The organism is Roseateles sp. DB2 (assembly GCF_051857535.1).
Classification (GTDB): Bacteria; Pseudomonadota; Gammaproteobacteria; order Burkholderiales; family Burkholderiaceae_C; genus Roseateles_B.
The window spans coordinates 1-50798 of record NZ_JBPZGY010000022.1 but is presented as its reverse complement, the minus strand read 5'-3'; the positions used below and the strand labels follow the sequence as shown (position 1 = coordinate 50798).

Genomic DNA, 50798 nt, shown 5'->3' with positions numbered 1-50798 from the left:
CGCAGAGCACCTTGAGGCGACGGCCTTCCAGGACGAGGCGTTCAGACTTGGTGTCGCTCATCGCGCGTTCCCCGCTCCGCTCTTCTCATTCCCCGTGTTACCCGCGGGGGGAGCCTTGCGGCTAGCCGACGCCGCGCTGCGCTCCTCGCTACCGCTGCGGTGCTTCGCGCGGCTGCCGGCGAGCATTGCCAGACCGACCATGGGAACGCTTGCCAGCTCAGGCCAGAAGTCTTGCTGCTTCAAAGCGCGTACTCCTGGCCCCGCTCAACCGCCTTGAGTCGCACAGCCTCGACGTTGATGAAGACTCGCTTCCCCACCGTCACCTGAGGCCAATAGCCTCGCTCTGCTTGAGCGATGAGCACCCCTACAGGGAGCCCCACTGCCTCTGCAAACGCCTCTCGCGTCATGAGGGGAACCGCCATTGCGGAGGCAATGCGGGACAAAGGTGTTGCGTCGTCCATAATGTCTAGCCAATGATTTTTTACACAGCAAACTCTGAACATTTATCAGACTTTGTGACACCATACATCAGACTTTTATGGAGGTCAATATGGACGCTAAGGAAATCAATGACCTACTTGCGTCGCTACGCTCAAGCCTCGGCACTCCCAGCTTGGTAGATCGACTCAAGGCCGTCATTGACTGGGAGACGAACGAGAGCAGACGCTGGAAGGAGCTGGAAGCCTGCTCCGGCATCGCGGCCAATAGCTGGCAACAGATGTGGCGCGGCCGGCAACGCCCGACGGCGGAGATGATTGAGGCCGTTGCTCAGGAATGGCCTGCCTATGCCTTCTGGCTGGTCACAGGCCTCACCGATACCGCCGCTGGTCACACAGCGCCGCAAAACCAGAGCTTGTGGCCTTCACCTGGTGTGTCTGACGGTCTGGAAGGCGGCATCACGTGGAAGCCATTGATTGAGCTAAGGCGACTGGTCGCGCACGCCGATGAGGCCGATGACTGGGGTTCCGTAGAGCCACAGATCATCGATCTGCTAACAACCATTTCCCAACGCTCTCTTGTGGAGCGGGTGCTGCGCCGGGTACTCGCAGAAGAGGCGTCCCCACCAGCAGCCAAGCGCGCAGCTAAGGCATCGCAGTCGGCCAAGGCGAAGGAATCGACTACGACGAGGAAACAGCGTGGCCCTGAAGAAAGTTGATGCCGGCTGGCTTGTCGATAGTCAGCCAGGCGGCAGAGGTGGAAAGCGCTTCCGTAAGACGTTCAAGACGCAAGCGGCGGCCAAGGCTTACGAGGCCTGGCTGACAACTCAGGTCAACCAGAACGCGAAGTGGCAGCCTGAGAAGCGCGACACGCGCAAGCTCCGCGAGCTCATCGACCTCTGGTACACCCATCACGGGTCCGGTCTGAAAGCAGGCGCCAACACCTACAGCCGTCTCAAGCTCGCCTGCGATGCCATGGGCAATCCTGTGGCCGACCAGTTCACCGTCAATACGTTCGCCACGTACCGGACTGACCGCCTCACCGCGGGCATCGCACCCAACAGCGTGAACCGCGAACATGCCTATCTGCGCTCCGTCTTCAACGAGCTACGCCGCCTGGGTCAGTGGAAGAAGCCCAACCCCTTGGCTGAACTGCGCCAGTTCAAGGTCCAGGAGCGCGAACTCTCATACCTGACGACGGAGCAGATACGCGATCTACTCGCCAGGCTGGCCGAGGGAAAGAACCGTCATGCGGCCATGATCGCCAAGGTGTGCCTCAGCACGGGCGCCAGGTGGAGCGAGGCAGAGAACCTCGAAGTGCGCCACCTCAGAAACGGCCAGATCCAGTTTGCAGGCACGAAATCCGGCAAGGTCCGGTCCATTCCCATCGACAGCAGCTTTGAACAAGAACTGCGGAAGCATCACGACAAGGCGGAGACCGGACAGCGCTTGTTTGCCTACGCCTATTCAGCCTTCCGAGACGGCGTCGAGCGTGCCGGCATCACGCTTCAAGAGGGACAGCTCACGCATGTCCTGCGCCATACCTTTGCGTCGCACTTCATGATGAACGGCGGGAACATCCTTGTGCTGCAGCGCGCACTTGGTCATGCGAACTTGACCATGACCATGCGCTATGCACATATGGCACCCGACCATCTACAAGAGGTCACATATCGGAATCCGTTGACAGGCTCTCATCAAGGCGAAGCACCTTCCCCACAACTAACACACCAAAAACACTGAGAGCAAACATCCATAGCCCCGTGTAGAACAGGAGTCCTGTCTTCGTAGCCATCAGCGCGAACGATAGGAAAAATGCGAGGCGGCATGCATGCCAAAGTGCAAACCAGTGACCCCGAGTGTCTGCAACCACTTCATGCCAAATGCGAGTCAGCAATGAAAAGCCTGGCCGCTGCTCAACGCCCATATGCAGCTGCCTCGCCAGCTCCGTTGCTGAGACCGACTCCAGGCACGATCCGTCCCCAAGGACTTCATTCACGACCGCCTGCGCTTTCACAACATGGCGGTACCAGATAGGCCAAGGACAAAACCGATTCCAGTTCCAAACGGCGCATCCCTCGACGAGCGAAGTTTGGCTTCCGCACTTGCGCATCAGCAGATCGAAAAGCGCCAGGAAGAGCCACGAGTGCCCCACGGATCGGTACCCGACACGCCACAAGACCGCGTGGGCTAACTCATGTACTACTGTCTCGTAAATAACTGCCTCAGTCTGACCACGAACTATGTAGATCGTGTGTGACTTTGGAAGGTAGCGCCCTAGGAATCGCCGCTGGCCGCTGTCGTCCCACCGAATCTGTGGTGGTTGATCAATCCCTAGCCGGGCACAGACAGATGTCAACACCTCAGGAAGATCAATGTCGACAGCCGAAGGCGTTGACACTTCGTTGACAGCTCGCTTCCTGAAAAGCATCAAAAACTCCCTAAGTTCTTGATTTTATTGGTAGGCCGTACAGGACTTGAACCTGTGACCAAAGGATTATGAGTCCTCTGCTCTAACCAACTGAGCTAACGGCCCCCGTGATTCCGGCGCCGGGGAGGCGCCTTCAACAAACCCGGCGGGGAGCCGGGAGCGCGGATTGTACGGGGTGGATTCCGAACTTCCGGCTACTTCTGCGACAGCGCGTTGGACACCATGCGGGAGGTGATGTCCACGATCTGGATCATGCGGTCGTAGGCCATGCGCGTCGGGCCGATCACGCCCAGGGTGCCAACCACCTGCCCGTCAACCTCGTAGGGCGCGGACACAATGGAAAGCTCCTCGTAAGGCACGATCTGGCTCTCGCCGCCGATGAAGATGCGCACGCCCTCGGCGCGGCTGGAACCGTCCAGCAGGCGCATCAGCTGGGTCTTCTGCTCGAAGAGGTCGAAAAGCCGGCGCAGACTGTTCATGTCCTGGCTGAAATCCTGCACGGTCAACAGGTTGCGCTCGCCAGAGATGATGACCTGCTCCTCCTGCGACATGGCCTCGGTACCCACCTGCACCGCAGCATTCATCAGCAGGGCGATCTCGCCGCGCAGGGCGTCCACCTCGTGCTTGAGCTTCTCCCGCACGGCCTCCAGGCTCAGGCCGGCGTACTGGGCGTTCAGTCGATTGCTGGCCTCGGCCAACTCGGCCTGGGTGTGATCCTGGGCGGTGAAGATCACCCGGTTCTGCACATCGCCGTCCGGCGAGACCATGATGACCAGCACCCGCCGCTCACCCAGGCGCAGGAACTCGATGTGGTGAAAGACGCTGGGCTTGCGCGGCGCCGTCACCACGCCAACAAAGCTGGACAGATTGGACAGCAGCTGCGCCGCACTGGTGATCACGCGCTGGGGCTGGTCCGGCTGCAGCTGCGCATCCAGGGCAATGGGCTCGGCACCCAGCAGACCCGGATTGGCCGTCAGCATGGTGTCCACGAACAGGCGGTAGCCGCGCGGCGTGGGAATGCGCCCAGCACTGGTGTGAGGGCTGGCAATGAGCCCCAGCTCTTCCAGATCCGCCATCACGTTGCGGATGGTGGCAGGGGACAGCTCCAGCCCCGAGGCCTTGGACAGCGTTCGGGAACCAACGGGCTGGCCGTCCGCGATATAGCGTTCGACCAGGGTTTTCAGCAGGGATTTGGATCGCTCGTCGAGCATGGTTTTCATTGTACGGACATGGGCGAACCCGGCATTCGGCCCAGAGGCGCTGTGGTGTAATTCTGCGCATGGCCAAACGATTCCAACATGTGGCGATTGTGGGGAAGCACCAGGCTCGTGGCATTCGCCCCGTCCTGGAGGAGATTGCCCAATTTGTGGCCAGTCAAGGCCTGGAGGTTTCCCTTGAGCGCGACACGGCGCTCAACACGGGAATCACTGCCTATGACGCCCTGGACAACGCCGAACTGGGCCAGCGCTGCGACCTGGCCATCGTCGTCGGTGGCGACGGCACCATGCTGGGCTTCGCCCGGGAGATGGCTCGCCACGGCACGCCGCTGGTGGGCATCAACCAGGGCCGCCTGGGCTTCATCACCGACATCTCCATCGAGCACTTCCGCGAGGCGCTCTCCCCCATCCTGGCCGGCGACTATGACGCCGAACAGCGTGCCATGCTCGAAGGCGAGGTCTGGCGGGACAACGCCATCATCTTTGAAGGCGTGGCCCTCAATGACGTGGTGGTGAGCCGCGGCGCCACGGCCTCCATGGTCGAGCTGCGGGTGGATGTGGGGGACGAGTTCGTCGCCAATATGCGCGCTGACGGCGTCATCGTGGCCTCGCCCACGGGCTCCACCGCCTATTCGCTCTCGGCCGGCGGCCCCATCCTGCACCCCAGCATCGCCGGCTGGGTGCTGGTGCCCATCGCCTCGCACACGCTCTCCAATCGACCCATCGTGCTGCCGGACCTCGGCGAGGTCAGCCTGGAGATCGTGGCCGGCCGCGACGCCAGCGTGAACTTCGACATGCAAAGCCTGGCCAGCCTGCTGCACGGCGACCGCATCACGGTACGGCGCTCGGCGCACAAGGTGTCCTTCCTCCATCCCAAGGGCTGGAGCTACTACGCCACGCTGCGCCGCAAGCTGCGTTGGTACGAAGGCGTGAGCTGAGCTGCCAAGCAACACTCCGACTGAACCTGCCCTGAACCCGCCACTGAGCCAATCCGCCCCGATGCTGCGCCGCCTGAGCCTTCGAGATTTCGTGATCGTGCCCGAGCTGGAGCTGGACTTCGGCACGGGCTTCGCCGCGCTGACCGGTGAGACCGGCGCCGGCAAGTCCATCCTGATCGACGCCCTGCAGCTCGCGCTGGGCCAGCGCGGGGACGCCGGCGTGGTGCGCGAAGGCGCCGCCCGCGCCGAGATCAGTGCCGAATTCGATCGCCCCGCCTCCCTGCTGGTCTGGCTGGAGGAAGGCGGCTTCGAGCCGGAATCCGACACCCTGCTGCTGCGCCGGGTGATCGACGCCCAAGGCAAGAGCCGCGCCTGGATCAACGGCAGCAGCGCTACCGTGGCCCAGTTGCGCGAGCTGGCCGACCACCTGCTGGACATCCACGGCCAGCACGCCTGGCAAGGCCTGACCCGCGCGCCCTCGGTGCGCGAGCTGCTGGACGGCTATGCCCAGGCGGACACCCGTGCCGTAGCCCGGGCCCATGGTGCCTGGCGCCAGGCCCACGAGGCCCTGGAGAAGGCCCGCACAGAGCAAGCGACCCTGGCCAGCGAGCACGAGCGCATCACCTGGCAGCTGGGAGAGATCGAACGACTGGCCCCAGGCGAGGACGAGTGGGACGGGCTCAACAGCGAGCACCAGCGCCTGTCTCATTCGCAGTCGCTGATGGACGCCGCACGGCAAGCGCTGGATGCCCTCAGCGAGGCCGAACTCAACGCCGAATCCCTGACCCAGCAAGCGCTGGATGGGCTGCAAGACGTACTGAGCTATGACGCCGCCCTGGCCCCTGCCGTCGAGGCCCTGCTGGGTGCCCAGGCGCAGTTGCAGGACGCTGCACACACGCTGAGCACCTATCTGCACAGCGCCGAGCTGGACCCCGAACGCCTGCAGCAGCTGGACGAACGCCTCTCGGCCTGGATGCAGCTGGCCCGCCGCTACCGCCGCCAGCCCGCTGAGCTGCCGGCCCTGCACCAGGAGTGGAAGACCGAGCTGGCCCGCCTGGATGCCGCCACCGACCTCGACGCGCTGGAGCGCCAGCTCGCCTCGGCCCGTAAAGACTACGACGCCCAGGCCGCCGCCCTGAGCAAGGCCCGCAAGGCCGCGGCGCCCAGACTCGCCACGGCCGTCACCCAGGCCATGCAGCAGTTGGGCATGAGTGGCGGCGCCTTCGAGATCGCCCTGCTGCCGCAGGCGGAACCCCAGAGCTTCGGACTGGAGTCCGCGGAGTTCCTCGTCGCGGGCCATGCCGGCAGCACGCCGCGTCCGCTGGCCAAGGTGGCCTCGGGCGGCGAGCTCTCGCGCATCGCCCTGGCCATCGCCGTGACCACCTGCCAGCACAGCGGCGGCGCGGGCACGCTGATCTTCGATGAGATCGACGCAGGCGTCGGCGGCGCCGTGGCCGAGACCGTGGGCCGGCTGATGAAGCAGTTGGGCCGGGATCGACAGGTTCTCGCCGTCACCCACCTGCCCCAGGTGGCCGCCTGCGCGGACCAGCATTTCGTGGTGTCCAAGGCCTTGAAGGGCGGCACCACCTGCTCCGAGGTGCGCCCCGTGGCCGGCGAACAGCGCGTGGCCGAGATCGCCCGCATGCTGGGTGGAGAGCGCCTGTCGTCCACCAGCCTGGCCCATGCGCAGGAGATGCTGGACCTGTCCGCCCAAGCTGCCAAGCCCAGCTCCCGAAAGGCCAAGCCATGAAGAAAGCCAAGCTCGAAGCCCGGGACCAGAGCGATGTGGTGCTGGTCACCGGCGTATCCGGCGGTGGCAAGTCCATCGCCATGCATGCGCTGGAGGATGCCGGTTTCTTCTGCGTGGACAACCTCCCGCCGGAGTTGCTTCTGGACTTCCTGAAGCTGGAGCAGCAGCGCGGCAAGCGCCGTGTGGCCATTGCGGTGGATGTGCGCAGCGCGGGCTCCCTGCCCCATCTGCTGCCCCTGATCAAGCAACTGCGTAGCGAAGGCGTGGCCCTGCGCTCCATCTTCCTGGACGCCAACACCGAGACGCTGATGCGGCGCTTCTCCGAAACGCGCCGCCCCCATCCCCTGCGCCAGCACCCGGCCGTGCCCGGCCCAGCCAGCGAGCAAGGCGAGGACGAGCATCGGGCCCTGCTGGACGCCATCCACCTGGAGCGCGAATTGCTCGCCGCCCTGCGCGTGGAGTCCACCGTGATCGACACCAGTCAACTGCGCCCGGCCCAGTTGCGCGCCTGGGTGCGGGACCTGGTCGTGGTCTCGGGTGATTCACTGACCCTGGTCTTCGAGTCCTTCGCCTTCAAGCACGGCGTGCCCAGCGACGCCGATTTCGTCTTCGACGTGCGGGTGCTGCCCAACCCTTACTACGACCGCGAGTTGCGCCCCCTCACAGGCCGTGACGAGCCCGTGGCCCGCTTCCTGGAGGCCCAGCCCGAGGTGCGGCTGATGCTGAGCCAGATCAGCGCCTTCATCGCCCAGTGGCTGCCGAATTTCTCAGCTGACCAGCGCAGCTACCTGACCGTGGCCATAGGCTGCACAGGCGGCCAGCACCGCTCGGTCTATCTGGTCGAGACCCTGTGCAAGCAGTTTGCCTACCATGGTCAGGTGCTCAAGAGGCACCGCGAGCTGGACGCCAAATGAGCCCGCACGCTGGCGAATCGACATGGCCTGGTTGATCACCAAATACCTGATCACCGCCGGACTGGTGGTGGGCATCTCGGAGCTGGCCAAGCGCAGCGAGCGGCTCGGCGGCCTGGTGGCTGCGCTGCCGCTGGTCACGCTGCTGACCCTGGTCTGGCTCTATCTGGAGCGCCAGCCGAGCGAGCGCATCGCCAACCACGCCTGGTACACCTTCTGGTACGTGCTGCCGACCCTGCCCATGTTCCTGGCCTTTCCCTGGATGCTGGGGCGCTGGGGCTTCTGGGGTGCGCTGGCCGGATCGGCGGCGCTCACCGTGCTGTGCTTCGTGCTGACGGCCTGGGCGGCTCGGCCGCTGGGCGTCGTCCTGCTGGACTGAGCGGCTGCTCAACGGCAGGGCGGGCTCAGTTCGTGCGAGGCGGCTCTGCCCCCTCGGGGCCCTCGACGGACGCGCTGCTGAGCAGGACCATCGCCACCACAGACACCCCCGGAACCAGCACCATGGCCACCACCCAGGGCCACACCGAACGGCCTGCACGCTGCAGGGCCACCGCCACGTAGGCGATGTGCGCGATGATGCCTACGCCCATGCCCAGCCCACCGAAGGTGGCGCGCAACACGCCGCCCGATTCGTCGCCGGTCAGCACCAGCCACAGGCATACCGCAAAAACCAACGCTGCCAGCAGGGCGGATTCAAGGGCGTTCTTGACCTGGGCATTCATGACGGCTGCTTGGGCTGCTTGTTGTAGGGATCAATCGGGGCGCAAGCATACGCGCATTCCCGCTGCGCGATCAAAGGTTTGCTCGCGCCACGCCCCAGGGGAAGGCCCGCTCAGCCCAGCAGCTTCTTCAGCGGCGCGGGCAGGGCATAGCGCGGCAGGTCCTCGCGTGCCACCCAGGCGCCGGCGCCCAGGTCAGCCGGCTGCTGCAGCGCCAGGCGGCGCGGGTGCAGCACCCAGTCGAAATGCGTCAGCGCATGCTCGATGCGAGGCAGGGGCTCAGGCGGCAAGGTCGACAGCGGCTGCAAGTGGCTCAGCAGCTGAGCCTCATCCTCAAACAGCGGCAAGGTCCACAGGCCGGCCCAGACGCCGCGTGCCGGCCGCTGCTCCAGCCAGATGCGGCCCTCATGCTCCAGCCACAGCCACCAGTGCTCTCGACGGCTGCGCTTGAGCTTGCGCGTCCGCACGGGGAACTGCTCTGCCGTGCCATGCCGCTGCGCCTGGCAAAGGTCCTGGATGGGGCACAGCAGGCATTGCGGCGCGCGCGTGCTGCACAGGCTGGCACCCAGGTCCATCAGACCCTGGGTGTAGGCCGGCATGTCAGCGCCCGCCGCAGGCAGCAAGGCCTCGGCATGGCGCCAGAGCCGCTTTTCCTGGGCACTGGAGGCCAGGTCGCCCTCGAAGGCCAGCAGCCGCCCCAGCACCCGCTTCACATTGCCGTCGAGGATGGCCGCGCGCTCGCCGAAGCAGAAGGAGGCAATGGCCGCCGCCGTCGAGCGGCCGATGCCGGGCAGCTCGGCCAGCTGCATCGCCGTCCGCGGAAAGTCACCGTCGTGCAGATCCCGCACCGCCTGGGCACAACGGTGCAGATTGCGCGCCCGGCTGTAGTAACCCAGGCCCTGCCACATCGCCAGCACCTCGTCCAGATGTGCATCGGCCAGCTGCCGCGACGTCGGAAAGCGTTCCAGAAAGCGCTGGTAGTAGCCCAGCACTGTCGTCACCTGGGTCTGTTGCAGCATGATTTCGGAGAGCCAGACGCGGTAGGGGTCGCGGGTCTGCTGCCAGGGCAGCGCGTGGCGGCCGTGCTGGCGCTGCCAGGCCACCAGGCGGGGGGCGAAGTCAGGCACCAGCGCGGCCACGCTGGCGTCCAGGGGGTCGGCAATGGCACTCAAGATAGGCTCAGGAACGGGTTTGGCAACGGGGGCAGAAGAAGGTCGAACGCTGGCCCTGGACCAGGCGGCGGATAGGCGTGCCGCAATGCCGGCAGTCCTGGCCTTCCCGGCCGTAGACCTGGGCCTGCATCTGGAAACTGCCGGCCACGCCGTGGGCGTCCTTGAAGTCGCGCAGCGTGGTGCCGCCGGCCTCCAGCGCCTGCGCCAGCACCTGGCGCACGCTAGCGGCCAGGCGCTGCGCGCGCGGGCGACTGAGGCGGCCGGACGGGCTGGCTGGGTGAATGCCAGCCAGGAACAGGGCCTCGCAGGCGTAGATGTTGCCGGCGCCGACGACGATGTCGCCCGCCAACAGCGCCTGCTTGATGGCCACGCGTCGGCCCTTCAGGCGCTCATGCAGATAGGCGCCGGTGAAGCGCTCATCGAAAGGCTCCAGGCCCAGGCCGGCCAGCAGTTGCGACACGGGCGGCGCATCCATGCCCGTGGACCAGACCACCGCGCCAAAGCGACGCGGGTCGTGCAGGCGCAGCAGGCCGCGGTCGGTCTGCAGCTCGAAATGGTCGTGGGGCCCGGCGGGGCCGAGGTCGCGCCCGAAGGCCAGGGAGCCGGACATGCCCAGGTGCAGCAGCAGGCCTTCCTCGCCGATGGGCAGCCACAGGTACTTGCCACGGCGCTGGGCCAGGCCGGCGCGCAGCCCGAGCAGGCGCTGCGGCGCGCAGCCCAGGGGCCAGCGCAGGGGCTTGCCCAGGCGCAGAGCCTGCACCGTCGCGCCGTGGATGGCATCGGCAAAGCTGCGGCGGGTGACTTCGACTTCGGGCAACTCGGGCATGGCCGGCATGATACGCAGCCGATCCAGGGCCTGCCCGCGCCGGGGCATGCAAACCGGAGCCTGCTGAAGGGATCCTGGGCGCCACCGCTCGAAAAGGACACTCAGGGTGCCCTAAGGGATGGCGGCGCTGCCATGCCTAGAATGGGTCGGCAGGCATGCGCACGCGCGCCTGCGACCTCTGGAGATTCCATGCCTCGTTCCCCGTTCCCGCTGCTTCGCCCCTCACGGCTGGCCCTTGCCTGCGCCTTGAGCCTGGGCGCCCTTGCCTTGTCGGCCCATGCCGCAGAGGCCGAAGCCGAGGACCCGGCAGCGCTGCCTGCACAAGCCGTCCAGAACTCCGCCATGGACGCGCCCATGTTCTACCAACTGCTGGTCGGCGAGATGGAGTTGCGCTCGGGCGAGGTCGGCGTGGCCTACCAGGTCCTGCTGGACGCAGCCCGGCGCACGCAGGACGAGGCTTTGTACAAGCGCGTGGTGCAGATCGCGCTGCAGGGCCGTGCCGGCGAGCAGGCGCTGGTGGCCGCCAAGGCCTGGCGGGACGGCGTTCCGGCATCGATGGAGGCGCATCAGACCACCCTTCAGCTGCTCGCTCTGCTGAACAAGCCTCAGGAGACCGCCGCGCCGGTGCAAAACCTGCTGAAGCTGGGCACCGAGCAGCAGTCCCAGTCCCTGCTGCGCACCCTGCCTGGGCTGTTCACCCGATCCCCCGAGCCCCAGCGAGTGCTGGACGCCCTGCAGCCGACGCTGCAGGCCGCTGCCCGCAGCCCGGCACTGCGCCAGAGCGCCCTGCTCTGCGAAGCCCGGCTGCAGTTGGCCGCCGGTCATGTGGCACCAGCCTGGGCGCTGGACGAGCAGGTACTGCAACAGGACCCGACCCTGGAGGACGGCCTGACCCTCGCCCTGGAGCTGATGGACCGCCAGCCCGCTGCCGAAGCGCCCGTGCGCGCCGCACTGCAGGCCAGCCCGGACAACCACGGCCTGCGCCTGGCCTATGCCCGCGCGCTGGCACGTTCACAGCGCCTGGTCGAGGCCGTCACGGAGTTTCGCCGCCTGACCACGGAGCAGCCAGATCAGCCCACCCCCTGGTACGCCCTCGGGTCCCTGGAGCTGGAGCTTCGCCACCCCGATCGCGCCGAGCCCGCCCTGCTGACCTTCCTGAAGCGACTGGAGGATTCCGCGGGCGGCGAGCTCACCGAAGCAGGCCGCGACGCCCGCCAGCAGACCTGGCTCCTGCTGTCTCGAGTGGCGGAGCAGCGCAAGGACTGGAAGGCCGCGCAGAGCTGGCTGGACAGGATAGACGCCTCCACACCGCGCGCTGACCTCAGCTACCGCAAGGCCCTGCTGCTGGCTCGCCAGGGCCATCTGGACCAGGCCCGCGAGCTGATCCACGCGCTGCCCGGCGAGACCGACGAGCAGCTGCGGCTGCGCTTCATGGCCGAGTCCCAGTTGCTGCGCGACATGCAGCAGTGGCCCGCCGCCTACGAGTTGCTGGGCCGCGCCACCGCCCGGCTGCCGGCCGACGCCGACCTGCTGTACGAGCAGGCCATGATGGCCGAGAAGCTCAACCGTCTGGACGAGATGGAGCAGCAGTTGCGCCGCACCATCGAGATCAGCCCCAAGCATTTCCATGCCTACAACGCGCTGGGCTATTCGCTGGCCGATCGCAAGCTGCGCCTGGAGGAGGCCCGCGAGCTCATCGTCAAGGCCCTGAGCCTGGCGCCCAAGGAGCCGGCCATCGTCGACAGCATGGGCTGGGTGGAGTACCGCCTGGGCCGCTTGCAGGACGCTGAGCGCTGGCTGGCCGAGGCCTATGCCAGCCGTCCTGATGGCGACATCGCCGCGCATCTGGGCGAGGTGCTGTGGCAGGCCGGCCAGAAGGAGCGGGCGCAGCAGGTCTGGGCCGATGGCCTGAAGCGCGACCCTGGCAACGAGGCCATCCAGGAAACGCGCCAACGACTGCAGGCGATCCCCTGATGCGAACCTCGCTGCTGCATCCTGCGCGTTGCAGCGCCCTCTTGCTGCTCGCGGCCCTGAGCGCCTGCGCCCATGGCCCGCGCCAGGCGCAGGACCAGCCCCCTCGTGAACTGGCAGCGCCCGCCGACAACGTGCCTGCGCCCCTCTTCAGCGGCAAGCTCAGCGTGCAGGTTCCCCCGCTGCCTGGCCAACGTCTGGCCCAGGGCGGCAGCGGCAGCTTCGAGTTGCTGGGCGATGCCACCCAAGGCCAGTTGGAGCTGTCAACGCCGACCGGATCCCTGCTGGCCCGCGTGCGCTGGACGCCCACCAGCGTCAGCCTGGAGCAGGCCAAGGACCAGCGCAGCTATGACAGCCTGGATGCCCTGACGCTGGAGCTGCTGGGTGAATCCGTGCCCGTCGCTGCGCTCTTCGACTGGTTGCAGGGCAGGCCCTGGGCCGGCGCCGCCGCGAACACGCTGCCAGCGCCTGCGCTGGGCTTCGAGCAACTGGGCTGGCGGGTCGAGACCGATCGACTGGCTGAAGGCCTGCTCCTGGCCAGGCAGTTGGGCGGGCGCTCCGCCACCCTGCGCCTGCGCCTGGCCCGCCAGGACTGAGGCGCCCCGGCATACTTCGCGCGATGCAAGCGCATCGCCGACCGCACCTTTCCCCTCCCTACACCATGCAAGCGCTCTACGACGTCCCGGCCCCGGCCAAGCTCAACCTCTTCCTCCATGTGGTGGGCAAGCGGCCGGACGGCTATCACCTGCTGGAGTCGGTCTTCACCCTGGTCGACTGGGCTGACACCCTGCACTTCGAACGTCGTGCCGATGGCCTGCTGCAGCGCCATGACCGCGGCGACGCCCTGCCCCCCGAAGACCTCTGCCTGCGCGCCGCGCGCCTGCTGCAGTCCGAGAGCGGCTGCACGCTGGGCGCAGACATCCACATCGAGAAGCGCCTGCCCAGCGGCGCCGGCATGGGCGGCGGCTCCTCGGACGCCGCCTCCACCCTGCTCGCGCTGAACCGCCTGTGGGGCCTGCACTGGCCGCTGTCGCGCCTGCTGCCCCTGGGACTGAAGCTGGGCGCGGACGTGCCCTTCTTCCTCGGTGGCAGCAATGCCTTCGTTCAGGGCATCGGTGAAGACCTGACCCCCGTCGCGCTGGCGGAGCGGACCTTCGCCATCGTCAAACCCGATGTCAGCATTCCCACCAAGGAAATTTTTTCAAGCCCCCTCTTGCAGCACTCAAAATCTCTGGCTATAGTTGCGGTCTTTCCTGAGCACGGCAGCAAAAAAAGCACCAAGCTGAGCAAAAGCAGAGATGAAAATCTTGCCGGCGCTTCGCAAAATGCAAAAAAATCTGCACTGCGAGTGGAACTGAACGCTGAAAGTTGTGCTAGAATCGCAGGCTTTCTGGAAATCGACAGTGAGTTTTACAACGAACTGCGGAACGATCTACAGAAACCCGCTGAGCAGTACAGCAGTCAAGTGACGCAGGCCCTCGCCCTGCTCGAATCGAGATTCGGCAACAGCCGGATGACAGGTTCAGGCAGTGCAGTGTTTGCCACGGTGAATGTGGCTGTGAACGGGAAAGATGGCATGTCGAACCAGCCCATGGCGACATTACCGGAGCTGCCTCCGGGATGGGTTGGCAAGGTGTGCCGCAGTCTGGTCCAGCACCCGCTTCGCGGATGGGCTGAAGACTGAAGATTACAAGGGTGCTGCAGCTCTGCAGTGTCCTGTGTAGGGGAGTCGCCAAGTTGGTTAAGGCATCGGATTTTGATTCCGACATGCGAGGGTTCGAGTCCTTCCTCCCCTGCCAAATTTCATTTCTCACCTCCCGGACCCGCTGGGTAGGCCACGGGGCCACTGACCCAAAGGATGGCCTGTGCTGCTGAATACCGTCCTCTTCACCGGCAATGCAAACCCGGTGCTCTCCCAAGAAATCGCCACCCATCTGGGTCTGGAACTCGGCAAGGCTTCGGTCGGCCGGTTCTCTGATGGCGAAGTTGCGGTCGAGATCCAGCAAAACGTCCGCGCCCGCGACGTCTTCGTGATCCAGCCCACCTGCGCGCCCACGAACGACAACCTGATGGAACTGCTGGTGATGGTCGACGCGCTCAAGCGCGCCAGCGCCCGCCGCATCACCGCCGTCATCCCCTACTTCGGCTATGCCCGCCAGGACCGCCGTCCGCGTTCCACCCGCGTGCCCATCTCGGCCAAGGTCGTGGCCAATCTGCTGGAGACCGTGGGCGTCGAGCGCGTGCTGACCATGGACCTGCACGCCGACCAGATCCAGGGCTTCTTCGACATCCCCGTCGACAACATCTACGCCAGCCCCGTGCTGCTGTCGGACCTCAAGGCCCGCAACTACAGCAACCTGGTGGTGGTGAGCCCCGACGTCGGCGGCGTGGTCCGCGCCCGCGCCCTGGCCAAGCAGCTGGGCTGCGACCTGGCCATCATCGACAAGCGCCGCCCCGCCGCCAACGTCTCCGAGGTGATGCACGTCATCGGTGACATCGACGGCCGCAACTGCGTGATCATGGACGACATGATCGACACCGCAGGCACCCTGGTGAAGGCCGCCGAAGTGCTGAAGGACCGCGGCGCCAAGCGCGTCTTCGCCTACTGCACCCACCCCATCCTGTCCGGCCCGGCCATCGATCGCATCACGACCTCGGCCCTGGACGAGGTGATCATCACCAACACCATTCCGCTGTCGGACGCCGCCAAGGCCTGCGGCAAGATCCGCCAGCTGTCGGTCGCCTTCTTGTTCGCCGAGACCATCCGTCGTATCTCCGACGGCGAATCGGTGACCTCGCTGTTCTCCGAGCAGAACAACAATTTCTGAGTCTGAAGCCGGGCGCTCCCCGCAAGGGAGCGCCCGCCTGTTTGTGACCGGCCTTCGCAGGCCGGTTTTTGTCAGCGGTCATCTGACCGCATCAACGGGTGCCTGGTCGCGGGCATCCATCCATGTCTGGAGAAACCTATGAAATTCGTCGCTTTTGAGCGCAAGCAGCAGGGGACCGGAGCGAGCCGCCGCCTGCGTATCGCTGGCAAGGTGCCTGGCATCGTCTACGGTGCCGGTGAGCCCGCCGCCATCGAGCTGGACCACAACGCCCTCTTCCATGCCCTGAAGAAGGAAGCCTTCCACAGCTCCATCCTCGAAATGGAACTGAACGGTGCCGTGACCAAGGTCCTGCTGCGTGACTTCCAGATGCACCCCTACAAGCCGCAAGTCCAGCACGTGGACTTCCAGCGCGTGGATGCCACCACCAAGATCTCCAAGAAGGTGCCCCTGCACTTCGTGGGCGAAGCCGAATCCCCGGCCGTCAAGACCGACAAGTGCACGGTCAACCACGTGATCACCCAGCTGGAAATCAACTGCCTGGCCGAGCAGCTGCCCGAGTTCATCGAAGTGGACCTGAGCAAGCTGACCCTGGGCCACTCGGTGCACGTGAACGACCTGGTCGTGGCCGACCACGTCAAGATCGTGACCCACGGCAAGCCGAACCCGGTGGTCGCCACCCCGGTGCCCCCGGTCGTGGAAGAGATCGTCGTGGCTGCCGCTCCGGCCGCCGACGACAAGAAGGGCAAGAAGGGCAAGAAGTAATTCTTCGCCGCCTTGCGCAAGAAGCCCCGCCCTGGCGGGGCTTTTTTTCGTCTGTGCCTTGTGGTGCGGCAGCCTCGTCATCAGCAGACCGGCTTGAAGCGGCAGGCGGGGCGTGCCACGCATTGACGCCTGTCGCACAGCCGCCTCCGGCACCGTGAATCCTTGGCGACCCTTGCGCGACTCTCTGGCATGAACGCCGGCATCCCGCCGTCATCCTGCCGTCATCCTGCCAAGGAGCTTTCCATGCCCATGCATCCGTCTCGCCGGCCGTACCTGGCCAGGGGCATCCCGCATCGCCCTGTCAATGACCCGTTCGGTACACGGGGTCAGGTCTTGTCCCGCAGCAGCGGGATCCCCGAACATCGGTGGCATCTCAAGCAAGCACGACAGGGAGACCTCCGATGAACTCGAACTACCAGACCCCCGACGACCTCCTGCTGGCACGCAAGCTGGCCGAGAAGGTGCCCTTGGAGTCGCAGGCCTGGCTGGCCTTCGACCACGCCGTCTTCCGCGAAGGCGGCCACATCAATGCCAAGCACCGCGAGTGGATCGCCCTGGGCGTCGCCTTGGCCACCCAATGCGCGTACTGCATCGACGTGCATGTGCGCGGGGCCAGGCGCCATGGCAGCACGTCAGAGGAACTGGCCGAGGTGGCCGCCGTGGCCGCTGCCGTCAAGGGCGGCGCCACCCTGGCCCACGGCCTCATGGCACTGCGCCTGCATGAGAGCGCGGGGCCGCAGCCGGCACCGGCAGCGCAGCCCTGAGCAGCTCTGGGGATGCGGGGGCGACGAAGGGGCGGGGATAATCAGCCCCATGATTCGACTCTTTGTCGGCCTGGGCAATCCAGGCCCTGAATACGAGGACACCCGCCACAACGCCGGCTTCTGGTGGATAGACCAGCTGGCCCGTCGCCTGGGTGGCAGCCTGCAGCTCGACAAGAGCTACTACGGCATGGTGGCCCGCATCAACAACGCCCCCGGCGCCAGCGGCCCCATCTGGCTGCTGCAGCCGCTCACCTACATGAACCTCTCAGGCAAGTCGGTGGCGGCGCTGGCGCGCTTCTTCAAGATCTCACCCGAAGAGATCCTGGCCATCCATGACGAGCTGGACCTGCCACCCGGCGAGATGAAGATGAAGCAAGGCGGCGGCACCGGGGGCCACAACGGCCTCAAGGACATGCAGGCTCAACTGGGTTCGGGTAATTTCTGGCGGCTGCGCCTGGGCATCGGCCATCCGGGCCATAAAGGCGAGGTGGCGGCGTATGTACTGCGCAAGCCCCCCGTCGATGAACGCATTGCCGTCGAGCAATGCATCAGCAAGAGCCTGGATGCGGTCGAACTCATGCTCAAGGGCGACATGGCCAAGGCTCTGAACCAGATCCATGCCAAGCCGCCCCGGCCCAAGCCGCCGCGGCCTGCACCGCCCGACGCCGGCACGGCACCCTCCCCGTCAATGGCATGCTCGCCAGCGGCATCGCCTTCAGCGGCATCACCGCTTCCAACACGGGAAGCGTCCCAGGATCAGCCCGTTGCGGTCGACCGGGTCACCAAACCTGTCACCGAACGGGTCGCCAGATCGGCCACCAAGCCGGCTGCCACGCTGTCCTCTGCCTTGTCCTCCGCCCTGGCCTCAGCCTTGGGCAAGAACAAGACCTGACCCTGCAGGCCGGGCGCCTCCATGCCAGCGATGCCGCCCCGCCTGATCCATGCCCTGCTGATGGGCGTGCTCACTTGCGCGCCCTGCGCAGCGCAGAGCCAGGCCAGCCCCGGCCAGTTCACCCTCTACCGCTGCGGCTCACAGGGGCGCGAGCTGCGCAACACCCCTTGCCCGCAGGAACTTGGCGCCAGCCAAGTGATGCGCTATGCCACCGGCGATGCGCGGGCCGCGGAAGCCGCACGCGAGCGCAGCCGTGGTGAGGGACGGCTCGCCGATCGTCTTCGTCACGAGCGCGAGGCGCGAGCAAGCGCCGAACAGGAGGCCTTGAAGCAGGCCTCCCAGGGCGTGGTGATCAAAGCGGCTGCGGCCTCCGCCGCCACGCCCCCGCCATCCCAGGCACCGGTGCAGCGCACCACCAAGCCGCGGCGGGGCAAGCCCGCTCACAAGTCTGTGCAGCGCAGCCCATCACCCACGCCGCCAAAGGGGCCATGAACGGACGAGCCCACGCATCACGCATCACGCATCACGCATCACGCATCACGCATCACGCATCACGCATCACGCAGGGCCAGGGTGCACACCTCGTCGCAGTCCGCAGTCCGCGGGCATCGGCCATCCGGGGCAACGGGCAACGGGCAACGGGCAACGGGCAACGGGCAACGGGCAACGGGCAACGGGCAACGGGCAGCAGGCAGCAGGCAGCAGGCAGCAGGCAACAGGCAACAGGCAACAAGCAACAGGCAACAGCGGTACACGTCCGGCCCAGCAAGCCCGCCAGGGAGGCGCTCTTGATGGCGCCGGGCGGCTTGCCCTGCAGAGGCTTGAGCCCTGTCAAGCAGCGTCTTCAGTGATCAGAAAGCCAGCCTGGACTAGAATGCCCGCTGTTGGTGCTCGCCCCGACCCATCGGTCAGGGCAGTTAAACGGGAATCAGAAGGGGACGCCTCCGCGAGGCCGACCTAACCTGAGCTGTCCCCGCAACGGTAAGCGGACAAGGCTGCAAGGCCTTCAGTTGCTGCACATGAATCCACTGGGGCCCTGGGCACTGGGAAGGATGCCGCAACGCGTTCCGCCAGCCCGGATACCGGCCAACGGGTGAGACGACTGCGCAAGCAGCGTCTCGTTTTCACAGGGGCCTGCGGGGAAGCTGGCACCTGGATCGCCTCGTAGTCCCTTTTCTCATGTCCGCTTCCTTCTTGCGTGCTGCACGCCAGCCTTCGCCTGCGCGCCGGCCTGCCTCCGTCCGTCCCTCTTCCACCCTGAGCGTGCTCGCACTGAGCCTGCTGGCCCTGTCAGCGCAGGCCCAGGAAACGCCCAACAAGCTGGGCCTGGTCCAGGTCACCGCCACCCGCACCAAGCTGGACCTCAGCCAGGTGCTGGCCGACGTCACCGTGCTGACCCGCGCCGACATCGAACGCCAGGGCTTTGGCAATCTGGTGGACCTGCTGGGCCGCCAATCCTGCGTCGAGCTCGTGCGCAACGGCAATCCCGGCACCAACACCAGCCTCTTCCTGCGCGGCGCCAACACCCAGCACACCCTGCTGCTGGTGGACGGCGTGCGCATGGACACGCAGTCCGGCTCCGGCGGCGCCGCCTGGGAAGCCATCCCCCTGGCCCAGATCGAACGCGTGGAGATCGTGCGCGGAGCGGCCAGCAGCGTCTACGGCTCGGATGCCGTGGCCGGTGTGATCCAGGTCTTCACCCGCAAAGGCAAGCGTACGCCCACCCTCGAGATCGGTGCCGGCGTGGGCAGCCTGGGCCTGGCCAAGGGCGACCTCAGCCTCAGTGGCGCCGCAGGCAACCTGGACTACGCCCTGAGCCTGGCCCAGGAAGTGGCCGACGGCTTCAACATCCGCAAGGTCGGCAACGACCCCGTCTACACGCCGGACATCGACGGCTGGCGCACCCACAGCGTCAACGCCCGCCTGGGCTACCAGCTGGACGCCGGCCAGCGCCTGGAACTGGTCAACACCTACAGCAGCCTGGACAGCGACTACGACGCCTCGGCCAAGCCCAAGACTGGCCTCCGCGATCGGAATGTGCACGACACCCATGCCAGCCGCGCCCTGTGGAGCGCCCAGTGGAGCGCCGACTGGCAGACCGAGGCCAGCATCGGCAACTCGCGTGAGCGCTACGAGACCCTCAGCAACACCGCCTCCACCTACCTGACCGAGACCCAGGTCCGCCAGTACACCCTGGGCAGCACGATGAAGCTGGCCGGTGGCCAACTCAATGCCGTGCTGGAGCGCCGCGAGGACAAACTCGTCAATTCCGGCCTGGTGCCCGCCACCGACGGGCAGGCCAAGCGCCACCAGAACGCCGTGGCCGCCAGCTACCTCTACAACAGCGCCAACATCGACGCCCAGCTGCACCTGCGCCATGACCAGGACAGCGCCTTCGGCGGCATCAACACCGGCACCGTGGCCGCGGGCTGGCGCTTCCTGCCGGGTCTGCGCGCCTGGGCCAGCGCCGGCACCGCCTTCCGTGCACCGACGCTCTACCAGAGCTTCAGCGAGTACGGTCCCAAGCCCGGCGTCGCCGCCCTCAGCCCCGAGCGCGGCCGCAACACCGAGCTGGGCCTCAACTGGAGCCAGGGCGACAGCGAGCTGGGCCTGACGCTCTACAACAACCGCATTCGCGACCTGATCTCCTGGGACAGCAGCTTCGCCGCAAATTGCGTCTCGACCTACGGCGGCTGCTACGGCAACCTCGCCAAGGTGCGCCTGCATGGCTTGAGCCTGCAGGGCGAGACGATGCTCGCAGGCCTGCGCGTGCAGGGCTCCCTGGATTTCCAGAACCCGCGTGACCAGGGCACCGACAAGCTGCTGGGCCGCCGCGCCAAGAAGCACGGCAGCCTGCGCCTGGAGAAGACGCTGAACCAGTGGTCCGGCGGCCTGCAGATCCAGGCCCACGGCAGCCGCTTCGACGACAACGCCAACACCAAGCCCCTGGGCGGCTACAGCCTGGTCAACCTGGACCTGAGCTATCGCGTGAACCCGCAAGTGCGCCTGCAGGCCAATCTCGACAACGCCTTCAACAAGGACTACGAGACGGCCAAGGGCTATTCGCAGGCCCCGCGCACCGTGTTCATCGGCGTACGCTTCACGCCCACGCTGTGATCTCCCCCTACGCGCTTCGCGTGCCCCGCCCGCAGGCCCGGCAATGCCGGATCCTCGGGCGTCTCCAGGGTCATGCAGGCTGACTCGGAAAGGTTCAATCGCATGACCACGCAGGCACACACGCTCATCGTTGGCGGCCAGCGCAGCGGCAAGTCCCGCCAGGCCGAGCGCCTGGCCCTGGCCTGGGCGCGGGAGCCGGGGCATGGCGTCTGCGTGATCGCCACGGCCGAGGCCCATGACGAGGAGATGCGCCAGCGCATCGCCCGCCACCAGGCCGAGCGCCCGGCAGGCTTTGCCACGGTGGAAGCGCCGCTGCAGCTGGCCGAGGCCCTGCAGTCGGCGGCCGCGCCGGGGCGCCTGCTGATCGTGGACTGCCTGACCCTGTGGCTCACCAACTGGCTGATGCCCATGGACAGCCCGCCCCGGCGCGAGGCCTGGCCTGCCGCCTGCGACGCCCTGCTGCAGACACTGCCTACGCTGCCCTCACCCGTGGTTTTCGTCTCCAACGAGGTGGGCTGGGGCGTGATGCCCCTGGGCCGCGAAGTGCGCGAGTACGCCGACGAGCTGGGCCGCCTGAACCAGGCCGTGGCACGCCGCTGCACGCAGCTGACGATGATGGTGGCGGGCCAGCCCTGGACGCGCCCCATCGAGAACCTGGAGTCCTGAGATGAACAAGCCCATGGGCAAGACCCGACCCTTCGTTGCCGCGCTGCTGTGCCTGGCCGCGGCCCTCGGCGGGCACGCGGCGGATGCAGCGCCGGTGCAGGTCAAGGACGACCGCGGCGTGAGCGTCACACTGACGGACGTGCCGCGCCGCATCATCAGCCTGCTGCCCTCGCTGACCGAGTCCGTCTGTGCGCTCGGCGAGTGCGCGCGCCTGGTCGGCGTGGACCGCTACTCCAACTTCCCCGCCTCGCTGCAGTCGCTGCCGCGCCTGGGCGGCATGGACGACACCAGCATCGAGAGCGTCGTGGCGCTGAAGCCCGACGTGGTGCTGGTGGCCATCTCCTCCCGCCTGACCGACCGCCTGGAGGCCCTGGGCCTCAAGGTCGTCGCCCTGGAGCCCAAGACCCATGCCGACGTGCAGCGCGTGCTGGGCACGGTGGCCCAGCTGCTGGGCAAGCCGCAGGCCGGCGCCGAGGTCTGGCAGCGCATCGAGGAAGGCATCAGGCAGGCCGCCGCCAGCCTGCCGCCCGCGGCCCGGCAGTTGACCGTCTACTACGAGGTCGACAGCGCGCCCTACGCCGCCGGCACCAGCTCCTTCATCGGCGAGACCCTCACCCGCCTGGGCAGCCGCAATGTGGTCCCCGCCGAGCTGGGCCCCTTCCCCAAGCTCAACCCCGAGTACGTGGTGCGCGCCAACCCGCAGGTCATCATGGTGGGGCAGCGCAGCGCGCCCGGGCTGCCACAGCGGCCGGGCTGGAATGGCATCCAGGCCGTGAAGCACCAGCGCATCTGCGTCTGGCTGCCGGATGAATCCGATGTGCTGGTGCGCCCCGGCCCGCGCATGGCCGAGGCCGCCGCGCTGATGGCGCGCTGCCTGCGCCAGGCCGCGGCCGGCCCGGTGCCCCTGCCCACCACGCCCTTCAACGCCCCAGCCGGCGGCATGAGGTGATGGACCACCCCGTACTGGCTTCGCCAGCCCCCTCGCGGGGGCGCACCCGCAGGCTCGGCAAAGCCGGATCCTCGGGTGCCACTCAGACCCGGGCGAGACGGGCTGCCCAGACGCAGCGGCCCGTCACCGAGACCCCGCGACCCGTTCATGGAGGCCTTCCGCAATGAAGCCCTGGACCCTGCTGCTGCTGCTGACCCTGATCGCCACGGGCCTGTGCCTGGCCGGCGTGGCCGTGGGCAGCACCGGTTTCACCCTCGACCTCCTCGCCAGCCAGGACGCCATGCAGGAGCAGATCCTGTGGCAGATCCGCTTCCCACGCTCCATTGGCGCCCTGCTGGCCGGTGCGTTGCTGGGCCTGGGCGGGGCCATCGCGCAGGGCCTGTTCCGCAACCCGCTGGCCGATCCCTATCTGCTGGGCGCCTCGGCCGGCGCTTCGCTGGGCGTGGCAGCCCTGCTGGTGGCCATCGGGGTGAGCCCGGCGGCGGTGGCGCTGATGCTGCGCATCGGCCTCACCGGCACCGCCTTCGTCGGCGCCCTGGCCGGCGTGAGTCTGACCCTGCTGCTGGCGCGGGGCGTCGAGCAGTCCATCCGCCTGCTGCTGGCCGGCGTGATCGTGGGCGTGGTGCTGTTCGCCCTCACCTCGCTGCTGACCCTGATGACGCCGGACATCATGCGCCCCATGCAGGCCTTCATGCTGGGCACCAGCGGCTTCCTGAGCTGGGCCTCGGTGTGGGTGCTGGCCCCGGCCCTGCTGCTGTGCCTGATGGGCGCCGTAGGTGCCAGCCGCGCGCTGGATGCGCTGACCCTGGGCGAGGCCACGGCCCGCTCCCTGGGCGTGCGCCTGTCCCTGGTCCGCCTCTTCCTGATCGCCCTGCTGGCCCTGGCCACGGGCGCGGCGGTGGCACAGGCCGGGCTGATCGCCTTCGTGGGCCTGGTGGCGCCGCACCTGGTGCGCAGCCGCGTGCTGTGCACCCACGGCTGGCTGCTGCTGCTCTCGTCCCTGGCCGGGGGCTGCCTGCTGCTGTCCGCCGACATCGTCGCCCGCTGGGTCATCGCCCCGCAGGAACTGCCGGTGGGCGTGGTCACCTCCCTGCTGGGCGGCGCCTATCTGCTCGTGCTGATGCATCGCGGGCCTTTGTCGGAGAGAAGAGCATGAGCCGAGGCCTTCACCTGCCCATGGCCTTCGAGGTCGACCTGCTGGGCCTGCAGTTGCAGGGCCAGCCGGTGCTCAAGACGCTCTACACCGCCCTGCCCCGCCAGCGCTGGACGGCCATCGTGGGGCCCAACGGCGCCGGCAAGTCCACCCTGCTGCGCGCCATGGCCGCCCTGCTGCCGGCCCAGGGCCGCATCGACTTCCTGGACAGGCCCCTGGGCGACTGGGGCCCCAAGGCCCGCGCCCGTGCCCTGTCGTGGCTGGGCCAGAACGAAAGCGGGGGCGATGATCTCAGCGCCTACGAGGTCGTGATGCTGGGCCGCCTGCCGCACCAGGCCTGGCTCTCGCCGCCCAGCGCCGAGGACCACGAGGCCGTCGCCCAGGCCATGCGCCAGACCCAGTGCTGGGACTGGCGCGAGCGCCGACTGCAGCGCCTCTCCGGCGGTGAACGCCAGCGCGTGCTGCTGGCTCGAGCCCTGGCCGTGCAGGCCGAGGTGCTGCTGATGGACGAGCCCCTGGCCCACCTCGACCCGCCCCACCAGGCCGACTGGCTGGACTGTGTGCGCCGCCTTACCGCCCAGGGCCGCACCGTGGTGAGCGTGCTGCATGAACTCAACATCGCCCTGCAGGCCGACGAACTGGTGGTGATGGCCCAGGGCCAGGTCCACCATCAGGGCGCCCCGGCCGATCCGGCCACGCACCGCGCCCTGCAGGCCGTCTTCGACGACCGCCTGCAGATCCTGCAGGTGCAGGGCCAGTGGCTGGCCCTGCCCTTCAGCCCCGCGCCGCCGGCCACCCCGCCCGCCACGCCGCCCGCGTCGGGCGAGCTGGCCTCCGTGCTGCACCTGCGCCGGCCCGCCTGAAGTCCCGCCTGAAGTCCCGCCTGAAGTCCCGCCTGACATCTGGACCCACCATGCCCCGCTGCCCCGCCCTCATGATCAGCGCCCCGGCCTCCGGCCAGGGCAAGACCAGCCTCACCGCCGCCATCGCCACCCAGGCCCGCCGCCAGGGCCGCCGGGTGCGGGTCTTCAAGACCGGGCCGGACTACCTGGACCCCATGATCCTGGAGCGGGCCAGCGGCGCGCCGGTCTACCAACTGGACCTCTTCATGGGCGGCCTGGCTCATTGCCAGACCCTGCTGGCCCGTGCGGCGGCAGAGGCCGACCTGATCCTGGTCGAGGGCGTGATGGGCCTTTTCGACGGCGATCCCAGCAGCGCCGACCTCGCCGCGGCCTTCGGCCTGCCGGTGCTGGCGGTGCTGGACGCCTCGGCCATGGCCCAGACCTTTGCCGCCCTGGCCTCCGGCCTGGCACGCTACCGCAGCGACATCCGCGTGGCCGGCGTGGTGGCCAACCGCGTGGGCAGCGAGTCCCATGCCCGCATGGTGGCCCAGGGCCTGCCGCAAGACCTGCCCCTCGTGGCCGCGCTGCGCCGCCAGCCCGAGCTGAGCCTGCCGGAGCGCCACCTGGGCCTGGTCCAGGCGCTGGAGCTGCCCGGGCTGGACGCCCAGCTGCAGGCCTGGGCCGATGCCTGGGAAGCCGGCTGCGCGCTGGGCCAGGGCCTGGAAGCCGCGCTGGCGCCGATCGATTTCCAGGCGCCCGCCCAGGTCGACCACGGCCAGCCGTTGGCCGGCCGGCGCATCGCCATCGCCCGCGACGCCTGCTTCAGCTTCATCTACCCCGCCAATGTGGACTGCCTGCGCGAGCTGGGCGCCGAGCTGCGATTCTTCTCGCCCCTGGCCGGCGAGGTCCTGCCCGACTGCGACGCGCTCTGGCTGCCCGGCGGCTACCCCGAGCTGCATGCCGAGGCACTGGCCGCCCACCCCAGCTTCTTTGCCGACCTGCGCCGCCACCAGGCTGAGGGCAAGCCCCTGCTGGCCGAGTGCGGCGGCCTGCTGGTGCTGCTGGAGCAGCTGATCGACGCCGAAGGCAAGACCTGGCCCCTGGCCGGCCTGCTGCCCGGCAGCGGCCGCATGCAGACCCGCCTCTCGGCCCTGGGCCTGCAGTCCATCGCCTGGCCTGAAGGGACCTTGCACGGCCACAGCTTCCATTACTCCACGCTGGAGACGCCGCTGCGGCCCCTGGCCCTGGCCAGCAACCCCAACGGCGGGCGCACCACCGAGGCGCTGTATGCGCAGGGCTCGCTGAGGGCCAGCTACATCCATCATTACTTCCCCTCGCGGCCTGAGGCCGTGGCCGCCTTTCTCGTCGGCGCCGAGGTCTGACCCAGGCCGCCTTCCCGAAGTCTCGCCCCTGCCCCGCCGACGCGTCCTGCCATACATCCCGCTGATGAAAGCCTCCGACCATGGAAATTGAGACCCCGCCCGTCGACCGCGAACGCGTCCTCCCCACCGCCGAGCGCCGTGGCCTGATCCTCGTCCACACAGGCGACGGCAAGGGCAAGAGCACGGCCGCCTTCGGCCTGGCCCTGCGCGCCCATGGCCGCGGCAAGGCGGTCAAGATCTACCAGTTCATGAAGGTGCCCTCGGCCCGCTTCGGCGAGCACCGCCTGTTCGAGCAGCTGGGCGTGCCTATCGAGGGCCTGGGCGACGGCTTCTCCTGGAGGAGCAAAGACCTGGACCATTCCGCCGAGCTGGCCCGCGAAGGCTGGGCCCGGGCCGAGGCGACGATACGCGCCGGCGAGCATTTCCTCGTGGTGCTGGACGAGATCATGTACCCCCTGCGCTACGGCTGGCTGCCACTGGAGCCCGTGCTGCAGGTGCTGCGCGAGCGCCCCTCGCATGTGCATGTGGTGCTGACCGGGCGCCGTGCGCCGCAGGAGCTGATCGACCTGGCGGACACCGTCACCGAGATGACCCTGGTCAAGCATCACTTCAAGGCCGGCGTGCCGGCCCAGCGCGGCATCGAGGACTGACGCGGGCGCGATGGAACCCCTGCTGGACCCTCTCTGGCTCTTCCCTGCGGCCATGGCACTGGCCCTGCTGGTGGACCGCCTCTTCGGCGAGCCGCCCGCCTGGGCGCATCCGGTGGTGGCCATGGGCCGCTACCTGGGGGCCTTCAAGCACTGGCTGCCAAGCCTGGGCGCCGCGGCCGGCTTCGCCTGGGGCGGGCTGCTGTGGCTGCTGGGCGCTTGCGTGAGCGTCCTGCTCGCCGCGGGGGCCGAGCAGTTGCTGTGGCAGGGCCTGCGGCCCTGGCAGAGTCCCCTCCGGTGGGGGATGGCCCTTGTTTTCATGGGTCTGCTCTTGAAGCCGCTGCTGGCCTGGCGCATGCTGCGCGAGGAGGTGATGGCCGTGGAACATGCGCTGCAGACATCGCTGGAGGCCGGGCGGGAACGCCTGTCGCGCCTGGTCAGCCGGGACACGCGAACGCTCAACGCCGCTCAGGTGCGTGAGGCCGGCATCGAGACCCTGGCCGAGAACCTCAATGACTCCGTCGTGGCGCCCCTGTTCTGGTTCGCCCTCGCCGGCCTGCCGGGCGCAGCCTTGTACCGCTTTGCCAATACCGCCGACGCCATGTGGGGCTACCACGGCCCCTGGGAATGGTCGGGAAAGTGCGCCGCCCGCCTGGACGACCTGCTGTCCTGGATCCCGGCCCGCCTTACCGGCCTGCTGATGAGCCCGCCCTCGCGCTGGCCTGCCCTGTGGCGGCAGTCCGGCCTCACGCCCTCACCCAATGGCGGCTGGCCCATGGGCGCCATGGCCCTGCGACTGGACCGAAGGCTGGGCAAACCGGGCGTCTACCTGCTGCATGCCGAGGGCGACGAGCCTGTGGCCGGGGACATCGCCCGCGCCGTGGCCGTCGCCCGCCAGGGGCTGGGCCTGTGCGCCTTGCTGCTGATGGGCCTGGCCTTGGCGCTGCGAGGAGGCCTGGCATGGTGAGTACGCCGCTGCTGGAACACGGCGGGCCCGATGGCGGGCCGCCCGTTCGGCATGATTTCTCCAGCAACGCCAGCCCCTTGTCCACGCCAGAACCCGTGCTGGCCGCTGTGCAGGCCGCGGACCGCCGCCATTACCCTGATCCGACCTACGGCCAGTTGCGCGAGAAGCTGGCCTCCCTTCTGCAGCATCCCGCCGAGCTGATCCTGCCCAGCGCCGGCGGCGCCGAGGCCATACGCCGCCTGACGCTGTGGGCGATGCTGGAAGGCCTTCGCCACGTCTGGGTGCCGCAACCCGGCTTTGGCGAGTATGCGGCGGCCGCACAGGCCCTGGGCCTGCGGGTCCATGCCTACGAGGACCTCACCCAGCTCGCCCGCCAGCTGTGCACCCAGGAAGACGGCCTGCCAATGAAGGCGCCGGCCCTGGTCTGGGTCTGCGATCCCTGCAATCCCACCGGCAGCAGCCCCCCGGCCGCCGCCTGGCAGGGCCTGGCCGATGCCCTGCTCAACAGCGGCTCCCATCTGGCCATTGACCTGGCCTACGAGGCCTTGCGCCTGGACGGCAGCAGTCAGTTGCCCGCCTCCCTGGCCGAGCAGTCCTGGCGACTGCGCTGCCCCAACAAGGCCCTGAGCCTCACCGGCGTGCGCGCCGGCCTGCTGCAAGCGCCGCGGCAGGCGGCCGAGGCCGCCTCGCGTGTGCAGCAGCTGGCACCCAGCTGGGTGCTGTCGGCCGAGGGCGTGGCCCTGCTGGACCAGGCCTGGCGCCCCGACACCCTTCAGGCGCTGAAGCAGCAACGCGACCGCCTGAGGCCCTGGCGCCTTGCCCAGCACAGCGCCCTGCACCTGCGCGGCTGGGCGGCACGGCCCAGCGTCTGCAATTTCGCCCTGTGGCGCCCGGGCTCGGGCACCCACATACCCAGCCTGCTGGCCGCCCTGCGCCAGCGCGGCATCAAGCTGCGCAACGCCGAATCCCTGGGCGCGCCGGGCTGGCTGCGCCTCTCGGTACAAAGCCCCGACAGCCAGGACGCGTTGCTTCAAGCCCTGATGGACCTCGAATGCCTCTGAACGACAAGAAAGGGCGCGCGCGCGCCGTGATGGTGCTGGGCACGACCAGCGGTGCAGGCAAGAGCTTTCTGGCCACGGCCCTGTGCCGCTGGTATGCGCGCCAGGGCTTCAAGGTGGCGCCCTACAAGGCGCAGAACATGAGCAACAACGCGCGCGTTGTGCCTGTGAGCCCCTCGACCGCGGGTACGCAGTCGCCCCTCCGAGGCGGCGCGGCCGGGCTGATCGGCAAGATGGGCGAGATCGGCTCCGCCCAGTACTTCCAGGCCCTGGCCGCGCGCTGTCAGCCCGAGGTCCGCATGAACCCGGTGCTGCTCAAGCCCGAGGCCGACACCGCCTCGCAGGTGGTGGTGCTGGGCGAGGTCGACGAGGCCCTGAGCCGCGCCCCCTGGCGCGAGCGCAGCGAGCTGCTGTGGCCCCATGCCCGTGCAGCACTGCATGCGCTGATGGAGGAGAACGAGGTGGTGGTGATCGAGGGCGCAGGCTCGCCGGCCGAGATCAACCTGCATGCCAGCGACTACGTCAACATGCGCACCGCCCGCGAGGTGCAGGCCGCCTGCCTGCTGGCCACCGACATCGACCGCGGCGGCGCCTTCGCCCATCTCTACGGCACGCACCAGCTGCTGCCCCCCGAGGAGCGGGCGCTGATCCGCGGCTATGTGCTCAACCGCTTCCGCGGCGACGCCCGCCTGCTGGCGCCCGGCCCCGAGATGCTGCAGCAGCTGACCGGCGTGCCCACGCTCGCGGTGCTGCCCATGTGGCGCCAGCACGGCCTGCCGGAGGAGGACGGCGTCTTCGACGACCACAGCACGGGCCAGGGCCTGCGCATCGCCATCGTGGCATATCCGCGACTCTCCAACCTGGACGAGTTCCAGCCCCTGCGCCAGGCCCCCGGCGTGCAGCTGGTCTGGGCCCGCGATGCGCGCACGCTGCAGGGCGCAGACTGGATCATCCTGCCCGGCTCCAAGGCCGTGACGGCCGACCTCGCCTGGCTGCGCGAGCAAGGCCTGGATGCGGCCATCGCCGCCCATGCGGCCGCTGGCAAGCCAGTGATGGGCATCTGCGGCGGCCTGCAGATGCTGGGCGAGACCCTGGTGGACCCGCATGGCATCGACGGCAATGCGCCAGGCCTGGGCCTGCTGCCCCTGGTGACGCGCTTCGAGCGGGAAAAGCTGCTGAGGCCCGCGCGATTGTCCTTTGCCAAGACGATGCCGTCACCCTGGTCGGCCTTACAGGGACTTGATCTGGAAGGTTATGAGATTCACCATGGGCGCACCGTCCAGCATCCGTCGCTGGACACAGCCGAAGAGATCCTGCATGAGCAGGACGGAAGCGTCGTTGGTTGGCAGCAGCAGAACGTGCTGGGGCTCTATGCCCACGGCCTGTTCGAGCAGCCGGCCTTGCTGAAGGCCCTGTTCGGGGTCGACGCAGGAGGGTTGGAGCCGGTGTTCGAAGGCCTGGCGGACTATGTCGACCGCCACTTCGCACCGGGTGCCCTGATGCAATTGCTGGAACCCTCCGCATGACACCCCTCGCCCACTTGTCCCCCACCCTGGCCCCCGCCCTGTCCACGGCCAAGCCCATGCCTTGCGCGCCGCAGCGCATTGCCTGCCTGTCCACCGAAGCGGTGGAGGTGCTGTACCGCCTGGGCGCCCAGGACCGCGTGGCCGGCATCTCCGGCTACAGCGTGCACCCACCCGAGGCGCGAGCCGAGAAGCCCAAGATCAGCGGCTTCTCCAGCATGAAGCTGGAACGCATCCTGGCCGTAAGGCCGGACCTCGTGATCGGCTTCTCCGACCTTCAAAGGCCCCTGCTGGCCGAGTGCGAGGCAGCCGGCCTACCCACCCTGTGGTTCGACCAGCGCAACATCGCCGGCATCCACGCCATGGTGCGCCGCCTGGCCGCCCTGGTGCAGAAGGAGGCACAGGGCGAGGCGCTCTGCGCCGAACTCCTGACCCATGAGCTGCGACTGGCCGAGGCCGCCGCCGCCCTGCCCTGGCGGCCGCGCGTGTTCTTCGAGGAATGGGACGATCCCCTGATCTGCGGCATCGGCTGGGTCAGCGAGATCATCCAGCTCTGCGGTGGCCACGACGTCTTTGCTGGCCGCGCACGCGCCGGCTTCGCCAAGCAGCGCATCGTCAGCCATGAAGAGGTGCTGTCCCACGAACCCCAGCTGATCCTGGGCTCCTGGTGCGGCAAGAAGTTTGTGCCCGAGAAGGTGCTCGCCCGGCCCGGCTTTGCCGCCCTGGGCGCCCGGCTGGCGGAAATCAAGTCCGCCGACATCCTCGCCCCCGGCCTGGCAGCGCTGGAGCGCGGTGCGCCCCAGGTGCTGGCGGCCATCCAATCCACCGTCCTGCAGTAGAAAAATGAGCGACCTGATCCCCCACATCCCCAGCCTCCACGACGCCGACCTGGCCCAGCGCCTGCAGGCCCGCATCGACAGCAAGACCAAACCCCTGGGCTCCCTGGGCCAGCTCGAGACACTGATGCAGCGCCTGGGCCTGATCCTGGGTACCGAGACGCCGCTGCTGAAGCTGCCCCAGCTGATGGTCTTTGCCGGTGATCACGGCCTTGCGGCGCGCGGCGTCTCGGCCTATCCGTCCGACGTCACCTGGCAGATGGTGGAGAACTTCCTGGCCGGGGGCGCGGCGGTCAGCGTGCTGGCGCGCCAGCATGGCCTGGCACTTACCGTGGTGGACGCCGGTGTGCGCCATGATTTCGCGCCCCGCCCCGGCCTCATCCAGGCCAAGGTGGCGCCCGGCACCGCCGATGCCCTGGAGCAGCCCGCCATGACGGCCGACCAATGCGCCACGGCGCTCGGGGCCGGCCGCGAACTGCTCGCGACCCAGCCTGGCAATGCGCTGATCCTGGGTGAAATGGGCATAGGCAACACCTCGGCCGCGGCCTTGCTGCTGGCCCGCCTGGGCGAGCTGCCCATCGCTGACTGCGTGGGGCGGGGGACAGGTCTTGACAATGCCCAGTTGGCCCGCAAGACCGAGATCCTCGGTCAGGTGCTGGAACGCCATCCGCAGGCCCGTTTGCCGCTGGAGGCACTGCAGGCCTTCGGCGGCTTTGAGATCGCGATGATGGTAGGCGCCGTGCTGCAGGCCGCCCTGGAGCGTCGCGTGATCCTGGTGGACGGCTTCATCACCAGCAGCGCCGTGCTGGTGGCGGCCCGCCTGCAGCCGGCCGTGCTGGAGCGCTGCGTCTTCGCTCACTGCTCCAACGAGCAGGCGCACCGCCTGATGCTGGAGCGGCTGCAGGCCCAGCCCCTGCTGGACCTGGGCCTGCGCCTGGGTGAGGGCTCGGGTGCAGCCCTGGCCTGGCCGCTGCTGGAGTCGGCCTGCCGCATCCTGGCCGAGATGGCCAGCTTCGCCTCCGCCGGGGTCAGCGAGCGACAGTCTTAAGGGCTGAACGCGGGCGGCGCTTCACCGCGGCATACATGCGCCCCCGAAGGCCGGTACAGCTGCACGACTTCTGCCACTTCCCTGCCACAGCTGTCCTTCTGGCTCGCCCCACAAGGGCAAGACTTGCCACCATAATGAGCCCAGCCTCAGCACATGGGAGCGAGCGATGTCCGACTTGGTGTTTGCTGACGAACTTCCTGAGGAACTGCCTCAGGGACGCGCGAAGGCAATCGACCCCTGGGTGGTGATGATCGTCGACGACGACCCCGCCGTTCATCAGGTGACACAGCTGGTCATGGCGGACTTCGAGTTCGCCGGGCGCCGCCTTCAGTTCCTGGATGCCTACAGCGCCACCGAGGCCCGCGAGCTGCTGCAGGCCCGCCAGGACATCGCCCTGGTGCTGCTGGACGTGGTGATGGAGTCCGAGCATGCGGGCCTGGACCTCGCCCGCTACATCCGCGAGGAGCTCGAGAACCACCATGTGCGCATCGTGCTGCGCACCGGGCAGCCGGGGCAGGCGCCCGAAGAGCATGTCATCAAGACCTATGACATCAACGACTACAAAGAGAAGACCGAGCTCACCAAGCGCAAGCTGATCACGGTCTTCTATTCGGCACTGCGCTCCTACCGCGACATCATGATCATCGATCAGTCGCGCCAGGCCCTGCGCCGCTCCATCGACGCCATCACCCGCATCTACGATAGCCAGAACCTGCGCCGCTTCGCCTCGGCCGTCCTGGAGCAGGTGGCTCATCTGCTGGGCTACGAGGCCCAGGGCCTGTGCGCCAGTCGCATCTCGGCCTATGCCGCCTCGCACATCGAGGGTCGGCTCAAGGTGCTGGCAGCCACGTCGGAGTATTCCAAGCTGCTGGTCGACGAGGAAGTCGACAGCCTGCCCGATGATGTGCGCAAGTCCCTGGACAAGGCTCTGCTGGACCAGCAAAGCCATTTCGAGGACCTCTGCTTCGTCGGCTACTACCGCACCAGCAGCGGCAACGAGAGCCTGCTGTACATGGTCTTCTCCGAGCCGGTGGATGCCGAGGCCCGCGAGCTGCTGGAGATCTTCTGCGCCAATGTGGCCATCACCTACGAGAGCCTGCTGCTGCGCGAGGAGATCGCCGACACCCAGCGCTCCACCGTCTACATCATCGGAGAGGCCGTCGAGAAGCGCTCCAAGGAAACCGGCGCCCACGTGCGCCGCGTGGGCGAGCTGGCCGCCCTGCTGGCCGAGCTGGTGGGCATGAAGGCGGGCGATGTCGAGTTCATGCGCCAGGCCGCCCCGCTGCATGACGTCGGCAAGATCGGCATTCCCGACCGCGTGCTCAACAAGCCCGGCAAGCTGGATGGCGAGGAGTGGGAGATCATGCAGACCCACGCCCGCATCGGCTACGAGCTGCTAAGCAAGTCCGACAAGCGCATCCTGCAGCTCGGCGCCATCATCGCGCACGAGCACCATGAGCGCTGGGATGGCCAGGGCTATCCGCGCGGCCTGGCCGGCGAGCAGATCCACGTGGCCGGGCGCATCGTGGCCCTGGTCGACGTCTTCGATGCCCTGGTCAGCGACCGCTGCTACAAGAAGGCCTGGAGCTTCGATGAGGCCCTGGCCTATGTGAAAGGACAGGCCGGTACGCAGTTCGACCCCAAGCTCGTGGCGCTGCTGCTGGACCACCTGGACGCCGTCCACGAGATCTACCAGCGCCTGCCCGACCGCGCCTGAGGGCCCGCCATGCGCAGTACGCCGGGGCCGAACATCGAGCAGGCGCTGCGTGCGCTGAACCTGGCCATGGGGCCGCTGCATGGCGGCGCCTTCTTCGAAGCCGTGAGCCGCAGCCTGGCGATGGAGCTGGGCGTTCTTGCCTGTTTCATCGGCAAGATCGAGCAGGCGCCCCAAGGCCTTTGCGCCCAGCTCCTGGCCTTCTGGCAGGAAGACCGCTGGGTGCCCCCCTTCAACTACTCGCTGCAGGGCACGCCCTGCCGCAATGTGGCCGACGGCGCCGTGTGCTATCACGCCAGCGGCGTTCAGCAGGCCTATCCCACCGACACACTGCTGGTCGAGATCGGCGTGCACAGCTATCTGGGCCTGCCCCTGCTGGACGCGAACAACGCCGTCATCGGCCTGCTGTCCGTGATGGACCGCGCGCCCATTCCCTGGGAGCGCCGCCTTTTCGCGCTGGAGCTCATGCAGGCCCTGGCTGGCCGTTGCAGTGCAGAGCTGCTGAATCTGCTTGCACGCGAGCATGAACAGCAGCTGCTGATGGCCCATGGAGAGCGGGAACTGAGGGCCACCGGACGCCTGATCGAGCAAGAACGCATGGCGGCGCTGGGCAGCCTGGTGGCCGGCATGACGCATGACATCGCCTCACCCATCGGCGTGGCCGTGACGGCGTGCTCCGGGCTGGATGAATTCGCGCAGCGCCTCCTGCTGGGCCTGCGCGGCGGCAAGCTCACTGCGGCCGAGGCCGCCGAGCTCGCGCAACGCATTGCCGACGCCAGCCAGTTGGCCGGCGCCCATCTGCGAAGAGCATCGGACCTGCTCTCGGGCTTCAAGACCTATGCCGCCGACCAGGCCCAGCAAAGGGTCAGTGCCTTCGACCTCTGCGACTACCTGCGCAACATCCTGCGCGTGCATGGGGCCCTGCTCAAGGGCGCACGCGCCCGACTGGAGCTGGACCTGCCCGAGGCCGCGCCTGTGGTCATGTGCGGTGGGCAGCTCTCCCAGCTGCTGGCCAAGCTCCTGCGCAACAGCTGCGCCCATGCCTTCGAGGGCATAGGCGACCGCCGCATACAGCTGAGCCTGCAGCGTGAAGGCGACTGGGCCCGGCTGCACTACCGCGACAACGGCCGCGGCCTGCCGCAGATTCTTCGCGAGCAGCTGCTGCGGGGCTGGGATGCAGTCCAGGACCAGGGCCTGGGCCTGCATCTGGTGGCGCGGCTGTGCCAGATGATGCAGGGCCGTATCCGGCTGGACCCGGAGGCGCGACCGGGCACGGGCTATATCATCGAACTCCCCTTGAACCCGCCCGAGCAGGGCTGAGTGCGCGGCCCCGGCCGGCGTGCCCGGCCGGCCTCACGCATGCCAAGCCTGCTGCACGAACTCCGCCTCTTCTTCATCGCCCTGCAGTTCTTTACCCGCCTGCCCATTCCAGCCTGGGTGGGCTTCGAGCCGGTCTGGCTGCAGCAGTGCGCGCGCTACTTTCCGGCAGTGGGCGCCCTGGTGGGCCTGTTCAGCGCGATGGCCTTCGGCGCGGCCCTGCTGCTGTTCCCGCCGCTGATCGCGGGGCTGCTGGCCATTGCGGCCAGCGTCTGGCTGACGGGCGGCTTCCATGAGGACGGCTGGGCCGATACCTGCGACGGCCTGGGTGGCGCCGTGAGCCGCGAGAAGGCCCTGCTGATCATGAAGGACTCGCGCCTGGGCAGCTACGGCGCGCTGGGCCTGATCCTGCTGCTGGGACTCAAGGCCGCCACCCTGGCCGCCCTGGCCGAGCGCGCGCCGCTGCTGGCCGTGCTCTTGCTGGCCTGGGGGCATACGGCTTCGCGCCTGGCACCGCTGCTGCTCATGCACAGCCTGCCCTACGCGGGCGACGCTGAACACGCCAAGGCCAAACCCCTGGCCACGCAGATCGGCGCGGGCTCGCTCGCCGCCGCAATGCTGATGGCGGTAGTGCTCACGCTGCCGCTGCTGGCCGGCCCCTGGCCGCTGGGCGATGTCCTGCTGATGCTGTCGGCGCAAACAGGCGCGGCAGCCCTGGCCGTGGGGTGGATGCACCGCTGGCTGCACCGCCGCCTGGGTGGCTACACAGGCGACAACCTCGGCGCCAGCCAGCAGCTCAGCGAGCTGCTGCTGCTGCTCGCTGCCCTGGCCGTGTTGCCTCACCTCGGCCTAGGCACGACCTGACCCCATGGCCGGCAGCATCACGGTCTGGCGCCACCCCCGCCCCGAGGGCGTGCAGGGCCGCTGCATCGGTGCCCGCACTGACGTGCCCGTGCACTGGCGAAGAGTCAAGCGCCTGGCCCGGCGCATCCAGGCCCATGCACGGCGCCACCGCCTGCCGCACCAGGTGTGGACATCGCCCCTGCAGCGCTGCGCGGACGTCGGCCGCTGGCTGCGGCGCTGGGGCTGGACGCATCACCAGCGGGAAGACCTGCGGGAGATGGACTTTGGCGCCTGGGACGGCCGCTTCTGGCGCGACATAGCCAAGGCAGAGATCGACGCCTGGGTGTCGGACTTTCTCGGCTTTGCCCCCGCGGGCGGCGAGAGATTGCAGGCCCTGCTGGAGCGCGTGGCGGCCTGCCACCTGCCCGAGGGCGCCCTGGTCGTGAGCCATGGCGGCTGGATGCTGGCGCGCCGCTGGCGTCAGACGCATGGAGATGCACCGCCCACGGCGTCCTGCTGGCCGCAGCCTCCTGCCTACGGCGAAGCCTGGCGCCTCACATGAATCGGCGGCGCATCGGCGAGGCCGGGGCGCCGCTCAAGCCGTGGCCTGCGTCAGCCGCAGGAACTTCTGCATCAGCGTCTCGCGGTTCTCGACGTGGTCCGGATTGACCGGGATGCAAGCCACAGGGCACAGCTGCACACACTGGGGCTCATCGAAATGGCCCACGCATTCGGTGCACTTGCCCGGGTCGATCTGGTAGTACTCCTCGCCCATGGAGATGGCCTCGTTGGGGCATTCGGGCTCGCAGACGTCGCAGTTGATGCATTCGTCGGTGATCATCAGTGCCATGGCGCTACTCCTGTCCGGCCTTCAGGGCTGCGAGGCCTGCTTGGCCACACGGTCCGCGAGGCGGGCGCTGACCGAGGGCGAGACGAACTGGGAGACGTCACCGCCCAGCTTGGCGATCTCGCGCACAAAGGTGCCGGAGACGAACTGGTACTGGTCCGAGGGCGTCAGGAAGACGGTCTCGACATCGGGCATCAGCTTGCGGTTCATGCCGGCCATCTGGAATTCGTAGTCGAAGTCGCTGACGGCGCGCAGGCCGCGCACGACCACCTTGCCGCCATGCTGCTGCACAAAGTCGCGCAGCAGGCCGCGGAAGGCGATGACCTCCACGTTGGGGTAGCGCAAAGCCACCTCGCGGGCGATCTCCAGGCGCTCGTCTGGCGAGAAGAGCGTGTTCTTGTGATGACCAGCGGCCACCGCCAGGATCAGGCGTTCGAAGAGCTGGCTGGCGCGGCGCATCAGATCCTCATGGCCCAGGGTCATGGGATCGAAGGTGCCGGGATAGACGGCGGTCAGCACAGTGGCAGAGGTCAACGCGGGCTCCTGGGCGTCGCGGGGGATGGCGGGAACTGCGGTGGCAGCGACGGCGGGCCCGATTATCCCCTGCCCGGCTCACCGGGACAGGCAAAGGGTGGACGGCGCCTCAACCTTCGCGGCGGAACAGCGCGTAATGCACGGCACCGGCCTTGCCGCTTCGATGCGGCAGCAGGCCCAGCGCGGACGCGGGGCTCAGCGGCTCGGGGGACTCGATGTAGAGATAGCCCCCCGGCACTACCAGGGGCGCCGCGGCACGCAGCGCGGGCTCGAAGAGGCCGGCATCGAAGGGCGGATCCAGCATCACCAGCTCGAAGCGCGCGGGCGCGCTGCGAGCCATCCAGGCCAGGGCGTCCGTCGATTCCACACGGAGGGTCTCGGCCTTGAGCCGCGCCTTGGAGGCGTTGAGGCTGCGCGCCAGCTCGCCATCGCGCTCCAGCAGCAGCACCTCGTCCGCCCCGCGCGAGGCGGCCTCGAAGCCCAGCGCACCGCTGCCCGCGAAGGCATCCAGCACGCGCCAGCCGGAGAGGTCCTGGCCCAGCCAGTTGAAGAGCGTCTCGCGGACGCGGTCCGGCGTGGGGCGCAGGCCCGGCTTGTGGGCCACGGGCAGCTTGGAGCGCTTCCACTGGCCGCCGATGATGCGGACCTCGGCCGGTGCCAGGCGCGGCGCGCCGGGGGGCCTGGTGCGGGCCGGCGTGGACGGCGTGGACGCCTCGGGCCTGACGCGGGCCTTCACTGCCGCACCTCGATGCCGCGCGAGGCCATCAAGGCCTTGGCCTCACCCACCGTGTGCTGGCCATAGTGGAAGATGCTGGCGGCCAGCACGGCGTCGGCGCCGCCGATCTGGATGCCGTCGACCAGATGCTCCAGGGTACCCACGCCGCCCGAGGCGATCACAGGCACAGGCACGGCGTCGCTGACGGCGCGGGTGAGCGGCAGGTCGAAGCCGATCTTGGTGCCGTCACGGTCCATGCTGGTCAGCAGGATCTCGCCGGCGCCGAACTCGGCCATCTGGCGTGCCCACTGCAGGGCATCGAGCCCGGTGTTCTTGCGGCCGCCATGGGTGTAGACGTCCCAGCCCTCGCCGCGCGCGGCGAGATCATCGCCCTGGCGGCGTTTGGCATCGATGGCCACGACGATGCACTGGGCGCCGTATTTGTCCGAGGCCTCGCGGATCAGCTCGGGCCTGGCCACGGCGGCCGAGTTGAAGCTGACCTTGTCCGCCCCTGCGTTGAGCAGGCGCCGCACATCGGCCACCGAGCGCACGCCGCCGCCCACCGTCAGCGGGATGAAGACCTGCGAGGCCACCGCCTCGATGATGTGCAGGATCAGGTCACGGCCATCGCTGGTGGCGGTGATGTCCAGGAAGGTGAGCTCGTCGGCGCCCTGCTCGTTGTAGCGGGCGGCGATCTCCACCGGGTCGCCCGCGTCGCGCAGGGACTCGAAGTTGACGCCCTTCACCACGCGACCTCCGGTCACGTCCAGGCAGGGAATGATGCGTTTGGCCAGCATGGGGCGTGTCTTTCAAGAACAAGGGCCGCTGCGCGAGCGGCCCTTTGGAGAGGGGCAGGACGGGATCAGGCCTGGGCCTCGGAGAGCTCGTCGGCCCGCTTCTGGGCAGCGGCGAGGTCCAGGTCGCCGGTGTAGATGGCGCGGCCGCAGATCACGCCTTCCACGCCTTCGCTCTCGACGGCGCACAGGGCCTCGATGTCCTGGATGTTGGACAGGCCGCCCGAGGCGATCACCGGGATGGACAGGGCCTGCGCGAGCTTGACCGTGGCCTCGATGTTCACGCCGCTGAGCATGCCGTCGCGGCCGATGTCGGTGTAGATCACGCCCTCGATGCCGTAGTCCTCGAACTTGCGGGCGAGGTCGATCACCTCATGGCCGGTGAGCTTGCTCCAGCCATCGGTGGCGACCTTGCCGTCCTTGGCGTCCAGGCCCACGATGATGTGGCCGCCGAAGGCCGAGCAGGCGTCCTTCAGGAAGCCCGGGCTCTTCACTGCCGCGGTGCCGATGATCACGTAGGACAGGCCGTCGTCCAGGTAGCGCTCGATGGTGTCGAGGTCCCGGATGCCGCCGCCCAGCTGGATGGGGATGTCGTCGCCCACCTCGCGGATGATGGCCTTGATGGCCGCCTCGTTCACCGGCTTGCCCGCGAAGGCACCGTTGAGGTCCACCAGGTGCAGGCGCCGGGCGCCGGCGTTGACCCAGCGTCGCGCCATGGCCGCGGGGTCCTCACCGAAGGTGGTGGAGGCGTTCATGTCGCCTTGTTGCAGGCGGACGCATTTGCCGTCTTTCAGGTCAATGGCAGGGATCAGCAGCATGGCCGAAATGCAGGTGGTGGGAGAAGGTTGAAGGGGAATGCGGGGCGGGGAAAAGCGGCGCTCATGCAGGGGCGGGAGTCAGCTGACGTCCTCATGGCTTCCAGTGAAGGAAATTGCGGTACAGGGCCAGGCCCAGCGCGGCGCTTTTCTCGGGGTGGAATTGGGTGGCGAAAATGTTATCCCGGGCCACGGCGCAGGTAAAGCGCTCGCCGTACTCGGTCTCGGCGGCTCGGTGGGCGGGGTCAGCGGGCGCCGTGTAGTAGCTGTGCACGAAGTAGTACCAGGAACCATCCGGCACGCCGGCAAAGACGGGGTGCGGCCGGGTCTGGAACACACGGTTCCAGCCCATCTGCGGTACCTTGTAGCGGCTGCCGTCCGGCTGCAGCCGGCCTTCGAGCTGGAAGCGCTTCACGCGGCCGGGAATCAGGCCCAGGCCCGGCGTGTCCTGCTCCTCGCTGTGGTCCAGCAGCATCTGCATGCCCACGCACACCCCCATCAGCGGCTTGCGCGCGGCGGCATCCAGCACGGCCTCCTGCAGGCCGGAGTCGCGCAGCTCTCGCATACAGTCCCGCATGGCGCCCTGGCCCGGCAGCACGACGCGCTCGGCGGCATACACCTCCTCAGGTCTGGAGGTGATCAGCACCTCCACGCCCTGGCCTTCGGCGGCGTGGATCACCGCCTGAGACACGGAGCGGAGGTTGCCCATGCCGTAGTCCACCACGGCAACGGTCCGGCTGGCCATCACAGAGTCCCCTTCGTCGAGGGAATCACGCCGGCCGAGCGCGGATCCAGCGTCATCGCCATGCGCAGCGCGCGGCCGAAGGCCTTGAACATCGTCTCGCACTGGTGATGGGCGTTGTGGCCCTTGAGGTTGTCCACATGCAGGCTCACCAGGGCGTGGTTGACGAAGCCCTGGAAGAATTCGTAGGTCAGCTGGGTGTCGAAGGCACCGATGCTGCCGGCGGTGAACTTGACGTCCATCTCCAGGCCAGGGCGGCCGGAGAAATCGATCACCACGCGCGACAGCGCCTCGTCCAGCGGCACATAGCTGTGGCCATAGCGAGTGAGGCCCCGCTTGTCACCGATGGCCTGGGCCACGGCCATGCCTAGCGTGATGCCGACGTCTTCCACCGTGTGGTGGCCGTCGATGTGCAGGTCACCCTTCGCCTCGATCTCGAGGTCGATGAGGCCGTGGCGGGCGATCTGGTCCAGCATGTGGTCGAAGAAGCCGATGCCGGTGGACAGCTGGGCCTCCCCCGTGCCATCGAGGTTGACGCGGACGCGGATCTGCGTCTCCTTGGTGTCGCGGCGGACTTCGGCAATGCGTGGGGCGGTGCTCATGGTCTGGACTTGGGCAGGTTCAGGACAGGGTCAAAGCTTCGAGGGCGGCTTGCAGGGCGGCCAGCAGGGTCTGGTTCTCCACCGGCGTGCCGATGGTGATTCGCAGGCATTGCTGCAGCAAGGGGTGCAGGCCGGAGACGTTCTTGATCAGCACGCCGCGGGCCTTGAGCCCCGCGAACACGGCGGCGGCATCGGGCACGCGCACCAGCAGCATATTGCCCTGGCTGGGAAAGACCTGCACGCCCCTCAGTTGCTGCAGGGCCGCATGCAGGCGCTCGCGCTCGGCGCGCAGGGCGGCGGCCTGCTCGGCATAGACGGCCTCGTGCTCCAGCGCAAAGAGCGCCGCCTCGGCATTGAGCACGCTGACGTTGAAGGGCGGGCGCAGCTTCTCCACCTGGTCCACCAGCTCGCGCCGACCCATCAGGTAGCCGATGCGCACGCCGGCCAGGCCGAACTTGCTCATGGTGCGCATGACCAGCACCTTGGGATGGCGCTGCATCAGGGCCAGGCCGTCGCGCTCGGCAAAGGGCTGGTAGGCCTCGTCCAGCACCACCAGGCCGGGCGCGGCCTCAATGAGGCGTTCGATGACGGTTTCGTCCCAGAGGTTGCCGGTCGGGTTATTGGGATGCGAGAGGTAAAGCAGGGCCGGCTGCTCGGTGGCGATGGCGTCCAGCATGGCGGCCTCGTCCAGCTCGAAGTCCGGCCGCAGGGGCACGCCCACGAAGCGCAGGTGCTGGTATTGGGCCGAGATGCCGTACATCACGAAGCTGGGCAGGGGCGACATGATCACCGCGCCCGGCCGCGCCACGGCCAGGCTCAGCAGGGAGATCAGCTCGTCCGAGCCATTGCCCAGCGTCAGCCCGTAGCCCTCGGCGGGCAGCTGCGCATGGCGGGCCAGTGCCGCGGCCAGTTGCTGCGTGCCCTCGGCCGGGTAGCGGTTCAGGGCCACGCGGCCCAGGCGCTCGCCCAGCAGGCGCTGCAGGGCCTCGGGCAGGCGGTAGGGGTTCTCCATCACGTCCAGCTTGACCAGGCCGGCGCCGGACTGCACCGGGTAGGCCTGGGTCTGGCGAACGTCCTCGCGAATGCGGGACAGGGCTTGGCTCAGTTCGTCCATGGAGGCTCCGGGCTCAGGCCTTGCCTGCGGCGAACACGGCGTCCGGCGCGGCCTGCAGGGGATTGAGGATCTGCACGCTGTCCAGTTGCAGGCCGTGGGCCAACTCCAGGCTCAGCAGCCATTCGCAGCCCTGGGCCTTGGCAGCGGCCACGACCAAGGCGTCCATATAGGCCAGGCCGAAACGGCTCTCGATGGACCAGGCGCTCTCGACCGTGGCGTGGTCGATGGCCCAGGGTTGCCAGCGCTGGTAGCGGCGCACCTCGGCGCGGGCGTCGCCATTGGGCATGGCGGGCTGCAGCCGGGTGGTGACGAGGCGGTAGAAGTCGTTGAGCACCTGGGTGGAGACGCGCCCGGCGCGGCGCTGCCACAGCTCGCGCAGCCAGACCAGGGCCTGGGCCTGCTCGCCAGGCCGGGCGCCGTCCTCGCTGAGGATCAGCACCGAGGTGTCGACGAAGACCAGGGGCGCCGCGCTCACAGCGCGCCCCGGGCGGGGTAGGCCTGGCCGTCGCTGGCCCAGCTGCGCTCGCGGTGCAGCCAGTCCTGCATGGCGCGCTCGTAGGCGTCGTCATGCCGCATCTTCTCGGCCAGCAGCTCACCGACCAGGCGGGAGACACTGGTGTTGCGCCGCGCAGCCTCCAGCCGGGCCCACTCGGCCACGCTATCTTCCATGGTCACGGTGACGTTCTTCATGAGGCGAAGACTAACACGAAGTTCGTGCAACACGAACTTCGTGCTCTCAAGCCATCATTCGCGGGCGCCGAATGCGAGGCCGGCGCGCCCACCCGCTCAGGCCGTCTTGAAGCCCGAGACCGCCGCGCTGAGCTGAGCCGCCTGGTCCCGCAGCGATTCCGCCGCGGCACTGGACTCCTCCACCAGCGCCGCGTTCTGCTGGGTGACCTCGTCCAGCCGGTTCACCGCCAGCCCCACCTCGGTGAGGCTGGTGCTCTGCTCCTGGGTGGCGCGGCTGATGTCCTCGATGATGTGGCTGACCCGCTGCACCGCCTGCACCAGCTCCTGCATGGTCTGGCCGGCCTCGGCGACCAGGCGGGTGCCGGCGTCGACCTTGTCGACCGAGGTCCCGATCAGAGCCTTGATCTCGCGCGCTGCCTCGGCGCTGCGCTGGGCCAGGGAGCGAACCTCGCCGGCCACCACCGCGAAGCCGCGGCCCTGCTCGCCGGCCCGGGCGGCCTCGACGGCGGCATTCAGCGCCAGGATGTTGGTCTGGAAGGCGATGCCGTCGATGACACCGATGATGTCGCTGATCTTGCGCGAACTGGTGTTGATCTCCTCCATCGTGCCCACCACGCGCCCGACCACCTCGCCGCCCTGCTCGGCGACCTGGCTGGCTTCACGGGCCAGGCTGGTGGCCTGCCGGGTGGCGTCGGCGTTCTGGCGCACGGTCTCGCTGAGGGTCTGCATGGTGGCCGAGGTCTCCTCCAGGCTGGAGGCCATCTGCTCGGTGCGGGCGGACAGGTCGCTGGAGCCCGCCGCCACCTCGCTGCTGGACATGGCGATACTTTCCGCGCTGCCGCGCACCGTGCCGATGGAGCGGTTCAGGGCGCTGCGCATCTCTTCGAGGGCGGTGGCCAGACGGCCGAACTCATCGCGGCGCGAGGTGTCCACGTCCACACCCAGGTCGCCGCCCGCCACCCGCTCGGCCACGCTCACCATGCGCTGCAGGGGATCGACGGTGTTGCGGGTCAGGAACATCGCCACCACGCCGCCCGCCACCAGCTGCAGCACCAGCAGCACGATCAGGGTGAGGCGCACGCTGTCATAGGTACTCTTGGCTTCCGCATAGCTGGCCGCGGCGCCGTCCTCGTTGATCTTGATCGTCCGGCCCAGGGCCTCCGACACCTCGGTGATCAGGCGCAGGGAGTCGCCGACCACGGTGGCCTGGTACTCGGCACGATTGCCGGCCTTGCGCTGCTCGATCAGGCGGTCCTGCACCGCCAGGTAGGCGTCGATCTTGGCCTTCGCCGCGTTCCATGTCGCCTCTTCCTCAGGCGAAGCAATCAGGGGCACGTAGACACCGATCAGCTTGGGCAGGTCCTTCTCGCGCGTGGACTTGATGGTCTCCATCACACTCTGGACCTCCGCCACGGTCTCCAGGAGACACATGCGCAGCTCAAGCCGGCGGATCGACTGGACCTTGTCGTCGATCTCCGAGATGGCCTTGATGCTGGGCATCCAGTTGCTTGCCAGGTCGCTGACACTGGCCTGGATCAGGCCCAGCCGCGAGATCGAGAGCAGGCCCAGCAGGCCCGACATGAGCAGCACGGCCGCAAAACCCAGGCCGATGCGCATCCCCACCTTCATGTCCGACAGTCTCATCACGAGTCTCCGCAGGATTGGCGATGGGCCATCCTAGGCCAAGTCCTTTGCAGCCGGATAGTGCCAGTCCCATGAAGAAAGCCCGGACGAGCCGGGCTTTGCAGACCAACAACAACAGCGCTGCACGGGCAGCGCCATCGCATCACTTCAACCGGTATTCGGCCGCCAGCGCATGGCCTTGCAGCCCCTCGCCATAGGCCAGCGTCGCGGCGATGGGCCCCAGCTTCTGCGCGCCCGCCTCGCTGACCTCGATGAGGCTGCTGCGCTTCTGGAAGTCGTAGACCCCCAGCGGCGAGGAGAAGCGCGCGGTGCCCGAGGTGGGCAGCACATGGTTGGGGCCGGCACAGTAGTCGCCCAGCGATTCGCTGGTGTAGGCGCCCAGGAAGATGGCGCCGGCATGGCGCAGCAGGGGCTCCCAGCGATGGGGCTCGTGGCTGGAGACCTCCAGGTGCTCGGGCGCGATGCGGTTGCTGATCTCGCAGGCCTCCTCCATGGAGCGCGTGAGGATCAGCGCACCGCGGCCTTCCAGCGAGGCGCGGATCACCTCTTGGCGCGGCATGGTGGGCAGCAGGCGCTCGATGGCCTCGCGGACTTGCGCGATGTAGTCCGCGTCGGGGCACAGCAGAATGCTCTGCGCCAGCTCGTCGTGCTCGGCCTGGCTGAAGAGGTCCATGGCCACCCAGTCGGGCGGCGTGCTGCCGTCGGCCAGGACCAGGATCTCGCTGGGGCCGGCGATCATGTCGATGCCCACCTGGCCAAAGACGTGTTTCTTGGCGCTGGCCACATAGGCGTTGCCGGGACCGGTGATCTTGTCCACGCGCGGCACGGTGGCCGTGCCATAGGCCAGGGCGGCCACGGCCTGCGCACCGCCGATGGTGAAGGCGCGGTGCACGCCGGCCACATAGGCAGCGGCCAGCACCAGGGCGTTCTTCTCGCCACCGGGGGTGGGCACGACCATGATGATCTCGGGCACGCCGGCCACCTGCGCCGGGATGGCGTTCATCAGCACGCTGCTGGGGTAGGCGGCCTTGCCGCCGGGCACGTAGATGCCCACGCGGTCCAGCGGGGTCACCTTTTGCCCCAGCAGGGTGCCGTCCTCGTCGCGGTAGCTCCAGCTCTCGCCGCAGGCGGCCTTCTGGCGCTCGTGGTAGCTGCGCACGCGGCGGGCGGCGGCCTCCAGGGCCTCGCGCTGCTCGCCGGGCAGGCCGTCGAAGGCGGCCTTCAGCTCCTCGCGCGTCAGTTCCAGTGCGCCCAGCGCATCGGCGCTCAGGCGGTCGAAGCGGGCGGTGTACTCGAGCACGGCGGCATCACCCCGGGCGCGCACATCGGCCAGGATCTCGGCCACGCGGGCCTCGATGGCGGCATCGGTGTCGGCGGACCAGTGCAGCACGCGCTGGAAGGCGGCCTCGAAGCCTGCGTCCTGCGTGTCGAGTTGTCGAAGCTTCAGCATGGCGGCTCCTTCAGGCAGCGGGCGTGGCCGACGCGAAGGCGTCGATCATCTGGCGCAGGGCCTCGCGCTTGAGCTTGAGTGCCGCCTGGTTGACGACCAGGCGCGAGGAGATCTCCATGATGCGCTCCACCTCCACCAGGCGGTTGGCCTTGAGCGTGCTGCCCGTGGAGACCAGATCCACGATGGCATCGGCCAGGCCGGTCAGCGGGGCCAGCTCCATGGAGCCGTAGAGCTTGATGAGGTCCACGTGCACGCCCTTGTCGGCGAAGTGCTGGCGGGCGATCTCGGTGTATTTGGTGGCCACGCGAATGCGCGAGCCCTGCTTGACCGCCGCGGCGTAGTCGAAGTCGTCGCGCGTGGCCACGCTCATGCGGCAGCGGGCGATGCGCAGGTCCAGAGGCTGGTACAGGCCCTCGCCGCCATGCTCGATCAGCACGTCGCGCCCGGCCACGCCCAGGTCCGCGCCGCCGTACTGCACATAGGTGGGCACATCCGTCGCACGCACCAGCACCACGCGCACCTCGGGCTTGTTGGTGGGCAGGATCAGCTTGCGGGAGGTCTCGGGGTCCTCGAGCACCTCGATGCCGGCGGCCTTCAGCAGCGGCAGGGTCTCTTCGAAGATGCGTCCCTTGGAGAGGGCCAGGGTGATCATGGGCGTCCTTTGCGGTCTCGGTTTTCTGGACTCGGCGGACGGCAGCGGGATCACCTGGAGCGGCATCTCACCGCCACCCGCTCGGATTCAAGCGGATGGGGTGTCAGCGATGGTGATGGCCGGCCGCGGCCGGCGCGCCGGCATGCTCGGCCGGCGTCAGCGTCTTCATGGACAGGGCGTGGATCTGCTCGCGCATGCGCTCGCCCAGGGCCTGGTAGACGCGCTGGTGGCGGCGGATGCGAGTCAGCCCCTCGAATTCCGCGGAGACGATGGTGGCGAAGAAATGGCGGCCGTCACCCTCGACCTGCAGCAGCTGGCAGGGGAGTCCGTCGGCAATGTATTGCTGAACTTCAGCGGGAGTGGGATCGGCCATGATGGGCGGGATTCTACCGAGACGTGACAGGCCCCGGCCAGGCCGGGGCTTCTGCAGTGGCGCACCGGGGCTTCGCGCGGGCTCGCGGCCCGGCTTCAGCCGCGGATCTTGTAGCCGCGTTTGAGCAGGGACAGCGCGATGCCCGAGACCACGAGAAAGCTCGCGCCCACGATGGCCAGGCTCAGCCAGGGCGAGACGTCGCTGACGCCGAAGAAGCCGTGCCGGAAGCCGTCGATCATGTAGAAGAAGGGGTTCAGGTGGCTCACGCCCTGCCAGAAGGCCGGCAGCGAATGCACCGAATAGAACACGCCCGACAGGAAGGTCATGGGCATGATGATGAAGTTCTGGAAGGCCGCCATCTGGTCGAACTTCTCGGCCCACAGCCCGGCGATCAGCCCCAGCGCGCCCAGCATGCCCGCGCCCAGCAGCGCAAACACCAGCGCCCACAGCGGCTGCGCCAGCCCCGGCGGCGCGAACCAGGCCGTCACGAGGAACACGCCCAGGCCCACGGCCAGGCCGCGCACCACCGAGGCACCCACATAGGCCAGGAACCAGGCCCAGTGCGAGAGCGGCGTCAGCAGCACGAAGACGAGATTGCCGGTGATCTTGCTCTGGATCAGCGAGGACGAGCTGTTGGCGAACGCGTTCTGCAGCACGCTCATCATCACGAGGCCCGGGATCAGGAAGGCGGTGTAGGCCACGTGGCCGTAGACCTTCACATGGTCCTCCAGCACATGGCCGAAGATCAGCAGGTACAGCACGGCGGTCAGCACCGGCGCGGCCACGGTCTGGAAGCTCACCTTCCAGAAGCGCAGCACTTCCTTGTAGAACAGCGTGCGCGCACCTTCGAGTCGGATCCCGCTCATGCCTGAGCCCCCTGCATGATCTCCAGGAACACGTCCTCCAGGTCGGCACGGCCGATCTCGAGGTCCTCCACCGGCACGCCGGCCGCGCGCAGGCGTGCCAGCACGCGCTCGACCTCGGCCGCGTCATGCGCCTTGATCTGCACGATGCGGCCGGTGACCCGCGCGATGGGGGCCAGGTCTTGCGGGAGCGCGACGTCAGTCTTGAAGCGCAGCATGGTCGAGGCCTTGCCGGCCAGCAGGTTGCTGGTGCGGTCCAGGGCCACGATGCGGCCGGTCTTGAGCATGGCGATGCGGTGGCACAGGGCCTCCGCCTCTTCCAGGTAGTGGGTGGTCAGCAGCACGGTGTGGCCTTCCTTGTTGAGCCGGGCGATGAAGGCCCACAAGGTCTGGCGCAGTTCCACGTCCACGCCGGCGGTGGGCTCGTCCAGCACGATCACCGGCGGGCGGTGCACCAGAGCCTGGGCCACCAGCACGCGGCGCTTCATGCCGCCGGAGAGCTGGCGCATATTGGCCTGGGACTTGTCGGCCAGGCCCAGGTTCTCCAGCAGCTCGGTGATCCAGGCGCCGTTGTTGCGCACGCCGAAGTAGCCGCTCTGGATCTCCAGGGCCTCGCGCACCGAGAAGAAGGGGTCAAAGACCAGCTCCTGCGGCACGATGCCCAGGCATTTGCGTGCGGCAGCGTAGTCGTCCACCACGTCATGGCCCAGCACGCGCACGCGGCCGCTGCTGGCCTTGGAGAGGCCGGCGAGGATGGAGATGAGGCTGGTCTTGCCGGCGCCGTTGGGCCCCAGGAGGCCGAAGAATTCACCGGGCTGGATGTCGAAGCTGACCTGGTCCAGGGCCTTCACCTGGCCGCCGCGGTAGGTCTTGGAGACCGCCTCGAATCGGAGGGCCGGGTGCTCGCGGCCTGTCGTGGCGGCCGCTGCAGGGGTGGGACTTTGCATGGCGGCGGATTGTAGGGAGCGTGCCAAATTCCTGCTGACGCTGGAGCCAAACCCCTAGAGTAGGGACTCGTCTTGGTGCCAGAATCGGCCGAGACAGCCACTAAAAGCATTCCATGGCCACCAAGAAGCCGCGGCGCACCGCAGAACGCATCCTCGAAGTCACGCTGGACCTGTTCAACCGCTTCGGTGAACCCAACGTCTCGACCACGCTCATCTCGGCCGAGCTCAACATCAGCCCTGGCAACCTCTACTACCACTACCCGGCCAAGGACGAGCTGATCAACGCGCTCTTTGCGGCCTACGAGCGCGAGCTCACCGAGCTGTTGGGCGCCTCGGAGAACGTTCGCAACGTGGAAGACGCCTGGCTCTTCTTCCACATGCTCTTCGAGCTGATCTGGAAGCACCGCTTCCTCTACCGCGACCTCAACGACCTGCTCTCCAAGAACCGCAAGCTGGAGACGCACTTCCAGACCGTGCTGGCCCACAAGGGCCTGGCCATGCGCGCGGTGCTGTCCGGCCTGCAGCATGGCGGCGCCCTGCGCATGGAGCCCCGCGACGCCGGCCCCACCGCCGAGGCCATGGTGGTGCTGCAGAGCTACTGGCTGAGCTACGAATACGTGCGCGACCCACGCCATGCCCTGGAACCCGACCGCGCCGGCAGCGCCCTCATGCGCGGAGCCTTCCATGTGTTGAGCACGCTGCTGCCCTACCTCGAACCCGATTCGCGGGAGCACCTCTTCAAGCTGGCTGGCCGCTACAACGGCTAGACAGCCGCCCCTCCCGCGAGTGACGCAAGACCTGCCCCCGAAGACACCTGAGACCGACACAACACGGAGACATCGATGGCCAAGTGGACTGCCTTCCCCTATGACAACGCGGCCTTCCAGTACGACGCCGCCAGCCTGAAGAAGCACTGGACCCGCCTGCATGCCGGCGACGCCGAGCCCTTCCCCAAGGACGCCGCCGTGCAGCAAGCCTGGATCCATTTCCATGCCGGTGAGTTCCAGCAGGCCTACGAGGCCGGCCTGGCCGCAGGCGGCGCCGGCATCACCGTGGCCAACAAGGCCCAGGCCATCTACGCCAACTACCTTGAGAAGAAGGAGAAGACCAAGCTGGAGATGTTCCTGGAAGTCGCCGAGCGGGCGGAGGGCCAACAGGAGGCCGAGCCCAAGAACGCCAATGCCTGGTACTGGCAGGCCTATGCCCTGGGTCGCTACAGCCAGGGCATCAGCGTGGCCAAGGCCCTGGCACAAGGCCTGGGCGGCAAGGTCAAGACGGCGCTGGAAAAGGCCATCGAGCTGGCCCCCAAGCATGCCGACGCCCACATCGCCCTGGGTGCCTTCCATGCCGAGGTGATCGACAAGGTCGGCAAGCTGCTGGGCAAGACCCAGGGCGCCGACACCGCCACCGGCCTGAAGATGTTCGAGCAGGCCATCAAGCTCAATCCGAGCAGCGCCATCGCCATGATCGAGCGCGCCAACGGCCTGGTCATGCTGGAAGGCGACAAGCGCCTGGCCCTGGCCGAGCAACTCTATGCCGATGCCGCCGCCTGCGAGCCCATGGACGCCATGGAATGCCTGGACGTGGAACTGGCCAAGGAAGAGCTGGAGGAGTGAGACCCCACCCGGGAAAGCCCTGAACCGGACCGGACAGGGCCCCCGCAGCCGAGGGGGCTCACCCGGCGATTCGTGGGAAAGCGCACGGTTTTCGGCCCTGCTCCGTGGATGTCCTCAATGGCCATCAGGCTCGCGGCCCGCTAAGCTGTGTGCACTTTTACCGCCGGGCGGGTCCACGAGGCCCGCTCAGCACCCGTCTCACCGCACTCGCAAAGGTTGCATCATGAAGAAGTTCCACCTGATCGCCCTGGCCGCCCTGCTGGGCACCTCCCTGGCCCACGCCGCCAAGCCGGCTGAAAACCGCGAGGTGCAGGCCCTGCGTGCGGAATGCGCCGCCCAGCATGCCGTGAACTTCGACACCGCCCGTGACGACAACGAATACCGCTTCGTCTACGCCAAGGGGCAGCTGCGCGGCGAGTACACCGAAGGCAAGGCCCTGAAGTGCACCGAGGCCCAGTACGTCGCCTACCTGGACAACGCCGATCCCGCCCGCGTGATGTCGGCCTACCCCACGGCCGCCGGCCGCCCCAAGGCCCAGAAGTCCAAGTGATGACCCGGGCTGGCCCGTGACGGCGCCAGCCTCAACAGGCAAAGAAGAAGGCTCTTTGCGCATTGCTTCGTGATGGCTCATCTGGTGAGCCACGCGAAGGAGATATTGGCTCGTAAGCCCCTGCGGTGGGGCGCAAGGAGCCAGAGATGCGCAGCCGGGAACTCAAGAAG

At 68.2% G+C, this 50798-nt stretch carries 52 protein-coding genes, 2 tRNA genes, 1 pseudogene and 1 riboswitch; of the genes and pseudogenes, 34 read left to right on the top strand and 21 right to left on the bottom strand.

What is annotated here, in order from left to right:
* The first annotated feature begins 550 nt into the window (after positions 1–550).
* Both ACS5PK_RS21565 and ACS5PK_RS21560 read left to right on the top strand, forming a co-directional pair.
* Positions 551–1156, top strand: a complete 606-nt coding sequence (locus ACS5PK_RS21565) for a hypothetical protein (RefSeq protein ID WP_439442328.1) — start codon at positions 551–553, stop codon at positions 1154–1156.
* Positions 1137–2180, top strand: coding sequence for a phage integrase (locus ACS5PK_RS21560; RefSeq protein WP_439442327.1), 1044 nt, complete (start codon positions 1137–1139; stop codon positions 2178–2180). The genes ACS5PK_RS21565 and ACS5PK_RS21560 overlap by 20 nt, the downstream gene beginning before the upstream one ends.
* Positions 2181–2896: 716 nt before the next feature.
* Here ACS5PK_RS21560 and ACS5PK_RS21555 read toward each other — a convergent pair.
* Positions 2897–2973: transfer RNA gene (locus ACS5PK_RS21555), tRNA-Ile, on the bottom strand.
* 89 nt (positions 2974–3062) lie between these two features.
* Positions 3063–4079: a heat-inducible transcriptional repressor HrcA gene (hrcA, locus tag ACS5PK_RS21550; protein WP_439442326.1), complete on the bottom strand. Its 1017-nt coding sequence runs from the start codon at positions 4077–4079 to the stop codon at positions 3063–3065.
* A 68-nt stretch (positions 4080–4147) separates the two neighbouring features.
* Here hrcA and ACS5PK_RS21545 point away from each other — a divergent pair, with 68 nt between their 5' ends.
* The 4 genes from ACS5PK_RS21545 to ACS5PK_RS21530 all read left to right on the top strand — a co-directional run bounded on the left by ACS5PK_RS21545 (position 4148) and on the right by ACS5PK_RS21530 (position 8063).
* Positions 4148–5023, top strand: coding sequence for an NAD kinase (locus ACS5PK_RS21545; RefSeq protein ID WP_285981824.1), 876 nt, complete (start codon positions 4148–4150; stop codon positions 5021–5023).
* Positions 5024–5084: 61 nt separating this feature from the next.
* A complete protein-coding gene (gene recN / locus ACS5PK_RS21540; protein ID WP_439442325.1) occupies positions 5085–6773 on the top strand; it encodes a DNA repair protein RecN in 1689 nt (562 codons plus the stop codon).
* Positions 6770–7687: an RNase adapter RapZ gene (rapZ, locus tag ACS5PK_RS21535; protein ID WP_439442324.1), complete on the top strand. Its 918-nt coding sequence runs from the start codon at positions 6770–6772 to the stop codon at positions 7685–7687. Before recN ends, rapZ begins: the two co-directional genes overlap by 4 nt.
* A gap of 22 nt (positions 7688–7709) precedes the next feature.
* Positions 7710–8063, top strand: a complete 354-nt coding sequence (locus ACS5PK_RS21530; protein WP_439442323.1) for a DUF3147 family protein — start codon at positions 7710–7712, stop codon at positions 8061–8063.
* A 25-nt stretch (positions 8064–8088) separates the two neighbouring features.
* Here ACS5PK_RS21530 and ACS5PK_RS21525 read toward each other — a convergent pair whose 3' ends face one another.
* The 3 genes from ACS5PK_RS21525 to mutM all read right to left on the bottom strand — a co-directional run bounded on the left by ACS5PK_RS21525 (position 8089) and on the right by mutM (position 10401).
* Positions 8089–8406: a hypothetical protein gene (locus ACS5PK_RS21525; protein ID WP_439442322.1), complete on the bottom strand. Its 318-nt coding sequence runs from the start codon at positions 8404–8406 to the stop codon at positions 8089–8091.
* 110 nt (positions 8407–8516) lie between these two features.
* Positions 8517–9575, bottom strand: coding sequence for an A/G-specific adenine glycosylase (gene mutY, locus ACS5PK_RS21520; protein ID WP_439442321.1), 1059 nt, complete (start codon positions 9573–9575; stop codon positions 8517–8519).
* Positions 9576–9582: 7 nt separating this feature from the next.
* A complete protein-coding gene (gene mutM, locus ACS5PK_RS21515) occupies positions 9583–10401 on the bottom strand; it encodes a bifunctional DNA-formamidopyrimidine glycosylase/DNA-(apurinic or apyrimidinic site) lyase (protein WP_439442320.1) in 819 nt (272 codons plus the stop codon).
* Between the two features lie 189 nt (positions 10402–10590).
* Here mutM and ACS5PK_RS21510 point away from each other — a divergent pair, with 189 nt between their 5' ends.
* From ACS5PK_RS21510 to ACS5PK_RS21390, 25 genes and pseudogenes are all read left to right on the top strand, one after another.
* Positions 10591–12375, top strand: a complete 1785-nt coding sequence (locus ACS5PK_RS21510) for a tetratricopeptide repeat protein (protein WP_439442319.1) — start codon at positions 10591–10593, stop codon at positions 12373–12375.
* Entirely contained in the window at positions 12375–12968 is a 594-nt protein-coding gene (locus tag ACS5PK_RS21505) for a lipoprotein insertase outer membrane protein LolB (RefSeq protein ID WP_439442318.1), read from the top strand. The genes ACS5PK_RS21510 and ACS5PK_RS21505 overlap by 1 nt, the downstream gene beginning before the upstream one ends.
* A gap of 65 nt (positions 12969–13033) precedes the next feature.
* On the top strand, positions 13034–14056 hold the full coding sequence (gene ispE / locus ACS5PK_RS21500) for a 4-(cytidine 5'-diphospho)-2-C-methyl-D-erythritol kinase (RefSeq protein WP_439442317.1): 1023 nt from the start codon (positions 13034–13036) through the stop codon (positions 14054–14056).
* 38 nt (positions 14057–14094) lie between these two features.
* Positions 14095–14171 (top strand) — tRNA-Gln (locus ACS5PK_RS21495).
* Positions 14172–14237: 66 nt separating this feature from the next.
* Positions 14238–15200: a ribose-phosphate pyrophosphokinase gene (locus ACS5PK_RS21490; RefSeq protein ID WP_310737628.1), complete on the top strand. Its 963-nt coding sequence runs from the start codon at positions 14238–14240 to the stop codon at positions 15198–15200.
* A gap of 138 nt (positions 15201–15338) precedes the next feature.
* Positions 15339–15962, top strand: coding sequence for a 50S ribosomal protein L25/general stress protein Ctc (locus ACS5PK_RS21485; RefSeq protein WP_439442316.1), 624 nt, complete (start codon positions 15339–15341; stop codon positions 15960–15962).
* A gap of 401 nt (positions 15963–16363) precedes the next feature.
* Positions 16364–16726: a carboxymuconolactone decarboxylase family protein gene (locus ACS5PK_RS21480; RefSeq protein ID WP_439442315.1), complete on the top strand. Its 363-nt coding sequence runs from the start codon at positions 16364–16366 to the stop codon at positions 16724–16726.
* 49 nt (positions 16727–16775) lie between these two features.
* A pseudogene (gene pth / locus ACS5PK_RS21475) lies at positions 16776–17405 on the top strand (aminoacyl-tRNA hydrolase); the annotation flags it as partial.
* Positions 17406–17648: 243 nt separating this feature from the next.
* Positions 17649–18110: a hypothetical protein gene (locus ACS5PK_RS21470; RefSeq protein ID WP_439442314.1), complete on the top strand. Its 462-nt coding sequence runs from the start codon at positions 17649–17651 to the stop codon at positions 18108–18110.
* 376 nt (positions 18111–18486) lie between these two features.
* Positions 18487–18723: riboswitch (cobalamin riboswitch) on the top strand.
* A 74-nt stretch (positions 18724–18797) separates the two neighbouring features.
* Positions 18798–20735, top strand: coding sequence for a TonB-dependent receptor domain-containing protein (locus ACS5PK_RS21465; protein WP_439442313.1), 1938 nt, complete (start codon positions 18798–18800; stop codon positions 20733–20735).
* 102 nt (positions 20736–20837) lie between these two features.
* Complete coding sequence (gene cobU / locus ACS5PK_RS21460) at positions 20838–21401, top strand: bifunctional adenosylcobinamide kinase/adenosylcobinamide-phosphate guanylyltransferase (RefSeq protein WP_439442312.1); 564 nt, start codon at positions 20838–20840, stop codon at positions 21399–21401.
* A gap of 1 nt (position 21402) precedes the next feature.
* Positions 21403–22350: an ABC transporter substrate-binding protein gene (locus ACS5PK_RS21455; RefSeq protein WP_439442311.1), complete on the top strand. Its 948-nt coding sequence runs from the start codon at positions 21403–21405 to the stop codon at positions 22348–22350.
* A 163-nt stretch (positions 22351–22513) separates the two neighbouring features.
* Complete coding sequence (locus tag ACS5PK_RS21450; RefSeq protein WP_439442310.1) at positions 22514–23506, top strand: FecCD family ABC transporter permease; 993 nt, start codon at positions 22514–22516, stop codon at positions 23504–23506.
* Positions 23503–24366, top strand: a complete 864-nt coding sequence (locus ACS5PK_RS21445; protein ID WP_439442309.1) for an ABC transporter ATP-binding protein — start codon at positions 23503–23505, stop codon at positions 24364–24366. Before ACS5PK_RS21450 ends, ACS5PK_RS21445 begins: the two co-directional genes overlap by 4 nt.
* Positions 24367–24416: 50 nt before the next feature.
* On the top strand, positions 24417–25727 hold the full coding sequence (locus ACS5PK_RS21440) for a cobyrinate a,c-diamide synthase (RefSeq protein ID WP_439442308.1): 1311 nt from the start codon (positions 24417–24419) through the stop codon (positions 25725–25727).
* Positions 25728–25807: 80 nt separating this feature from the next.
* Positions 25808–26377 (top strand): cob(I)yrinic acid a,c-diamide adenosyltransferase, encoded by a 570-nt coding sequence (gene cobO / locus ACS5PK_RS21435; protein ID WP_439442307.1) that lies wholly within the window; start codon positions 25808–25810, stop codon positions 26375–26377.
* A 10-nt stretch (positions 26378–26387) separates the two neighbouring features.
* On the top strand, positions 26388–27341 hold the full coding sequence (gene cbiB, locus ACS5PK_RS21430; protein ID WP_439442306.1) for an adenosylcobinamide-phosphate synthase CbiB: 954 nt from the start codon (positions 26388–26390) through the stop codon (positions 27339–27341).
* Positions 27335–28402, top strand: a complete 1068-nt coding sequence (locus ACS5PK_RS21425) for an aminotransferase class I/II-fold pyridoxal phosphate-dependent enzyme (RefSeq protein ID WP_439442305.1) — start codon at positions 27335–27337, stop codon at positions 28400–28402. Before cbiB ends, ACS5PK_RS21425 begins: the two co-directional genes overlap by 7 nt.
* Positions 28393–29925: a cobyric acid synthase gene (locus ACS5PK_RS21420; RefSeq protein WP_439442304.1), complete on the top strand. Its 1533-nt coding sequence runs from the start codon at positions 28393–28395 to the stop codon at positions 29923–29925. Before ACS5PK_RS21425 ends, ACS5PK_RS21420 begins: the two co-directional genes overlap by 10 nt.
* Positions 29922–30761 (top strand): ABC transporter substrate-binding protein, encoded by an 840-nt coding sequence (locus ACS5PK_RS21415; protein ID WP_439442303.1) that lies wholly within the window; start codon positions 29922–29924, stop codon positions 30759–30761. The genes ACS5PK_RS21420 and ACS5PK_RS21415 overlap by 4 nt, the downstream gene beginning before the upstream one ends.
* 4 nt (positions 30762–30765) lie before the next feature.
* Positions 30766–31806, top strand: coding sequence for a nicotinate-nucleotide--dimethylbenzimidazole phosphoribosyltransferase (gene cobT / locus ACS5PK_RS21410; RefSeq protein WP_439442302.1), 1041 nt, complete (start codon positions 30766–30768; stop codon positions 31804–31806).
* A 166-nt stretch (positions 31807–31972) separates the two neighbouring features.
* Positions 31973–33523, top strand: a complete 1551-nt coding sequence (locus ACS5PK_RS21405; RefSeq protein WP_439442301.1) for a DUF3369 domain-containing protein — start codon at positions 31973–31975, stop codon at positions 33521–33523.
* Between the two features lie 9 nt (positions 33524–33532).
* On the top strand, positions 33533–34840 hold the full coding sequence (locus ACS5PK_RS21400) for an ATP-binding protein (RefSeq protein WP_439442300.1): 1308 nt from the start codon (positions 33533–33535) through the stop codon (positions 34838–34840).
* Between the two features lie 39 nt (positions 34841–34879).
* Positions 34880–35701, top strand: coding sequence for an adenosylcobinamide-GDP ribazoletransferase (gene cobS, locus ACS5PK_RS21395; RefSeq protein WP_439442299.1), 822 nt, complete (start codon positions 34880–34882; stop codon positions 35699–35701).
* Positions 35702–35705: 4 nt separating this feature from the next.
* Positions 35706–36242, top strand: coding sequence for a histidine phosphatase family protein (locus ACS5PK_RS21390; protein WP_439442298.1), 537 nt, complete (start codon positions 35706–35708; stop codon positions 36240–36242).
* A 33-nt stretch (positions 36243–36275) separates the two neighbouring features.
* Here the strand turns inward: ACS5PK_RS21390 and ACS5PK_RS21385 are convergent, their stop codons facing one another.
* The 16 genes from ACS5PK_RS21385 to ACS5PK_RS21310 form a co-directional block, all read right to left on the bottom strand.
* Complete coding sequence (locus ACS5PK_RS21385) at positions 36276–36530, bottom strand: YfhL family 4Fe-4S dicluster ferredoxin (protein ID WP_439442297.1); 255 nt, start codon at positions 36528–36530, stop codon at positions 36276–36278.
* A 21-nt stretch (positions 36531–36551) separates the two neighbouring features.
* Positions 36552–37061, bottom strand: a complete 510-nt coding sequence (gene coaD / locus ACS5PK_RS21380; RefSeq protein WP_439442296.1) for a pantetheine-phosphate adenylyltransferase — start codon at positions 37059–37061, stop codon at positions 36552–36554.
* Positions 37062–37170: 109 nt separating this feature from the next.
* Positions 37171–37797 (bottom strand): 16S rRNA (guanine(966)-N(2))-methyltransferase RsmD, encoded by a 627-nt coding sequence (rsmD, locus tag ACS5PK_RS21375; RefSeq protein ID WP_439442295.1) that lies wholly within the window; start codon positions 37795–37797, stop codon positions 37171–37173.
* Positions 37794–38573: an imidazole glycerol phosphate synthase subunit HisF gene (hisF, locus tag ACS5PK_RS21370; RefSeq protein WP_439442294.1), complete on the bottom strand. Its 780-nt coding sequence runs from the start codon at positions 38571–38573 to the stop codon at positions 37794–37796. Before hisF ends, rsmD begins: the two co-directional genes overlap by 4 nt.
* Positions 38574–38638: 65 nt before the next feature.
* Positions 38639–39388: a 1-(5-phosphoribosyl)-5-[(5-phosphoribosylamino)methylideneamino]imidazole-4-carboxamide isomerase gene (gene hisA, locus ACS5PK_RS21365; protein ID WP_439442293.1), complete on the bottom strand. Its 750-nt coding sequence runs from the start codon at positions 39386–39388 to the stop codon at positions 38639–38641.
* Positions 39389–39479: 91 nt separating this feature from the next.
* Positions 39480–40130: an imidazole glycerol phosphate synthase subunit HisH gene (gene hisH, locus ACS5PK_RS21360; protein ID WP_439442292.1), complete on the bottom strand. Its 651-nt coding sequence runs from the start codon at positions 40128–40130 to the stop codon at positions 39480–39482.
* Positions 40130–40729 (bottom strand): imidazoleglycerol-phosphate dehydratase HisB, encoded by a 600-nt coding sequence (gene hisB / locus ACS5PK_RS21355; protein WP_439442291.1) that lies wholly within the window; start codon positions 40727–40729, stop codon positions 40130–40132. The genes hisH and hisB overlap by 1 nt, the downstream gene beginning before the upstream one ends.
* Before the next feature lie 19 nt (positions 40730–40748).
* Positions 40749–41843: a histidinol-phosphate transaminase gene (gene hisC / locus ACS5PK_RS21350; RefSeq protein ID WP_439442290.1), complete on the bottom strand. Its 1095-nt coding sequence runs from the start codon at positions 41841–41843 to the stop codon at positions 40749–40751.
* Positions 41844–41856: 13 nt separating this feature from the next.
* Positions 41857–42318 (bottom strand): PIN domain-containing protein, encoded by a 462-nt coding sequence (locus ACS5PK_RS21345; protein ID WP_439442289.1) that lies wholly within the window; start codon positions 42316–42318, stop codon positions 41857–41859.
* On the bottom strand, positions 42315–42566 hold the full coding sequence (locus tag ACS5PK_RS21340; protein WP_439442288.1) for a CopG family transcriptional regulator: 252 nt from the start codon (positions 42564–42566) through the stop codon (positions 42315–42317). Before ACS5PK_RS21340 ends, ACS5PK_RS21345 begins: the two co-directional genes overlap by 4 nt.
* A gap of 63 nt (positions 42567–42629) precedes the next feature.
* A complete protein-coding gene (locus ACS5PK_RS21335) occupies positions 42630–44177 on the bottom strand; it encodes a methyl-accepting chemotaxis protein (protein WP_439442287.1) in 1548 nt (515 codons plus the stop codon).
* 142 nt (positions 44178–44319) lie between these two features.
* Complete coding sequence (hisD, locus tag ACS5PK_RS21330) at positions 44320–45627, bottom strand: histidinol dehydrogenase (RefSeq protein ID WP_439442286.1); 1308 nt, start codon at positions 45625–45627, stop codon at positions 44320–44322.
* A 10-nt stretch (positions 45628–45637) separates the two neighbouring features.
* A complete protein-coding gene (gene hisG, locus ACS5PK_RS21325) occupies positions 45638–46279 on the bottom strand; it encodes an ATP phosphoribosyltransferase (RefSeq protein ID WP_439442285.1) in 642 nt (213 codons plus the stop codon).
* A 103-nt stretch (positions 46280–46382) separates the two neighbouring features.
* Positions 46383–46652 (bottom strand): BolA family protein, encoded by a 270-nt coding sequence (locus tag ACS5PK_RS21320; RefSeq protein WP_439442284.1) that lies wholly within the window; start codon positions 46650–46652, stop codon positions 46383–46385.
* Positions 46653–46747: 95 nt separating this feature from the next.
* Positions 46748–47518 carry an ABC transporter permease gene (locus ACS5PK_RS21315; RefSeq protein WP_439442283.1) on the bottom strand — a complete coding sequence of 257 codons (771 nt, stop codon included), beginning with the start codon at positions 47516–47518 and terminating at the stop codon, positions 46748–46750.
* The gene (locus ACS5PK_RS21310) at positions 47515–48462 is read right to left on the bottom strand and encodes an ABC transporter ATP-binding protein (RefSeq protein ID WP_439442282.1); all 948 of its coding nucleotides are present in this window, start codon (positions 48460–48462) and stop codon (positions 47515–47517) included. Before ACS5PK_RS21310 ends, ACS5PK_RS21315 begins: the two co-directional genes overlap by 4 nt.
* Positions 48463–48575: 113 nt before the next feature.
* Between ACS5PK_RS21310 and ACS5PK_RS21305 the strand changes: the two genes are divergently transcribed.
* The 3 genes from ACS5PK_RS21305 to ACS5PK_RS21295 all read left to right on the top strand — a co-directional run bounded on the left by ACS5PK_RS21305 (position 48576) and on the right by ACS5PK_RS21295 (position 50628).
* A complete protein-coding gene (locus tag ACS5PK_RS21305; RefSeq protein ID WP_439442281.1) occupies positions 48576–49229 on the top strand; it encodes a TetR/AcrR family transcriptional regulator in 654 nt (217 codons plus the stop codon).
* A 75-nt stretch (positions 49230–49304) separates the two neighbouring features.
* Positions 49305–50078, top strand: a complete 774-nt coding sequence (locus tag ACS5PK_RS21300; RefSeq protein WP_439442280.1) for a hypothetical protein — start codon at positions 49305–49307, stop codon at positions 50076–50078.
* A gap of 223 nt (positions 50079–50301) precedes the next feature.
* Complete coding sequence (locus ACS5PK_RS21295) at positions 50302–50628, top strand: hypothetical protein (protein ID WP_439442279.1); 327 nt, start codon at positions 50302–50304, stop codon at positions 50626–50628.
* Positions 50629–50798: the final 170 nt, after the last annotated feature.

Excerpts from the sequence above, each read along its gene's own strand:
- ACS5PK_RS21565 (WP_439442328.1), top strand. The coding sequence starts at position 551 with ATGGACGCTAAGGAAATCAATGACCTACTTGCGTCGCTACGCTCAAGC.
- hrcA (WP_439442326.1), bottom strand. The coding sequence starts at position 4,079 with ATGCTCGACGAGCGATCCAAATCCCTGCTGAAAACCCTGGTCGAACGC.
- ACS5PK_RS21545 (WP_285981824.1), top strand. The coding sequence starts at position 4,148 with ATGGCCAAACGATTCCAACATGTGGCGATTGTGGGGAAGCACCAGGCT.
- recN (WP_439442325.1), top strand. The coding sequence starts at position 5,085 with ATGCTGCGCCGCCTGAGCCTTCGAGATTTCGTGATCGTGCCCGAGCTG.
- rapZ (WP_439442324.1), top strand. The coding sequence starts at position 6,770 with ATGAAGAAAGCCAAGCTCGAAGCCCGGGACCAGAGCGATGTGGTGCTG.
- ACS5PK_RS21530 (WP_439442323.1), top strand. The coding sequence starts at position 7,710 with ATGGCCTGGTTGATCACCAAATACCTGATCACCGCCGGACTGGTGGTG.
- ACS5PK_RS21525 (WP_439442322.1), bottom strand. The coding sequence starts at position 8,406 with ATGAATGCCCAGGTCAAGAACGCCCTTGAATCCGCCCTGCTGGCAGCG.
- mutM (WP_439442320.1), bottom strand. The coding sequence starts at position 10,401 with ATGCCCGAGTTGCCCGAAGTCGAAGTCACCCGCCGCAGCTTTGCCGAT.
- ACS5PK_RS21510 (WP_439442319.1), top strand. The coding sequence starts at position 10,591 with ATGCCTCGTTCCCCGTTCCCGCTGCTTCGCCCCTCACGGCTGGCCCTT.
- ACS5PK_RS21505 (WP_439442318.1), top strand. The coding sequence starts at position 12,375 with ATGCGAACCTCGCTGCTGCATCCTGCGCGTTGCAGCGCCCTCTTGCTG.
- ispE (WP_439442317.1), top strand. The coding sequence starts at position 13,034 with ATGCAAGCGCTCTACGACGTCCCGGCCCCGGCCAAGCTCAACCTCTTC.
- ACS5PK_RS21485 (WP_439442316.1), top strand. The coding sequence starts at position 15,339 with ATGAAATTCGTCGCTTTTGAGCGCAAGCAGCAGGGGACCGGAGCGAGC.
- ACS5PK_RS21480 (WP_439442315.1), top strand. The coding sequence starts at position 16,364 with ATGAACTCGAACTACCAGACCCCCGACGACCTCCTGCTGGCACGCAAG.
- ACS5PK_RS21470 (WP_439442314.1), top strand. The coding sequence starts at position 17,649 with ATGCCGCCCCGCCTGATCCATGCCCTGCTGATGGGCGTGCTCACTTGC.
- ACS5PK_RS21465 (WP_439442313.1), top strand. The coding sequence starts at position 18,798 with ATGTCCGCTTCCTTCTTGCGTGCTGCACGCCAGCCTTCGCCTGCGCGC.
- cobU (WP_439442312.1), top strand. The coding sequence starts at position 20,838 with ATGACCACGCAGGCACACACGCTCATCGTTGGCGGCCAGCGCAGCGGC.
- ACS5PK_RS21455 (WP_439442311.1), top strand. The coding sequence starts at position 21,403 with ATGAACAAGCCCATGGGCAAGACCCGACCCTTCGTTGCCGCGCTGCTG.
- ACS5PK_RS21450 (WP_439442310.1), top strand. The coding sequence starts at position 22,514 with ATGAAGCCCTGGACCCTGCTGCTGCTGCTGACCCTGATCGCCACGGGC.
- ACS5PK_RS21445 (WP_439442309.1), top strand. The coding sequence starts at position 23,503 with ATGAGCCGAGGCCTTCACCTGCCCATGGCCTTCGAGGTCGACCTGCTG.
- ACS5PK_RS21440 (WP_439442308.1), top strand. The coding sequence starts at position 24,417 with ATGCCCCGCTGCCCCGCCCTCATGATCAGCGCCCCGGCCTCCGGCCAG.
- cobO (WP_439442307.1), top strand. The coding sequence starts at position 25,808 with ATGGAAATTGAGACCCCGCCCGTCGACCGCGAACGCGTCCTCCCCACC.
- cbiB (WP_439442306.1), top strand. The coding sequence starts at position 26,388 with ATGGAACCCCTGCTGGACCCTCTCTGGCTCTTCCCTGCGGCCATGGCA.
- ACS5PK_RS21425 (WP_439442305.1), top strand. The coding sequence starts at position 27,335 with ATGGTGAGTACGCCGCTGCTGGAACACGGCGGGCCCGATGGCGGGCCG.
- ACS5PK_RS21420 (WP_439442304.1), top strand. The coding sequence starts at position 28,393 with ATGCCTCTGAACGACAAGAAAGGGCGCGCGCGCGCCGTGATGGTGCTG.
- ACS5PK_RS21415 (WP_439442303.1), top strand. The coding sequence starts at position 29,922 with ATGACACCCCTCGCCCACTTGTCCCCCACCCTGGCCCCCGCCCTGTCC.
- cobT (WP_439442302.1), top strand. The coding sequence starts at position 30,766 with ATGAGCGACCTGATCCCCCACATCCCCAGCCTCCACGACGCCGACCTG.
- ACS5PK_RS21405 (WP_439442301.1), top strand. The coding sequence starts at position 31,973 with ATGTCCGACTTGGTGTTTGCTGACGAACTTCCTGAGGAACTGCCTCAG.
- ACS5PK_RS21400 (WP_439442300.1), top strand. The coding sequence starts at position 33,533 with ATGCGCAGTACGCCGGGGCCGAACATCGAGCAGGCGCTGCGTGCGCTG.
- cobS (WP_439442299.1), top strand. The coding sequence starts at position 34,880 with ATGCCAAGCCTGCTGCACGAACTCCGCCTCTTCTTCATCGCCCTGCAG.
- ACS5PK_RS21390 (WP_439442298.1), top strand. The coding sequence starts at position 35,706 with ATGGCCGGCAGCATCACGGTCTGGCGCCACCCCCGCCCCGAGGGCGTG.
- ACS5PK_RS21385 (WP_439442297.1), bottom strand. The coding sequence starts at position 36,530 with ATGGCACTGATGATCACCGACGAATGCATCAACTGCGACGTCTGCGAG.
- hisF (WP_439442294.1), bottom strand. The coding sequence starts at position 38,573 with ATGCTGGCCAAACGCATCATTCCCTGCCTGGACGTGACCGGAGGTCGC.
- hisA (WP_439442293.1), bottom strand. The coding sequence starts at position 39,388 with ATGCTGCTGATCCCTGCCATTGACCTGAAAGACGGCAAATGCGTCCGC.
- hisH (WP_439442292.1), bottom strand. The coding sequence starts at position 40,130 with ATGGCCAGCCGGACCGTTGCCGTGGTGGACTACGGCATGGGCAACCTC.
- hisB (WP_439442291.1), bottom strand. The coding sequence starts at position 40,729 with ATGAGCACCGCCCCACGCATTGCCGAAGTCCGCCGCGACACCAAGGAG.
- hisC (WP_439442290.1), bottom strand. The coding sequence starts at position 41,843 with ATGGACGAACTGAGCCAAGCCCTGTCCCGCATTCGCGAGGACGTTCGC.
- ACS5PK_RS21335 (WP_439442287.1), bottom strand. The coding sequence starts at position 44,177 with ATGAGACTGTCGGACATGAAGGTGGGGATGCGCATCGGCCTGGGTTTT.
- hisD (WP_439442286.1), bottom strand. The coding sequence starts at position 45,627 with ATGCTGAAGCTTCGACAACTCGACACGCAGGACGCAGGCTTCGAGGCC.
- hisG (WP_439442285.1), bottom strand. The coding sequence starts at position 46,279 with ATGATCACCCTGGCCCTCTCCAAGGGACGCATCTTCGAAGAGACCCTG.
- ACS5PK_RS21320 (WP_439442284.1), bottom strand. The coding sequence starts at position 46,652 with ATGGCCGATCCCACTCCCGCTGAAGTTCAGCAATACATTGCCGACGGA.
- ACS5PK_RS21315 (WP_439442283.1), bottom strand. The coding sequence starts at position 47,518 with ATGAGCGGGATCCGACTCGAAGGTGCGCGCACGCTGTTCTACAAGGAA.
- ACS5PK_RS21310 (WP_439442282.1), bottom strand. The coding sequence starts at position 48,462 with ATGCAAAGTCCCACCCCTGCAGCGGCCGCCACGACAGGCCGCGAGCAC.
- ACS5PK_RS21305 (WP_439442281.1), top strand. The coding sequence starts at position 48,576 with ATGGCCACCAAGAAGCCGCGGCGCACCGCAGAACGCATCCTCGAAGTC.
- ACS5PK_RS21300 (WP_439442280.1), top strand. The coding sequence starts at position 49,305 with ATGGCCAAGTGGACTGCCTTCCCCTATGACAACGCGGCCTTCCAGTAC.
- ACS5PK_RS21295 (WP_439442279.1), top strand. The coding sequence starts at position 50,302 with ATGAAGAAGTTCCACCTGATCGCCCTGGCCGCCCTGCTGGGCACCTCC.